Below are 57,204 nucleotides of genomic sequence, written 5' to 3'. Positions count from 1 at the left end.
AGATAAAGACCTTGGGCCGGTGCTGTATGTCCGGCAACAGAGCGGTCTCTTGCTTCGATAATCTGCTGCATTTCTTCTGGTTCCCGCTTTCCTTTTCCAATTTCAATCAGTGTTCCAACAATAATACGTACCATGTTGTACAAGAAACCATTGCCCCTCACTTTGAAAATCAGCTCCGCTCCATTGCTTTCTACACTCGCATGGTGAATCGTCCGGATTTTATCACCTTTTACATTGCTGTTGGCAGCACAAAATGAAGTGAAATCATGTTTCCCAGTTAATAATTCACACGCCTTCTTCATTTTTTCAATGCTTAATCTTTCGCTTACATGGTGCTGATAATGACGTTTGAATATATTTCTTTCTGTATCATTCCAGACAACATAACGGTATTCCTTTTCTTCTACATCAAAACGGGCATGAAATTCATCAGATACATTCTCTACCGCTCTTACCTCAATATCTTCAGGCAGCATTGTATTCAGTGCACGCCTCCATCCCTCTAAAGGAATTTGCAGATTTGTGTCAAAGTGAATCGTTTGGCCAACTGCATGAACACCCTGGTCTGTCCTTCCGGATGCTGTGACTCGGATATGTTCCCCTTTATGCATCTTTTGAAGAACAGATTCAATTGATGCCTGAACCGTTCTCCCGTTCGGCTGAATCTGATATCCCGAAAAGTTGGTGCCATCATAACTGATAATAGCTTTTATTCGCAACATTTCCCACCTGCTTATACGTTAATTTCGTAACATGAAAAATATAATCATTATGAATATATATATAACTACCGCTTGAAAATCGAGCCATGAATAGCTTAATTGTCTTAATTTTGTCCTGCCTTCCCCGCCCCTGTATCCCCTGGCTTCCATTGCCATCGCTAAATCTTCGGCTCTCCTGAAGGCACTGATAAAGAGGGGCACGAGCAACGGGATGACAGCATACATTCTACTCTTTAGGGAGCCTGTCCTCAAGTCCACTCCCCTGGATGCCTGTGCCTTAGATATCTTATCAAGCTCATCCATTAATGTTGGGATAAAACGTAAGGAGATCGATAGCATCAATGCTAATTCATGAACAGGAAATTTCCACTTCTGCAATGGAGATAACAGATTTTCCAGTGCGTCAGTGATTTCCATTGGTGATGTCGTTAAGGTTAATAAGGACGTTACCATTATTAATAATAGAAAACGCAAGGAAATAGTTAACCCTTTGACTAATCCGCCACTGTAGATCTTTAAACCGGAAAGCTGCCATATGATGTCTCCATCATTCGTAAAAAAAAGATGAATCAAAAATGAAAATATTATAAAAAACCAGATTGGTGTTATTCCTTTTAAAATATAAGTTAATGATAATTTCGATAAAAAAATAGTCCAGATTGCGAAAATTGCCAGTAGTCCATAACTAAGTGTATTATTTGCAAAGAAAACGATGATTACATATGTGAAGATCATTAAGAGCTTTGTCCTTGGATCTAAACGATGCAGAACAGAATGGCCAGGGACATACTGCCCGATAACTAACCATGATTTCATTGACCCTTTATCTCCTTTAATTTTTGATCAATTTCCACTGCTATTTCTTCGACTGTCTGACCTTTATATTCAATGGTAAAAGGAAAGGTATCATTAAACTTCTCTAAAAATAACAGAATCTCCGGCAATTCCAACCGGACATTATGAAGAAAACGGCGATCTCTAAATATATCCACAGGTGTGCCCTCTAATATTTTATTTCCTTTCTCTAAAACAACAATCCTGTCTGCATATGTGAAGGCGTCTTCCATTTTGTGAGTAACTAAGATAGTTGTCAGCTTTCTTTCTTTATGTAATCGGTAAAATAGTGCCATCATTTGCTGCTGTCCATACGGGTCAAGCCCTGCAGTCGGTTCATCTAAAACAAGTACTTCCGGCATTGCAGCTAAAATGCCCGCTATAGCGACCCTTCTCATTTGCCCGCCACTAAGTTCGAAAGGCGATTTGGATAAAATCTCCTCATTTAAGCCAACTTCCTCGATAACTTGTTTTATTCTTTGATCAATCAGCTTATCAGGAACGCCAAAATTTCTCGGTCCAAACGCTATATCTTTTTCCACCGTTTCTTCAAATAATTGATGTTCAGGGTACTGAAAGACAAGCCCCACTTTTTGTCTCAGTTCTTTTAAATCCTGTTTTCTGTTTTCATCATTCAGTACATATTCTCCGATTCTCACCTCACCAGTCGCAGGATAAATTAATCCATTGAGATGTTGTAATAAAGTTGATTTTCCTGAACCTGTGTGACCAACTATTGCAATAAACTCTCCTGATTTTATTGTTAAGTCGATTTCATGAAGGGCCTGATGGGAAAAAGGTGTATTCGGTTGATAGATATAGCTTACTTTTTTAAATTGTATGTCCATAGTTCATTCATTAACTCCTCATGATTTAGTGGATGGGATGAAAATTTATACCCGTATTTTTCCAACTCATTTGCGATTTTTGTTGTAAAAGGTTCAGTTAACCCTAAACTCTCCCAGTCATTAACTTGAGCAAACAGTTCTCTTGGAGTAGTGTCTGTTACAAGCTTCCCTTCCTTAAGAACAAGAGTCCTGTCCGCAAGAGTTACCTCACTCAAATCATGTGTAATCGTAAGGAATGTAATATTTCGTTCATCTTTCAAGTGTTGGATTGTTTTTATTATCTCGTTTCTGCCTACAGGGTCCAGCATTGATGTTGCTTCATCTAAAATTAATACTTCAGGTTGAATTGCCATAACAGAAGCAATGGCTACTCTTTGTTTTTGCCCGCCTGATAAATAGTGGGCTTCATGTAATGCGAAATCTTGCATTCCAACTTCATTCAGGCTGCGTTCAATTCTTTTTATCATTTCTTCACGAGGTATACCTCTGTTTTCCAGACCGAATGCGATATCATCCCTTACCGTTGTACCAACAAATTGGTTTTCCGGATTCTGAAAAACCATTCCTGCTTTTTGACGGACTTCCCATATATTCTGTTCGGTTACTCTTTCTCCGTCTATTAGAATATCACCAGCTTGCGGTACAAGCAGTCCGTTAATCAACTTTGCCACTGTGGATTTACCTGACCCATTATGGCCTATAATAGCAATTGAATCACCTGCATTTACAGAAAAACTAATATTCCTCAATACCCAGTTTTGTTCTTCATTATATCGAAAATATACATCACGAAACTCGATTATTGTCATGAATTGTTCTCCTCAGTCATTATTTCCCGGGAAATCCTGCTAATATTTTATCATAAAATAATAATGAATTAATGATTAACCATACTAATTCATTGGTTAAAACTTCTGATAAAGAAAATAATCCTGCCTGACATGTTTCTCCATATGTCAGACAAGATTATTATTGAACAGATTCTTTCAATGCTTCCATCTCTTCTACCCATGCATTCACATCTGCTTTTATTTCTTCTGCTTTCTTATCAACCGCATCTGTATTTTTCTCTCGAAGCTGTTCACTTATTGCTTTTATTTCTTCTTCCCGTTTAAGGAGAATCTCTTCTACTCTGACCTTTTCCTCTTCTGTTAAGGTTTCTTCTTCCACAAGGGAATTAAGTACTGCTTCAAAGCGGTGATTCTCCCGCCTTACTGAATAATTCCAGGCATAGCTGAGATCCGAAGCTCTCTGCCGCTCATATGTAATATCAAAACCATTTGGTGTCATATTGACAGGTGCCCAAGTTAATTCAATCGTTGATGGAAGCCACTCATATTCGATGGTTGAAAGTAACTCTTCTCCATTATCAGCAGAGTAATACTCCCCTTCTCCAGCTTCTGCTACTTTCGTCAACTGTGCTTCTGCTTCTTCATCCACTTGAAAACCGATTATGTTAACAGTTTTGTTGTCTGCTGTGTCTGCGAAGGTAGCTGCAGCCTCTACCGGGTCGCCATCACAAGTTTCTACACCATCACTTACGATATATATTGTCACATGACCTTCTAGTGAGCTGCTTAATTCATTCACTTTTTCGATGGCGGCAGCTAAAGGTGTCCACCCTTTCGCTTCAATGGTATCTACTGATTGAGTAAATTGTTCTTCATCATACTCTCCTAGTGAATAGACTTCCTCAATCTTTGAGCAGGATGCTTCTTTCCCTTCATCACTATCGTCACCTTTGTGTCCAAAAGCTACCAAAGATACATGGCTTGAAGCTCCTATTGTCCTGGCAAAACTGGAAACTGCCTCCCGTGCAATATCCATCCTGATTTCCCCTTCTGACTCTAACAGCATACTGGAACTCGCATCTAATAATATATATGCATAGCTGCTTTCTCCCTCTGCCGCACCTTCCTTTTCAATTTTTTCAGGTCTTGGCAGCAGGGGCTCTTTAAAGTCAGGCTTAAAGTTGGCTAACTCTGTTGCTATCGAAGAATAGCTGGGACTGCCGGCATAATAGATTAGTGACTTGGCAATTGTCTCAGGATCATCCGTATCTTCAGCTATTGGACTAACAGCCTCTATCAGTTCTTTTAAGTAGTCCGGATCGAGTTCCTCTATACCAAACAGTATTCGTTCTGTGTCGGCTTCATATGTTATATCTTCAGTTAGTATGCCGGCAGGAATCTCCTGTAATGTGTCAATATCAGTTGCCAGCGAAATATTCTCAATCTCTTTATGTATTTCATTAGCGGTTGAATCCTCAACTGCATTTTCCGATTCTTTCAATTGTTCCTCATTTGATACAGTCCCTTTCTCTTCAGTGGAGGCAGTATCATTAGAACAAGCCATTAATATAACCAGAAATAATAACATTCCAAATTTCTTCAACTTTGTCACTCCTTACCTTTCCCATTATTATAATAGACTCTGTTGAATAAAAAAAGATAATGCCTGCTAAATGATAAAAAAGTAACATAAGGAGAAAAGCCTTTTTCTTGAGAGTGTAAGACTTTTGACAGGTGTAAATAATGAGGATCCCTGGTTACAGGGTATTAGCCGTGAATTAAAAAGGGGCAACAAAAAAAGGGCTTGGATGCATCTCATATGGAGATTGGCCCCTGCCCCTTTCTGCTCTCACCTATTTAAAATTAAACAAGCTCAATAATCGCCATTTCTGCCCCATCACCACGACGAGGTCCTAATTTCAACACTCTTGTGTATCCACCTTGACGATCTTCATAACGAGTAGCAATGTCACTGAATAGCTTTTGTACAGCATCTTCATTTTCATTTGCTTCTGCATTGTATAAGAATGCCGCAGCTTGACGGCGAGCATGTAAGTCTCCACGTTTGCCTAAAGTGATCATCTTATCAACAACTGAACGCAATTCCTTCGCTTTTGCCTCTGTTGTCTCTAAACGTTCATGAATAATAAGATCAGTAGCCAATCCACGAAGTAATGCCTTACGTTGATCTGTTGTACGTCCTAACTTTCTAGCCATGGAAATTCCCCTCCTTCGTTCATGTTCTTCTAGATGCCTAGATTAATCTTCGTTTCTTAAACCAAGACCTAGATCCTCTAATTTGTGCTTCACTTCCTCTAAAGATTTACGACCAAGATTACGAACCTTCATCATGTCTTCTTCAGATTTATGAGCTAATTCTTGAACGGTATTAATACCAGCACGTTTCAAACAATTATAAGAGCGTACAGACAAGTCCAGCTCTTCAATTGTCATTTCTAATACTTTTTCTTTTTGATCTTCTTCTTTTTCGATCATAATTTCAGCATTTTTGGCTTCATCTGTTAGTCCAACGAAAATATTAATGTGTTCCATAAATATTTTTGCCCCTAAAGAAATTGCTTCTTCAGGACGAATGCTGCCATCAGTTGTTACATCAAAAGTAAGTTTATCAAAATTAGAATCTTGCCCAATACGAGTATTCTCTACTTGATAAGTTACTTTTTGAACAGGAGTAAAGATAGAATCAACTGGAATAACACCAATCGGACGGTCCTCATGGTTATTAGAATCAGCTGGTCGATATCCTCTACCGCCTTTTGCTGAAATACGCATTTTGAGATGACCATTATCTCCCAATGTTGCAATATGAAGATCAGGATTTAATATCTCGACATCACTGTCAAAGATGATGTCTGCAGCCGTAACTTTTCCTTCTCCCTGTACATCTACTTCTAGCGTCTTTTCTTCATCAGAGTAAATCTTTAGTGCAAGCTTCTTTAGATTTAAGATAATAGTAGTTACGTCTTCTACTACGCCCTCTACCGTAGAAAACTCATGAAGTGCCCCATCTATTTGCACAGATGTTACAGCAGCGCCAGGAAGTGAAGATAATAGGATACGACGCAAGGAGTTACCGAGTGTAGTACCATATCCACGTTCTAGTGGTTCTACAACGAACTTTCCATAAGTAGCATCATCGCTGATTTCTACTGTTTCTATTCTTGGTTTTTCAATTTCGATCATTCATAAACCCTCCTTTAAAACGTCGAAACCCCGGTTAGACACAAGTCTAACCGAAATTCCCCAGGTAGGCAGTTCCCGTTTCTGCACTCTGCAATTGTATTTTAGCGTCTGTCGAATGCAATGGTGCCAAGAGAAAGATTTCTAACTCTATTCAGCTATCATAAACCATTATAGACAGATTAACAAATATTATACTGTGATTATACTCGACGACGTTTTGGCGGGCGACAACCATTGTGAGGAACTGGTGTTACATCACGAATGGCAGTTACTTCTAAACCTGCTGCTTGAAGTGAACGGATTGCTGCTTCACGTCCAGCACCAGGTCCTTTCACTGTAACCTCTAATGATTTCATACCATGGTCTTGGGCACCTTTAGCAGCAGCTTCTGCAGCCATTTGAGCAGCAAAAGGTGTTGATTTACGTGAACCTTTAAATCCAAGCGCACCAGCGCTGCTCCAGCTAACCGCATTACCTTGCACATCTGTAATTGTTACAATTGTGTTGTTAAAAGTAGAACGAATATGAGCAACACCTGTGTCGATATTCTTTTTCACACGGCGCTTACGTGTATTAGTTTTACGAGCCATAAATTAGCATACCTCCTTTATATTATTTCTTCTTGTTAGCCATAGTTTTTCTTGGGCCTTTACGTGTACGAGAGTTGTTCTTCGTTTTTTGACCACGAACAGGTAATCCGCGACGATGACGTACACCACGATAACTACCAATCTCGATCAGACGTTTAATGTTTAGAGATACTTCACGACGAAGATCCCCTTCCACTGTATATCCATCGACTTTTTGGCGGATTTGACCTAATTCTTCTTCTGTTAAGTCACGAACACGAGTGTTCTCATTGATCCCAGTTTCTTCTAAAACTTTTTTAGCAGTTGTCTTACCAATTCCGTATATATAAGTTAATGCGATAACTACACGTTTATCACGCGGAACATCTACACCAGCAATACGTGCCATATGATGCGTGCACCTCCTTTATTATTATCCTTGTTTTTGTTTATGTTTAGGGTTTTCGCAAATTACCATTACTTTCCCTTTACGGCGAATAACCTTACATTTTTCACAAATAGGTTTTACAGATGGTCTTACCTTCATCTTCCATACCTCCTCTTGTATCGGAGCATTTTATTTATAGCGGTACGTAATACGACCTCTTGTTAAATCATATGGAGAAAGTTCAACCGTTACTTTATCTCCAGGTAAAATACGAATGAAGTGCATTCTGATCTTACCAGAGACATGAGCAAGAACGGTATGACCATTCTCTAATTCTACTTTAAACATTGCATTTGGTAATGTATCAATTACAGTACCTTCGACTTCAATTGCATCGTCTTTCGCCATCGAGTTGATCTCCCTTCTTCAAATCTGCCAGTATTTCATTGGCAAATTTATTAATAGCATAACGCAATTTCCCATTGGTTACGCGCCCTGTTTCGAGAAGGCTCTTTTGTACTTCAGGAGAAATAAAATTAGTTGCCGAAATATGATGGACATTCTTCTTCTTCGGCCGATCATATTTACGTTTATCTCCATCTGCCAATAACACAAAACGACTGTCTAGCTTTTCAATAACAATTGCAAACTGACCTGCTTCTCGTCCTTGTAGGATTTGAACAACTTGACCTAATTCCGGATACCTCTCCGTTTCGCTCAACTATCATCACCAACATTTTAGGTTTTAAGTTTAGCATCCTTACGATTCGTGTACCTTATCATTATACCAATAATATCAACAAAAAATCATGAAATGTTCTTTAATTTTTCGTCAATATCATGGAAAACTTTATCAATTTGCTGTGAACCATCGATTGTAACTAAGCTTCCTTTGTCTGAATAAAAGTCCAGCATTGGCTGTGTCTGTTCAATATTCACTTCTAGTCTGTTTTTAACTGTACCTGGTTGGTCATCCTCACGTTGAATAAGCTTCTCACCATCTCTATCACAAATTCCCTCTTGTTTGGGGGGATTGAATTGAACATGATAAGTCGCTCCGCAAGCTGGGCAAATACGACGGCCAGTTAATCGCTCTACAAGTTCATCTTTATCAACATCCACGTGCAATACATAATCGATTGATTTATTCATTTTAGAAAGTAATTGATCCAAGGCCTCAGCTTGTGCGATTGTTCTTGGAAATCCATCAAGCAGAAATCCTTTTTCACAATCTGGTTTTCTAAGTCTCTCCTCGACAATACCGATGGTTACTTCATCCGGAACAAGTGAGCCTTCATCCATAAAGCTTTTTGCTTTTTGTCCAAGCTCTGTTCCTTCTTTAATAGCTAATCTGAACATATCTCCAGTTGAAATATGAGGGATTTGGTACTTCTCAACAATTTTTTCTGCCTGTGTCCCTTTACCAGCACCAGGCAAGCCCATTAGGATAAGATTCAACGATTTTCCCCTCGCTCTCTATCTATTCCGTTACAACCACTTACTTAATAAAACCTTTGTAATTACGTTTTACTAGTTGTCCTTCTAATTGCTTCATTGTTTGCAATGCAACACCGACAACAATTAGCAAGCTGGTACCGCCAATTTGAACAGCATCAGGTAAACCTGCTACATTACCGATAGCCAATGGCAATACAGATACTGCGGCTAAGAATAGTGCACCTACAAAAGTTAAACGGTACATTACACGAGTTAAATAGGTTTCCGTATTTTGACCTGGTCGAATGCCTGGGATATATCCCCCTTGTTTCTTTAAGTTATCCGCCATTTGCTCAGGGTTTACTTGAACAAACGTATAGAAATACGTGAAGGCAATAATTAAAGCAACATAGATAATCATACCAACAGGCTGCGTATAATCAAAAATGTTGGAAATAGTGGCTGCAACTTGATTATCCTCAAAGAATCCAGCGATACTTCTCGGCGCAAGAATAAATGATACTGCGAAGATAACCGGAATAACCCCTGCAGCATTTACCTTTAAAGGTAGATGCGTTGAATGCCCGCCAACTGGTGAACGGTTTACTAGACGCTTTGCATACTGTACTGGAATTTTACGTAGTGCTTGCTGGATGAAAATTACACCAACCGTCACAGCAATAACTAGTAAAACAATTAGTAACACAATGATGATATTAATAAATAACTCATCATCTGCACCTGATCCAAAGTACTGTGCGTAAATTTGGTTCACACCATTCGGAATTGCTGCTACGATACCCGCAAAAATAAGGATAGAGATTCCATTACCAACACCATGTGCCGTAATTTGTTCACCTAACCACATTAAGAATGCTGTACCGCCAGTTAAGATGATTGCAATTACGATAACTTTACCAACTCCTGGGTCATTAATCAATAACCCTCCGGACATGGCATTAAATCCGATCGCCATTGCACTCCCTTGGATAAAAGCAAGCACAATTGTAGCATATCGCGTCACTTGTGCTAACTTCTTACGGCCCATTTCACCTTGCTTTTTCCACTCAGAAAATTTCTGTACTACATCCATTTGCAGCAATTGCATGATAATGGATGCAGTAATGTATGGCATAATACCCATTGCAAAGATGGAGAAGTTTTGCAACGCCCCGCCTCCAAAGGTATTCAGTAATCCAAAAACATTCTGTTCATTCATAAAGTTAATTGCACTTCGATCAGTGAATGGTACAGGTATAAATGTCCCAATTCGAAATACAACTAACATTAGAAGTGTGAATATAATTTTTTGTCTGATATCAGCCACACGCACAAAATTGGAGATTGTACGAAACATTAAATCACCTCAGTTTGACCGCCCGCTGCTTCTATAGCTTCTTTCGCTGAAGCAGAAAACTTATGAGCTTTTACTGTTAGTTTCTTTTCGATTTTACCATTTCCAAGAATCTTAACACCAGATTTCACCTTACTAATGGTACCTGATTCAAGTAAAAGCTCAGGTGTTACTTCAGTACCTTCATCAAAGTTATTCAATGTTTCTAAGTTAACAATCGCATATTCTTTACGGTTGATATTAGTGAATCCTCGCTTCGGTAAACGTTGGAACAAAGGCATTTGACCACCTTCGAAACCTGGACGTACGCCACCTCCAGAACGTGCTTTTTGACCTTTGTGTCCACGTCCAGAAGTTTTACCATTACCAGAAGACATACCACGACCTACACGATTTCTTTCCTTTTTTGGCTGTGATGGTTTTAATTCATGAAGTTTCATGCGAGCACCTCCTCTTTACAGTGAATTTTATTAAACTTCCTTAACTTCTACTAAATGTGATACTTTGTTGATCATGCCTCGCACGACAGGAGTATCTTCACGGACTACTGATTGATGGATCTTTCTAAGACCGAGTGTTTGAACAGTAGCTTTTTGTACTTCTGATCTACCGATTACACTGCGTTTGAGGGTAATTTCTATCTGTTTAGACATATCGTTTCCCTCCTTATCCTAACAATTCTTCTACAGACTTACCGCGTAGTTTTGCTACTTCTTCGACACGTTTTAATTCGCTAAGTCCGTTGATTGTAGCACGAACCATGTTAATTGGTGTATTTGAACCTAGTGACTTAGAAACAATGTCACCAACACCTGCTAATTCTAATACGGCACGTACCGGTCCACCAGCGATAACCCCAGTACCTTCTGCAGCAGGTTTCATTAAAATGCTTCCTGCTCCAAATTGACCAGTAATATCATGTGGAATGGATGTACCAACGATCGGTACATTGATTAAGTTCTTTTTGGCATCATCGATTGCCTTTTTGATCGCATCTGGTACTTCTTGTGCTTTACCAGTACCAAAGCCTACGTGACCATTTTTATCTCCAACTACTACTAGTGCAGCAAAGCGAAAACGACGTCCACCTTTAACAACTTTAGCTACACGATTTATCGTTACAACGCGTTCTTCTAAATCTAATTTGTTTGGGTCGATGTTAGTACGCAACATATGTCCCTCCTTTTTTATTAAAATTCAAGACCTGCTTCACGAGCAGCATCTGCTAAAGATTTAACACGACCATGATATAAATATCCACCACGATCAAATACTACATTTTTAACTCCTTTTTCTTGCGCGCGCTTTGCAACAAGTTCTCCTACTTGTTTCGCAGCTTCAACGTTACCAGTACCATCTAAGTTAAGTTCTTTATCAACAGTAGATGCACTTGCAATCGTTACATTATTAACATCATCAATGATTTGTGCATAGATGTGTTTGTTTGAACGAAAAACGTTTAAACGCGGACGTTCCGCAGTTCCGAAAAGATTCTTACGGATACGAAGATGTCTTTTTTTACGAACACTGTTTTTATCAGGCTTTGTGATCATCTAGGTCACTCCTTTCTGTTCCCTACCTAACCTTACTTAGCAGTTTTACCTTCTTTACGACGTACATATTCGCCTTCATAACGGATACCTTTACCTTTGTACGGTTCTGGTGGGCGAATTGCGCGAATGTTTGCAGCAATAGCTCCAACTTTTTCTTTATCAATACCTTTAACGACTACTCGTGTATTCGCTGGTACTTCAATTTCAATTCCGTCTTCTGGTTCAATTTCAACTGGGTGAGAGTAACCTGCGTTAACAACAAGCTTCTGACCTTGTTTCTGAGCACGGTAACCTACACCTTGAATTTCAAGAGCTTTTTCGTAACCTTTGTGGACACCTTCCACCATGTTTCCGATCAAGCTTCGAGTAGTACCATGTAAAGCTTTATGTTGTTTACTGTCACTAGGACGCTCAACAGTTAAAATGTTATCTTCAATTTTGATAGTCATATCCTCGCTGAATTGACGACTCAATTCACCTTTAGGGCCTTTGACTGTTACATGACCACCATCAATTTTAATTTCCACACCTTGTGGAATTTCTAGTTGTTTTAAACCTATACGAGACATGCTATACACCTCCTGTCATCTGAAAATATATTACCAAATATATGCAAGTACTTCTCCGCCGATTGCTTGCGCGCGTGCTTCTTTATCAGAAAGAACACCTTTAGAAGTAGATACGATTGCGATACCTAATCCGTTTAATACTTTAGGTAATTCGTCAGCTTTAGCGTAAACGCGAAGACCTGGTTTACTAATTCTTTTTAGTCCAGTAATTACACGTTCTTCATTTGCACCATATTTTAAGAATACACGCAGGATACCTTGTTTGCTATCCTCTACAAATTCATAATCACGGATAAAACCTTCACGTTTTAAAATATCTGCAATTTCTTTTTTAAGATTCGACGCTGGGAATTCTAATTTCTCATGGCGGACCATGTTAGCGTTACGAATACGAGTAAGCATATCTGCAATTGGATCTGTCATAACCATTTCTCATTACCTCCTTCCCTATTCGGGGATTTACCAGCTTGCTTTTTTAACACCAGGAATTTGACCTTTATATGCAAGTTCACGGAAACAAATACGGCAAAGTTTAAATTTGCGAATTACTGAATGTGGACGTCCGCAACGCTCACAACGAGTATATTCTTGAACTTTAAATTTTGCTGGGCGTTTTTGTTTTGCGATCATTGATTTTTTAGCCACTCTTTTCCCTCCTTATCTTAGCTTTCTCGCTTATTTTTGGAAAGGCATGCCAAGTTGAGTTAAGAGTTCAGCAGCTTCTTCGTCAGAATTCGCTGTTGTAACAATAACAATATCCATCCCTCTAACTTTGCTTACTTGATCATAGTTAATTTCAGGGAAGATTAATTGTTCCTTAACACCTAAAGTGTAATTTCCACGACCATCGAATGCCTTTTTAGAGATACCACGGAAGTCACGAACACGTGGTAAAGATACATCAATTAATTTTTGAAGGAAATCGTACATACGCTCACCACGAAGAGTTACCTTTGCACCAATTGGCATTCCTTCACGTAAACGGAAACCTGCAATTGATTTCTTCGCTTTTGTTATAACAGGTTGCTGACCGGAGATTTGTGCTAATTCTTCTACTGCAGAATCTAATGCTTTAGAGTTTTGCACTGCATCACCAACACCCATGTTGATCACGATTTTTTCAACTTTAGGTACTTCCATTACTGATTTATAATTAAATTTCTCAACTAATGAAGAAACAATTTCTTTATTGTATTTTGCTTTTAATGCGTTCATCACGTAAACCTCCTTTCACCGCTAATACTATTTATCTAAAGCTTCACCAGATTTTTTAGCGATTCGTACTTTCTTTCCATCACGAACTTCAAATCCAACACGAGTTGGTTCGCCAGATTTAGGATCAACTGGCATTACATTAGAAACATGAATCGGTGCTTCCTGATTCAAAATACCACCTTGTGGATTATCTTGAGAAGGTTTCGCGTGTTTTTTAACGATATTAACACCTTCTACAAGCACACGATCTTTTTTAGGAAATGCTGCGAGGATTACGCCTTGCTTTCCTTTGTCTTTACCAGAAATGACTTGAACTTTATCACCTTTTTTTACATGCATGCTATCCGCACCTCCTTACACGGTATTTTCCGTTACGTGCCTTATAGTACTTCTGGAGCTAGAGATACGATTTTCATAAACTTAGCATCACGTAATTCACGTGCTACTGGACCAAAAATACGAGTACCTCTTGGGCTTTGATCGTCACGAATGATAACAGCTGCATTCTCATCAAATTTAATGTAAGATCCGTCTTTACGTCTTACACCACTTTTTGAGCGTACAATAACAGCTCTTACTACTTCACCTTTTTTAACAACGCCTCCTGGTGTTGCTTGTTTCACCGTACAAACAATTACATCACCGATATTCGCTGTCTTACGACCTGAGCCACCTAATACTTTAATAGTAAGTACCTCACGTGCACCAGAGTTATCTGCTACTTTTAAACGAGATTCTTGTTGAATCATATTCGTGTACCTCCCTTCGGAACTTATCCGAGCGAACTTTAAATTAAATAATTACAGCTTCTTCCACAACTTCTACTAAACGAAAACGTTTTGTAGCTGATAGCGGACGAGTTTCCATGATACGAACAATATCGCCGATTTTAGCTTGATTGTTTTCATCATGTGCCTTGAATTTCTTAGAGTATCTTACACGTTTACCATACAGCTTGTGAAATTTGTAAGTTTCAACTAAAACTGTAATAGTCTTATCCATTTTGTCTGAAACGACACGTCCAGTATAAACTTTACGATTATTACGCTCACTCATCTGAGGCTAACCTCCTTTATTTATCCGTTATTAACGCTTAGCTCTCTTTCGCGAACAACAGTTTTCATACGCGCGATTGATTTGCGCACTTCACGTAGACGTGCAGTGTTTTCCAATTGACCTGTTGCAAGTTGGAAACGCAAATTGAAAAGCTCTTCTTTTAATGATTTGATCTTTTGTTCAATTTCGGCAGTGGTTAGTTCTCTAATTTCATTAGCCTTCATTGATTTCACCACCAATTTCTTCTCGTTTTACGAATTTCGTTTTAACCGGTAATTTGTGAGCAGCAAGACGAAGTGCTTCACGAGCAACCTCTTCCGATACACCTGCAATCTCAAACATAATTTTCCCTGGTTTTACTACTGCTACCCATCCTTCAGGAGCACCTTTACCAGAACCCATACGTACCTCAAGAGGTTTTTTCGTATATGGCTTATCTGGGAAAATTTTAATCCAAACTTTACCACCACGCTTCATATAACGAGTCATCGCTATACGAGCTGCTTCGATCTGACGGCTAGTAATCCAAGAAGCGTCTACAGCCTGAAGACCATATTCACCAAATGCTACCTCAGTACCGCCTTTCGCTTTACCTTTCATATTACCACGATGTTGTTTACGATGTTTTACACGTTTTGGCATTAACATAATGCGTTGCCCCCTTCCTTACTTATTGTTTTTTGTTGGAAGGACTTCACCACGATAGATCCATACTTTAACACCTAGTTTACCGTAAGTTGTGTCTGCTTCTGCTGTACCATAATCGATATCAGCACGTAAAGTATGAAGTGGAACAGTTCCTTCACTGTAGTGTTCTGCTCTTGCCATATCAGCACCGCCAAGACGACCAGAAACTTGTGTTTTGATCCCTTTAGCACCAGCGCGCATTGCACGTTGGATTGTCTGTTTTTGTGCACGACGGAAAGATACACGGTTTTCTAATTGGCGAGCAATGTTTTCTGCTACTAATTTCGCATCTATATCAGCTTTTTTCACTTCTACGATATTGATGTGTACTCTTTTACCTGTTAATTCATTAAGTGCTTTACGAAGTGCTTCTACTTCAGAACCACCTTTACCAATTACCATACCAGGTTTCGCTGTAGAAATTGAGATGTTTACACGGTTTGCCGCTCTTTCGATCTCAACTTTTGATACAGCTCCATCTTTTAAACGTTCTTCAATATATTCACGAATCTTAATATCTTCATGTAAAAGGTCCGCATAATCTTTACCTGCATACCACTTAGATTCCCAATCACGGATAATTCCGACACGAAGACCCGTTGGATTTACTTTTTGACCCACAGATTATCCCTCCTTTTTCTCAGATAGAACCACTGTAATATGGCTCGTGCGTTTATTGATTTGTGTTGCCCGGCCTTGTGCGCGTGGACGGAAACGTTTCAATGTAACCCCTTCGTTCACAAAAGCTTCAGAAATCACTAAATTATCTGGGTTCATTTCATAATTATGCTCTGCATTCGCAACAGCAGAGTTGATTAATTTTTCAACAACAGGTGACGCACTGCGTTGTGTGTGTTTTAAAATCGCAATTGCTTCTCCAACATTTTTACCGCGAACTAAGTCAACAACTAAGCGGACTTTGCGAGGAGCAATACGAACTGATTTTGCAACAGCTTTAGCTTGCATTAGGAGTACCTCCTCTCAATTAACGTTTTGTTTTCTTGTCGTCCCCAGCATGCCCTTTATACGTGCGTGTTGGAGCGAATTCGCCTAATTTATGTCCAACCATATCTTCTGTTACATAAACTGGCACATGTTTACGACCATCATATACCGCAATCGTATGACCGATAAAGCTTGGGAAGATTGTAGAACGGCGAGACCAAGTTTTTACAACTGTCTTCTTGTCTTCCTGGTTCAATGTATCAATCTTTTTCAATAAGTGGTCATCTGCGAAAGGTCCTTTTTTTAAGCTACGACCCATGGATAAGCCTCCCTTCGCGATTGGCGGACGGGTGTTATCTCCCGTCGTTCAACCCCGTTATTTTTTACGTTTACGTACAATAAATTTATCTGATGGTTTGTTGCGTTTACGCGTTTTGTAACCAAGTGTTGGTTTACCCCATGGTGACATTGGTGATTTACGACCGATTGGTGCGCGTCCTTCACCACCACCGTGCGGGTGATCGTTAGGGTTCATTACAGAACCACGAACAGTAGGGCGTTTGCCTAACCAGCGAGAACGACCTGCTTTACCGATGTTAATTAATTCGTGTTCGATGTTACCAACCTGACCAACAGTTGCGCGACAAGTTGCAAGAACTAAACGAACTTCACCAGATGTCAAACGAACAAGTACATATTTACCTTCACGTCCAAGGATTTGCGCTTGTGCCCCTGCAGATCTTGCAAGCTGGCCTCCGCGTCCTGGTTTTAATTCAATATTGTGTACAACTGTACCTACAGGGATGTTGATAAGTGGTAATGCATTACCTGCTTTAATATCAGCATCAGGTCCTGAGAATATTTGTTGTCCAACTTGTAATCCTTTAGGTGCAAGGATGTAACGTTTTTCTCCATCAGCATAATGGATTAATGCAATGTTTGCAGAGCGGTTTGGATCGTATTCGATTGTAGCAACGTTTCCTGGTATTCCATCTTTGTCACGTTTGAAATCGATGATACGATATTTACGCTTGTGTCCACCGCCTTGATGACGAACAGTTAATTTACCCTGGTTATTACGTCCACCTCTTTTGCTTAAAGGTGCTAGTAACGATTTTTCCGGCTGATCTGTTGTGATCTCAGAAAAATCTGATACAGTCATTCCTCTACGACCATTTGAGGTTGGTTTGTATTTTTTAATCGCCATCTTTTTCCCTCCTTTTTAAATGAAATTATAATGTTTCAAAGAAATCTAGTTCTTTGCTGTCTTCTGATAATTGAACAATTGCTCTCTTGCGATTCGGACGAAATCCACCATAACGTCCCATACGCTTGAATTTACCTTTACGGTTCATAGTATTTACATTAACTACTTTTACACTAAAGATTTCTTCAATCGCATCTTTGATCTGAGATTTGTTAGCTTCTTTTGTAACTTCAAAAGTGTACTTTTTATCAGCCATTAAATCTGCAGTGTTTTCAGTAATGATAGGGCGCTTAATAATATCACGAGGATCCTTCATTATGCAAGCACCTCCCCTGCTTTTTCAGCTGCTTCTTTTGTAATAACCAGCTTGTCATGCGTAAGCAAGTCTAAAACATTTACTTCACTTACAGTTAATACTTTTACGTTTGGCAGGTTGTTTGCTGATTTTACTAAAACAGCATCTGCATCTGCAGTAACGATTAACGCTTTGGAATCTACATTTAAAGATGAAAGTAGTGAAATTACTTCTTTTGTTTTAGGTGCATCGATTGCGATCCCCTCTAAAACAACTAAGCTATCTTCTTTTACCTTAGAAGAAAGAGCAGATTTAAGCGCTAATCTACGTACTTTCTTAGGAAGTTTGTAGCTATAGCTTCTTGGTGTAGGACCGAATACCGTTCCACCACCAACCCACTGTGGTGATCTGATAGAACCTTGACGCGCACGTCCAGTTCCTTTTTGACGCCATGGTTTACGTCCACCACCACGTACTTCCGAGCGATTTTTTACAGCGTGAGTTCCTTGACGAAGTGATGCGCGTTGCATAAGAACAGCGTCATGTAAAACATGTTCGTTTGGCTCAATTCCAAACACTGCATCGCTGATCTCTACATCACCTACTTGTGATCCACTTTGATTAAATAGTGCTACTTTAGGCATGACATATCCTCCCTTCAGTTAATAGTTAGTTAGCCTTTAATGCACTCGTAACTTTTACGAATGATTTTTTTGCACCTGGAACATTACCTTTAATTAATAGAAGATTACGTTCCGCATCTACTTTGACAATTTCAAGGTTTTGGATAGTGATTTGCTGACCACCCATTTGCCCTGGTAATTTTTTACCTTTGAAAACATGCATTGGATCGATTGGACCCATTGTACCAGGTCTTCTGTGGTAACGTGAACCGTGACTCATTGGTCCGCGTGATTGATTGTGACGCTTAATAGCACCCTGGAATCCTTTACCTTTAGAAGTTCCTGTTACATCAATAATATCTCCTGCTTGAAATACCTCTACGTTAATTTCTTGACCTAATTCATACTCATCAAGATTAACGTCACGGATTTCACGAATGAAGCGCTTAGGAGTAGTATTTGCTTTTTCCGCATGTCCTTGTTCAGGTTTGTTTGTGCGGTTTTTCTTCTGATCAGCAAAACCAATTTGAATTGCTTCATATCCATCATTTTCTTGTGTACGCTTTTGCAGCACAACGTTTGGTTCAGCTTCGATTACTGTTACAGGGATTAATTCTCCCTCTTCTGAGAAAAGCTGAGTCATGCCGACTTTGCGACCTAAGATTCCTTTCGTCATCCGTAACACCTCCTAGATTGTTAATATATATTATAATTTGATTTCAATGTCTACACCTGACGGTAAATCAAGACGCATTAATGCATCAACCGTTTTTGGTGTTGGACTAACAATGTCAATTAGACGTTTGTGTGTGCGCATTTCAAATTGCTCACGTGAATCTTTGTATTTGTGTACCGCACGAAGGATCGTGTAAACTGACTTCTCAGTCGGTAACGGAATCGGCCCAGAAACACCTGCACCCGATCTTTTAGCTGTATCTACGATTTTCTCTGCAGATTGATCTAAGATACGGTGATCATACGCTTTTAAACGAATTCTAATTTTTTCTTTTGCCATTATTTTCCCTCCTTTTCGCCCATTTTATAATAGACTTTCTCCGCGAAAATTCCTTAACACACTAGCCATGGCAAAGGGGCCGGGTGTGCCAACAACCTTCCGCATCATCGCCTGTTTTATGACCAACATTGTTTATTATATAGAATTAAACAATAAAATGCAAGGTTAAATATGATTTTCTATGAATTTTTTTAATGAACTTGGTTACGTGTCGAAATAAGTCGAGTCAGTCTTATAATCTCTGTTATTTTGCCGATATAATTATTGACTCAATTATATTACATCTTAGGAGGCAATTAAAGTGAGCAATAATCGTTTCTGGAAAAACCGGTCTATCGGCTGGAAATATGGGTTTGTTTTTGCCATTGTCATTGTGGCTTTTATTATATCTGTATTTGCTACTTATTTATTACTGGATCGGACCAATCAGTCCATTGAAGACACCCGGACAAAAAATGAGATTGTTGTGGAAGTGAACAAACTGATGTCCCTTTACCAGGAGAAATATTTATTCGTTCCGGAGTACTTAATTAGCGAGAATGATCTGGGGTTACTGGATTACTTAGGTAAGAGTGAAGCATTTGTTGATCAGGCAAAGCTAATAAGAGAGAAATTAACTTCACCTTCCCAGGTGGAAGCATTCCATCAGATCATTGAAAATAACCATTTACTTGACGAGTATTACTTTAGTCAGATTGTACCAAATGTACAGCAAATTAATACAAGTACATTTACCGAGTTGCAAACAGAAGCAAACTCATTAAAAAACGAGACATTAGCTTTAGGTCAGAAATTAACAGATGAAGCTGTAACATCTAATGATCATTCGATAACAAAAGCCGAGTCAGATATAAGCACAACTATTTCTACATTAATTATCTCATTAATTATTTCATTGATAATATCCATTATAATAATGTACTTTATCAACAGATCAATTAAAAACAGTCTCAATAATATGGTACAAATTAGTGATGAGATCGCTAATGGTAATTTAATAGTCGATGACTTAAATGGTGAAAGTAATAATGAAATTGGCCGACTGGCTAATTCTATCAACTTTATGAAGACCAGCTTAAGAAATATGATTCAGGAAATATCACACGTTACGGATACAGTGAATACGCATATAGATAGTTTCCATTCTATCGCTTCAGATGTAAGTGAAGGAAGTGAACAAGTTGCAGTAACGATTGAAGAACTTGCCAATGGAGCATCCAGTCAGGCAGATGAAGCTAGCAGTATCTCTGAACAAATGAAAGACTTTAATACAAAAATAGGTTTAGCAAACGAGAATGGCGAAAGGTTAGCTAAAGATTCAAAGGATGTCCTAGATGTATCTTTAGATGGAGATACACAGATGAAGGCATCGTTGAGCCAAATGAATAAAATCACTGCAACTGTAAAAGATTCCGTAGATAAAGTGAATGAACTGGAAAAACAGACTTCATCTATTTCTGAGTTCGTTACAATTATCCGTTCCATTGCAGAACAAACTAATCTATTAGCATTAAATGCTTCGATAGAGGCGGCTCGTGCAGGAGAAGCTGGAAAAGGCTTTTCCGTTGTTGCCGAAGAAGTACGCAAGCTGGCTGAAGAGACAGGTAATTCTTCTGACAGTATAACAAGAATAGTAAGTGAAATTAAAAACGATATCTCAGTTATGGTGAAAGGTTTAAATGATGGATACAGTGAAGTGAATATTGGTAAAGAGCGAATAGAAACTTCAGGGAAATACTTTACCAATATAAAAGATAAAATTTCTAATATATCAGCTAAAGTGGATGATATTTCTGGTGCACTGGAATTTTTCAAACAAGCAGGAAATGAGATTAATACTTCTGTGGAACAAATTGCGGCTATATCAGAGGAGTCTGCAGCAGGTTCTGAAGAAATATCAGCTTCCGCCATCCAGCAGAAGGAAGCTATTCAACATGTATCTTCAGGCTCAAACGAACTGAAGGAGCTTGTTAATAAAATGAGAAAGATCATCAATAAATTTGAAATATAACAGTAAATAGGAGGAACATCAACATGAAACCACTTAAATGGTTTACTGTCCTGATATTTTTGTTTCTAATAGCTTGTTCAGCCAATGATAGTAATAATGACAAGTCAATGGAAGAAATGAAACTCCAGACAGATGAAGAGAAAGTATATGTAGGATTTGCTATTGATACATTAAAGGAAGATAGATGGTACCGCGATAAAGAGTTTGTTGAAAAGAAAGTTACAGAACTTGGCGGGAATATAAAAACATTAGCTGCTAACGGAAACCAGGATGTTCAAATTGAACAGGTAAAATTACTTATTAATGAAGGAATCGATGTATTGATTATTGTTCCCAGTAATTCAGAAGCAGCCAGTAAAGCCACAAAATTAGCTCAAGAATCCGGAGTAAAGGTAATTGCTTATGACAAGTTAATTTTAGGAACACCACTCGATTATTATGTTTCTTTTGATAACGAAAAGGTTGGAGAAATTCAGGCACAAATTGTCCTTGATCAGATAGATGAGGGAAACTTCGCCTATATTGGAGGTTCTGAAACAGATAACAATGCACATTTAGTCAGAGATGGAGCGATGAGCATACTGCAGCCCTTGATTGACAGTGGAAAGATAAATCTTGTCTATGATGAATTTACAAAAGATTGGTCAAAGGATATAGCAGAAGAGAATATAAATAAGTTTCTTAGTTCAAATACTGTTACCATTGACGGTATAGTTACAGCATATGACGGACTTGCGGAAGGAGCACTTGCTGCTCTTGGTGAACAAGCTGGTCATATTCCAATATCAGGGCAAGATGCAGAATTAAATGCGATTAAACGGATCATTGATGGTACACAAACTGGTACAGTATATAAACCAATTGAAGCACTTGCGAATCAGGCTTCTATTCTTGCAATGGATATTGCAAGTGGTAAAGATATTTCCACTAATGCAACAGTCAATAATGGGAATATGGATGTCCCTACAATTTTACTTGAACCAGTTCAGGTGACTAAAGAAAATATTAATGAAACAATTATTGAGTCAGGACATTACACTGAAGAAGAAGTTTATAATTAAACAGGATAGAAAAAAGCAGATAGTTTAGGAAACTATCTGCTTTTTATATAATAACTTATTTTGTAATAGTAGCAACAACGCCTGCGCCTACTGTACGTCCACCTTCACGGATTGAGAATTTAGTTCCTTCTTCAATCGCGATTGGGGAGATAAGTTCTACAGTCATTTCGATGTTGTCCCCAGGCATTACCATTTCAACACCTTCAGGAAGGTTAACAACACCTGTTACGTCAGTTGTACGGAAGTAGAACTGCGGACGGTAGTTTGAGAAGAATGGAGTGTGACGTCCACCCTCTTCTTTAGAAAGTACATATACCTCAGCTTTAAAGTTTGTGTGAGGAGTGATTGTACCTGGTTTAGCTAATACTTGACCACGGTTGATTTCTTCACGAGAAACCCCACGAAGAAGTGCACCAATGTTATCACCAGCTTCTGCATAATCAAGAAGCTTACGGAACATTTCAACACCTGTTACAGTTGTTTTAGAAGCTTCTTCAGCAAGTCCGATGATTTCGATTTCGTCACCAACTTTTACAACACCACGCTCAACACGTCCTGTTGCAACAGTACCACGACCAGTAATTGAGAATACGTCCTCAACTGGCATCATGAATGGTTTTTCAGTATCACGGTCTGGACGAGGAATATACTCATCAACAGCTTCCATAAGTTCAAGGATTGCATTTACATATTGCTCTTCACCTTCAAGAGCTTTAAGTGCAGAACCTTTGATAACTGGTACATCATCACCAGGGAAGTCATATTCAGATAATAGATCACGTACTTCCATTTCTACTAATTCAAGAAGTTCTTCGTCATCCACCATATCACATTTGTTTAAGAATACTACGATCGCAGGTACACCTACTTGACGAGAAAGTAAGATGTGCTCACGAGTTTGTGGCATTGGACCATCTGCAGCAGATACTACAAGGATCGCACCATCCATTTGCGCAGCACCAGTGATCATGTTTTTAACATAGTCAGCGTGTCCTGGGCAGTCAACGTGTGCATAGTGACGAGTATCAGTTTCGTACTCAACGTGTGCAGTTGAGATAGTGATACCACGTTCTCTTTCTTCAGGAGCTCCATCGATTTGATCGTATGCACGAGCTTCCCCTCTACCAAATTTGTTGAAAAGTACATTAGTAATTGCAGCTGTTAATGTAGTTTTACCATGGTCAACGTGTCCAATTGTACCAATATTAACGTGGTCTTTGGAACGGTCAAATTTTTCCTTAGCCATGTGTATTTCCTCCTTTAAATAAATGAAATGTATTATTATATTTACAAGTATCTCAGCTTAGAAAAGACCAGAAAATCTCTTCTAAGCCTATAATACAAGTTATACTTTAGATTGCAAGAAAAATCAATTATTCCCCTGCATTTTTCTTGATAATTTCTTCTCCAACACTTTTCGGTACTTCTTCATAATGATCGAAGTGCATTGTGTATGTTCCGCGACCTTGTGTGTTTGAACGGAGTGCAGTTGCATATCCGAACATCTCTGCAAGTGGAACGAATGCTTTAACTACTTGTGCAGTACCACGAGCTTCCATACCTTCTACACGGCCACGTCTAGAAGTTACATCACCCATGATATCACCCATGTATTCTTCAGGAATTACTACTTCCACTTTCATCATTGGTTCAAGAATTACAGGGTTACATTTATTTTTCGCTGCTTTAAGTGCCATTGACGCAGCTACTCTAAATGCAGTTTCGTTTGAATCGACATCATGATAACTACCATCATATAATGTTGCTTTCACATCGATTAGTGGATAGCCAGCCAATACACCATTTTCCATTGATTCTTTAATACCAGCTTCAACAGAAGGGATATATTCACGTGGTACAACCCCACCAACAATGTTGTTTACAAATTCAAATCCAGCGCCTTCTTCGTTTGGTTCGAATTTAACCCAAACGTGACCATATTGACCACGACCACCAGACTGACGAACAAATTTACCTTCCACTTCCGCAGATCCACGGAAAGTTTCACGGTATGATACTTGTGGAGCACCTACGTTTGCTTCTACTTTAAACTCACGTTTCATACGATCCACAATGATATCAAGGTGTAATTCACCCATTCCAGAGATAATTGTTTGACCAGTCTCCGGATTAGTTTCAGTTCTGAATGTAGGATCTTCCTCTGCAAGTTTACCTAATGCTACTGACATTTTATCCTGGTCAGCTTTTGATTTAGGCTCGATTGCTACAGAGATTACCGGCTCTGGGAATTCCATTGATTCTAGGATAACTAAACTTTTTTCGTCACATAAAGTGTCTCCAGTACTAGTATCTTTCAAACCAACTGCTCCCGCGATATCTCCTGCATAAACTTCTGGAATCTCTTCACGAGAATTCGCGTGCATTTGCAGGATACGACCTACACGTTCACGTTTGTCTTTCGTTGAGTTCTTAACATAAGAACCGGATTGTAAAGTTCCAGAATATACTCGGAAGAATGTAAGCTTACCAACGAACGGGTCTGTTGCAACTTTAAATGCAAGTGCAGAGAATGGTTCTTTGTCATCAGCTTTACGAACAACTTCTTCCTCAGTTTGTGGAACAATACCTTGGATTGGAGGGATATCAGTAGGTGCTGGTAAGTAATCTACTACACCATCGATCAATAATTGTACCCCTTTGTTTTTAAAGGCAGATCCACAGAATACAGGATAAAATTCGACACTTAAAGTTGCTTTACGTACAGCTGCTTTAAGCTCTTCGTTAGTGAATTCTTCTCCTTCTAAGTAACGCTCCATTAGATCTTCATCTAATTCAGCAACAGCTTCTATTAATTTAGTGCGGTATTCTTCCGCTTGTTCTTTATACTCATCAGGAATCGGCTTTGCTTCAGCACGCGTTCCTAAGTCATCTAAGTACATGTATGCTTCCATTGTTATAAGATCAATGATACCTTCGAAATCATCTTCAGCACCAATAGGAAGTTGTACTGGGTGCGCGTTAGCTCCCAAACGATCTCCTAGTGTACCAACAGAGTAAAGGAAATCAGCGCCTGTTTTATCCATTTTGTTAACAAACACAATTCTCGGAACACCGTAAGTAGTTGCTTGACGCCAAACAGTTTCTGTTTGTGGTTCAACACCAGATTGTGCATCAAGTACAGTAACTGCACCATCAAGTACACGCAATGAACGTTCAACCTCTACAGTGAAGTCTACGTGTCCAGGTGTATCAATGATGTTGATGCGGTGACCATTCCATTGTGCTGTAGTTGCAGCAGAAGTGATAGTGATACCACGTTCTTGCTCTTGTTCCATCCAGTCCATTTGAGAAGCACCTTCGTGTGTCTCTCCAATTTTGTGGATTCTTCCAGTATAGAATAATATACGCTCAGTACAAGTTGTTTTACCAGCATCAATGTGAGCCATGATACCGATATTACGTGTTTTCTCCAAGGAGAACTCTCTAGGCATGATTCTTTCTCCTTCCTACTTCAAGAATAGTTTAATTTAATTGCTGGATATTCCGTTTTTTGTCTTCTACCCTTAAGTCAATCATCTTTGTGGCGAAGTACGCCACATAGATGCTTGTCTTAAGTCTGTTAAGCTGACTTTGGATCTTACCAACGATAGTGAGCGAATGCTTTATTAGCCTCAGCCATTTTATGCATATCTTCGCGTTTTTTCACAGATGCTCCAGTGTTGTTAGATGCATCAAGAATTTCATATGCTAAGCGCTCTTCCATTGTTTTCTCTCCGCGTAAACGTGAATAGTTCACGATGTAACGAAGACCTAATGCCTGACGGCGTTCTGGACGAACCTCTACAGGTACCTGGTAGTTAGAACCCCCCACACGGCGGGCACGTACCTCAAGTACTGGCATTACGTTTTTCATAGCTTGTTCAAAAACTTCCATAGCGTTTTGACCACTGCGTTCTTGAACTAGTTCGAATGCGCTATAAAGAATTTTTTGAGCTTTACCTCTTTTTCCATCAACCATAATTTGGTTGATTAGACGTGTTACAAGTTTAGAATTGTATAACGGATCTGGTAAGACATCACGTTTTGCTACTGGTCCTTTACGTGGCATATCTTTCCCTCCTTCCCTTCATTTTATAAATAAACTTATTTTTTAGGTCTTTTCGCACCGTATTTAGAACGGCCTTGCATACGTCCTTCAACACCTGAAGTATCAAGCGCACCACGAACGATATGGTAACGAACCCCTGGTAAGTCTTTTACACGACCACCGCGGATTAACACAACGCTGTGTTCTTGTAAGTTGTGACCAATTCCAGGAATGTACGCAGTAACCTCGATTTGGTTTGATAAACGAACACGGGCATATTTACGTAATGCAGAGTTCGGTTTCTTAGGAGTAAGTGTACCTACACGAGTACAAACTCCACGTTTTTGAGGTGATGATTGGTTAGTAGCTACTTTTTTACGGCTGTTGTAACCTTTATTAAGTGCTGGTGAATCTGATTTCTTTGTTTTAGAAACACGACCTTTACGTACTAACTGATTAATAGTTGGCATGTTTAGTTCCTCCTCTCATATACAAAATGTAATACCACACATCCAGGTGGTTCATATTAAAGCAAAAAACAAAGCTTTCACAAACCTGTCGGGTTCGCCAAAACTTTACTGTTTGATTGCTACCGTTGCAGCCCCTACATCAATACCGCATGTTCTTCCTAATTTTTTCATGGAATCAACATATGACAAAGGGATGTTGTGATCCTTGGCAGCCTGTGATACTTTACTTGTTACGTGAAGCTCTGCATCACTGGCAATAATCACTTCTTTTGCAGCGCCATTTTTAATGGCTTTTAACACTTGCTTTGTTCCGATAATCTTCTCGATATTTACCTGTGCCACTTTTTCATAAGACATCGATTATATCCTCCAAAGTAACAAGGATAACGGAAGCACCTTAAATATACTATCATCACACAATTTCAATGTCAACTTTTATTTTGAAAAATCAACATTTTTTATTCATGTCTTCCGTTTTTTCACCTTGTTGTTTATCAAGTAAATTTTGTGTTATGAATAAGTGCCTGATAAGATAAGCACTTATTCATAACCTTGCATTATTTATGGTGTTACTTCGTCAGTTATTACTTCACTGGTAATCGCTTCTTCTGCTAATTTTTCTTTTATACGGCGATAACGCTGCATACCTGTACCAGCTGGAACAAGCTTACCGATAATAACATTTTCTTTCAGACCTAACAATTCATCTCGCTTTCCTTTAATCGCTGCATCTGTTAATACCCTTGTTGTTTCCTGGAATGATGCTGCAGAAAGGAACGAGTCTGTTTCAAGGGAAGCTTTTGTAATACCAAGCAATACCGGGCGCCCCACAGCCGGCTGGCCGCCTGTGTACAGTGCCTGTTTGTTCGCTTCTTTAAACTGGTGAATTTCAAGTAATGAACCTGGTAATACTTCTGTATCTCCAGAGTCTGCCACACGTACTTTGCGTAACATTTGACGGACCATTACCTCAACGTGTTTATCACCAATTTCAACCCCTTGCATCCGGTATACTTTCTGTACTTCTTTCAGTAAGTAAGACTGTACCCCGTCAATACCTTTTACCTTCAGCAATTCTTTCGGATCAATAGAACCTTCTGTTAGTGCCTGGCCAGCTTCCACTTCATCACCAATTGCCACTTTTAAACGGGAACCGTATGGTGCTGTATATGTTTTTGTTTCAATGGCACCCTGCACGACGATTTCCTGCTTATCTTTTACTTCTGTAACATCCTTGACGATACCAAAGATTTCAGATATAACTGCCTGACCCTTCGGATTTCTCGCTTCGAATATCTCCTGGATACGCGGTAAACCTTGAGTGATATCACTACCTGCTACCCCACCAGTGTGGAATGTACGCATAGTTAACTGAGTACCTGGTTCACCGATTGATTGTGCTGCAATAATACCTACTGCTTCACCAACTTCAACTTCTTCACCAGTCGCTAGGTTACGGCCGTAACATTTCTTACATGCACCGTGTTTGGTATTACATGTAAATACTGTCCTAATCAGCACTTCTTCGATTCCAGCTTCTTCGATGTCTTTAGCAATATCCTCTGTGATCACTTCATTCTTGCCAATCAGTAATTGATTGCTTTCAGGGTGATACAAGTTCTGGAAGGAAGTTCTTCCGATCAGACGGTCGATTAATGGTTCGATTATTTCCGTACCTTCCGTAATAGAAGCAACGGTTAATCCGCGGTCAGTACCACAGTCTTCCTCACGAATGATTACATCCTGAGCAACATCAACTAAGCGTCGCGTCAAGTAACCAGAGTCAGCTGTCTTAAGGGCTGTATCGGCAAGACCTTTACGAGCACCGTGTGTTGAAATAAAGTACTCTAATACCGTTAAACCTTCCCGGAAACTTGACTTGATCGGTAACTCAATAATTCGACCAGCCGGGTTGGCCATTAGTCCACGCATACCTGCCAACTGAGTAAAGTTCGATGCATTACCACGGGCACCGGAATCACTCATCATGAATATTGGGTTTCGTGGATTTAATGTTTTCATCAGGCGTTCCTGAATATCATCTTTAGCTTGTGACCAAATAGAAATAACTCGGTCATAACGCTCTTCATCTGTTATTAAGCCTCGGCGGAATTGTTGTAATACTTTATCCACTTTTGCTTGTGATTCTTGTAATATTTCTTCTTTCTCTGCAAGAACAACGATATCCGCTACACCTACAGTAATACCAGCTTTAGTGGAATATGCAAATCCTAGATCTTTCATGCGGTCAAGCATTTTCGATGTTTCACTGATTTTAAACCTCTTAAATACTTCCGCAATGATATCCCCAAGGATTCCCTTTTTAAATGGCTGAAGTGTCTCGCGTTTCGCGATTTCTTCTTTAATATTTGCGCCTTTTTCGACAAAGTATTTATCTGGAGTAGCTTCTTCCAGATTTTTCTGAGTCGGTTCGTTCATATATGGGAATGAATCTGGCAGCATGTTATTAAAGATTAGCTTACCTACTGTTGTAATCATCAGTTTTCCTTTTTGTTCTTCTGTGAAGGTTGCCTTGTTCAATGTGGAAGGCAGTACACCTATCCGTGTGTGTAAATGTACATATCCATTATGGTACGCGATCAATGCTTCATTAAGATCTTTAAATACCATACCTTCCCCTATTGCACCTTCTCGTTCCATTGTTAAGTAATAGTTACCTAACACCATATCCTGTGAAGGTGTAACAACAGGCTTCCCGTCTTTCGGGTTCAGAATGTTCTGTGCAGCAAGCATCAGAATACGAGCCTCTGCCTGAGCTTCAGCTGACAATGGGACGTGAACAGCCATCTGGTCTCCATCAAAGTCTGCATTATATGCTGTACACACTAATGGGTGCAAACGAATCGCACGACCTTCTACCAGCGTAGGCTCAAATGCCTGAATACCTAACCTGTGAAGCGTAGGTGCACGGTTAAGCAGGACAGGGTGTTCTTTTATTACATCTTCTAAAACATCCCATACTTCTGCATGAAGTCTTTCAATTTTACGCTTAGCGGATTTAATATTATGAGCCAGACCTCTGTCTACTAACTCTTTCATAATAAAAGGTTTAAATAACTCTACCGCCATCTCCTTAGGCAAACCGCATTGGTACATTTTCAAATGTGGACCTACAACGATAACCGAACGGCCGGAGTAGTCAACACGTTTACCTAATAAGTTTTGACGGAAACGACCTTGTTTCCCTTTTAACATGTGTGATAGTGATTTTAACGGTCTGTTACCAGGACCTGTTACAGGACGGCCACGACGACCATTATCAATTAACGCATCTACAGCTTCCTGTAACATACGTTTTTCATTTTGAACAATAATGCTTGGGGCACCAAGATCAAGTAATCTTTTCAAACGGTTGTTACGGTTAATTACCCGTCGGTATAAATCATTTAAATCAGATGTCGCAAAACGGCCACCATCCAATTGAACCATTGGTCTTAATTCAGGAGGGATAATCGGCAAAACATCCATTATCATCCAGCTTGGTTCATTTCCTGAATTACGGAAAGCTTCTAACACTTCCAATCGTTTGATTGCACGTGTTCTTCTTTGACCTTGCGCAGATTTCAATTCTTCACGAAGTAACTCAACTTCTTTTTCCAAATCAATATCTTGCAAAATCTTCTTAATTGCTTCCGCGCCCATTTGGGCTTTGAATGTATTTCCGTATTTCTCGCGGTATGCTCTGTATTCTTTCTCTGATAGCAGTTGTTTCTTTTCCAACGCTGTATCTCCAGCATCTGTAACAATGTATGCCGCAAAATATATTACTTCCTCTAGAGCACGTGGTGACATGTCCAGTACAAGACCCATACGACTAGGGATCCCTTTGAAATACCATATATGTGACACTGGTGCAGCAAGTTCAATATGGCCCATACGCTCACGACGTACTTTTGCTTTTGTTACTTCCACTCCACAACGGTCACAGACAACACCTTTATAGCGGACACGTTTATATTTTCCACAATGACATTCCCAGTCTTTCTGCGGTCCGAAAATCCGTTCACAGAACAGACCATCTTTTTCAGGTTTCAGTGTACGGTAGTTAATGGTTTCAGGCTTTTTCACTTCACCGTATGACCATGATCTGATTTTATTCGGTGATGCCAAACCTATCTTCATATACTCAAAATTATTTACATCCAACAAGGGGTCAACCTCCCTTTTAATCTTCCGGATTTTCAAACTCATCCTAGTCGTTTAACTATAGTTGCTCACTTATATTAATGGAGAAGAAATACAGTTTCCTGACTATGTCTTTTCGGAATGAAAAGCTAGCAGGGAAACTGCATTTTTCCATTTAAGATCAATCAGCTGGTAGTTTCTTCAATTTCCAGGTTAAAGTTATCTGCAGAGTGAACATCGTCATCGTCATCGTCACGGAGTTCGATTTCCTGCTCATCACCTGATAACATTTTAACGTCCATCCCAAGACTCTGAAGTTCTTTAATTAATACTTTAAATGATTCAGGAATCCCTGGTTCTGGTACGTTATCACCTTTTACAATTGCCTCATATGTTTTCACACGGCCTACTGTATCATCAGATTTCACTGTCAGAATTTCCTGCAGAGTATAGGCAGCACCATATGCTTCCAATGCCCATACTTCCATCTCACCAAAACGTTGTCCACCAAATTGTGCTTTACCACCTAAAGGCTGCTGGGTAACGAGTGAGTATGGTCCAGTGGAACGTGCGTGTAACTTATCGTCTACCATGTGTGCCAGTTTAATCATATACATAACACCGACAGATACACGGTTATCAAAAGGTTCACCTGTTCTTCCATCGTAAAGGATCGTTTTTGCATCCCGCGCTAAGCCAGCCTCTTCCAATGTCTCCCAGACATCATCTTCTGTTGCACCATCAAATACTGGTGAGGCAACATGTATTCCAAGCTGTCTCGCAGCCATACCGAGGTGAAGCTCAAGCACCTGCCCGATATTCATACGCGATGGAACCCCTAATGGGTTTAACATAATATCAATCGGTGTACCATCAGGTAAGAATGGCATATCTTCCTCAGGTAATATTTTTGAGATAACCCCTTTATTACCGTGACGCCCTGCCATCTTATCACCTTCATGAATCTTACGTTTCTGAACGATATATACACGAACAAGCTGATTCACACCAGGCGGCAATTCATCACCGTCTGAACGGTTGAAAATCTTAACGTCTAATACAATACCTCCTGCACCGTGTGGTACTCGGAGTGACGTATCACGGACTTCCCGGGCCTTTTCACCGAAAATGGCATGCAATAAGCGTTCTTCTGCTGATAATTCTGTCACCCCTTTTGGTGTAACTTTACCAACAAGAAGATCTCCATCTTCTACTTCAGCACCCACACGGATAATTCCGCGTTCATCAAGGTCACGCAAAGCATCTTCCCCAACGTTTGGAATATCACGTGTAATTTCTTCAGGTCCTAACTTAGTATCACGAGCTTCCGATTCATATTCCTCAATATGGATGGAAGTATACACATCATCCTTCACAAGTCGCTCGCTCATGATGATCGCATCCTCGTAGTTGTAACCTTCCCATGTCATGAAACCAACCAGCACATTTTGCCCGAGCGCTAATTCTCCATCTTCCATGGAAGGACCATCTGCAAGTATTTCCCCTTTTGTTACACGATTGCCTTTTGCAACGATTGGGCGCTGATTATAGCAAGTTCCGGAGTTGGAACGGACAAATTTTTGCAGGCGGTAGCGGTCTAAATCTCCTTCAACCTCTCTTCCGTCCACTTCAGAGATTCGGCGGACAAGTACCTCTTTCGCCTCAACTCTTTCGACAATCCCTTCATGTTTACAAATAACCGCAGCACCGGAATCTTTCCCTGATACATATTCCATACCTGTACCAACGATAGGGGATCTTGGCTGCATTAAAGGTACTGCCTGACGCTGCATGTTCGCACCCATCAAGGCACGGTTTGAGTCATCATTTTCCAGGAAAGGAATACAAGCTGTCGCAGCTGATACTACTTGTTTAGGTGAAACATCCATATAATCAATTTTCTCACGCTTTACAATCGTGTTTTCCCCACGGAAACGTGCAATAACTTCCTCATCAGCAAATGTACCATCATCATTTAACTTCGCATTCGCCTGTGCAACAACATAGTTATCCTCTTCGTCTGCTGTTAAATAATCCATCTGCTGAGTGACTTTACCAGTTTCCGGATCAACTCTCCTGTAAGGAGTTTCTATAAAGCCAAATTTGTTAACTTTGGCATAAGAAGATAATGAGTTGATTAATCCGATATTCGGACCCTCAGGAGTCTCGATCGGACACATACGCCCATAGTGGGAATAGTGAACGTCACGAACTTCGAAACCTGCACGTTCACGAGTTAAACCACCAGGTCCTAATGCAGATAAACGTCTTTTATGCGTTAACTCTGCCAGCGGATTCGTCTGATCCATAAACTGAGATAATTGCGAGCTTCCAAAGAACTCTTTGATGGATGCAATTACAGGTCGAATGTTTATCAATTGCTGTGGTGTGATGGAGGAAGTATCCTGGATCGACATTCTCTCGCGAACCACACGCTCCATTCTTGATAAACCAATTCTGAACTGGTTTTGTAAAAGTTCCCCAACGGAACGCAGACGACGGTTACCTAAGTGATCAATATCATCTGTTTCACCAACTTGATGCAGTACATTAAAGAAATAGCTGATTGAAGATAAAATGTCAGCAGGTGTAATGTTCTTAATACTGTTATCCACATTACAATTTCCAATAACCGTTAACGCCTTTTCACCTTCAGGGTCAGTTGGATCAACTATTTTAACAGATTGAATTCTTATCGGCTCTTCCAGAACACCCTCATTTGGTTCCAACACTTTTTCCCCGTAACGGTTATCTTCCGCATCGAGGATTGGCAAAATTTTATCAAGAAGGCGTCTGTCCAGTTTGTCGCCTTTATTTGCAATCACTTCACCAGTCTCTGTGTCTACGATCGGCTCGGCTAAAACCTGATTAAACAGGCGGTTTTTAATATGAAGCTTTTTATTTATTTTATAGCGACCTACATGTGCCAGGTCATAACGTTTTGGATCAAAGAACCTTGACACAAGCAAACTTTTTGCGTTTTCAACAGTTGGCGGCTCACCAGGACGCAAACGCTCATATATTTCTAACAAAGCTTTCTCGCTTGTTTCTGTATTGTCTTTTTCCAACGTATTTCTTAAGTATTCGTTGTCACCTAATAAATCAATAATTTCCTGATCATCACTAAAACCTAACGCTCTCAGTAAAACAGTGATAGGAAGTTTTCTCGTACGGTCGATCCGCACATGGACTACATCCTTCGCGTCAGTTTCAAACTCTAACCAGGCACCTCTATTCGGGATGACAGTTGCAGCATAACCACGTTTACCATTCTTATCAACTTTTGCATTGTAATAAACACTAGGTGAACGCACAAGTTGTGATACAATAACACGTTCTGCACCGTTAATTACAAAAGTACCAGTTTCTGTCATGAGCGGGAAATCACCCATAAACACTTCTTGCTCTTTCACTTCGCCAGTTTCATTATTAATTAAACGAACTTTCACACGAAGAGGGGCGTTATAAGTTACATCTCTCTCTTTTGATTCGTCTACAGGATATTTAGGATCTCCTAAACTGTAATCAACAAATTCTAACGAAAGATTCCCTGCAAAATCTTCGATTGGCGAAATGTCCTGAAACATTTCTCTTAAACCTTCATCAAGGAACCATTGATATGAATCTGTTTGAATCTCGATTAAATTGGGTAACTCTAATACCTCACTAATGCGCGCATAACTTCTTCGTTGGCGGTGCCGTCCGTATTGAACTAGTTGACCTGTCAACTGATTCACCTCTCGATCAATAATAAAAGATATTCGCCAATTAAAATGGCAGTAAATGAAACCACACTTACTATTTATACATCGCTAACTATAGGTGATTGACATTTTCTCTATAGAACGTATAATTTAGTAAGTGTCATACAGAAATTCGGCTTTCGCAAACCGAACAAACCTGTGAGAATTACACAAGTTTTATATTGACATCTGAAAGGTTCAGATGTTATTCAATTACTCATAAAGTCTGTGGAAATAAATAAGGAATCAAAAAGGTTTTGTAGAGAACTCTATTAGCTAATATCATGCCATTATTTCCAAAAAGCACACCTAAACATATTGATTAGTTTTCCCATTCGAGAAAAAAATATACATTTTTAGAAATTTTCACTTGACAAACTTTCGTCCTATTGGCATTTTTCAATATTAACACAACTATTTGTTCGAGTCAAATAATTTCGCCTTGAAAATATGGTAGCCTTTTTGTTTAGTAACAAGTTCGACAGATGAAAATAGTGTTTCCAACTTTTTCTGTGCAGAAGGAGCTCCCTGTTTCTTTTGTATAACCACCCATAATTCTCCCCCATCCAATAAGGCATATTTTGACTGCTCAAACATTTCATGAACGACTTTCTTTCCTGCACGAATTGGCGGATTTGTTAGTATTGCAGCAAATTTATGACCAGCTATTCCTTCAAATTTATCACTCTCTATAAAAGTAACATTTGATATATTGTTATTTTTCGCATTTTCGTTCGCCAGCTCTACCGCCCTTAAGTTCACATCAACGCCTAAGACTTCACGTTCTGCATTTCCCTTAGCTATTGCCAGACCGACAGGACCATATCCACATCCCAAATCTAATATCGGACCTGTTATATCCGGAGGGACAAATGCTTCAATCATTACCTTCGAACCAAAATCGACTTCGTTTTTTGAAAAGACTCCATTATCTGTTGTAAAGGTGAATAAATGATCCTTTAATTCATATGTCCACGTTTTCCTCTCACTTGCCACATCGGGGTTTTTAGAGAAATACTGATCAGCCAAACCAGCAACCACCTTTCCTTTATGTTGAAAGAGCACTACTTCATTCTCTTTTTGATAGAGCATTCTGCTTTACTATTCCACATAACTTCTGGAAGTATATCATCTTTTTATATAGAAAAAGAAAAGCCCGCCTTTATAAAGCGAGCTTCTCGATATATTGTGTTAATTATTTCAATTCTACAGAAGCACCAGCTTCTTCTAATTTAGCTTTCATTTCTTCTGCTTCTTCTTTAGCAACGCCTTCTTTGATAGCTCCTGGTGCGTTATCTACTAAATCTTTAGCATCTTTAAGTCCAAGACCAGTGATTTCACGAACAGCTTTAACAACTTTGATTTTTGATGCTCCAGCACTTTCAAGTACTACATCAAATTCAGTTTTCTCCGCTGCCGCTTCACCAGCACCGCCACCTGCTACTGCTACAGGCGCAGCTGCAGTTACACCAAATTCTTCTTCGATTGCTTTTACTAAATCATTTAATTCAAGAACAGACATTTCTTTGATTGCTTCAATAATTTGCTCTTTAGACATGTTCATTTCCTCCTAATTTTTTATTATTTATTTCGAACACACTGTTATCTGAAAAGTTTTCAGCTTACGCACCTTGTTCTTCTTTTTGCTCTGCCACTGCTTTTGCAGCATAAGCGAAGTTTCGCACTGGTGCTGTAAGCACGCTGAGTAGCATAGAAACCATACCTTCGTAGTTTGGAAGATCTGCAAGTTCCTTGATTTGCTCAAGAGAAGCTACTGAACCTTCAACAACGCCACCTTTGATTTCAAGTGCCTCATGCTCTTTCGCGAAGTTGCCTAATACCTTCGCCGGAGCCACAACATCATCTTTACTGAATGCGATAGCTGTTGGTCCAACAAGAATATCGTTTAATCCAGTTAATTCTGCTTCTTCTACAGCACGACGAGTCATTGTGTTTTTATACACTTTGAACTCTACACCTGCTTCACGAAGCTGGGAACGTAATTCTGTTACTTCCGCAACATCCAACCCACGGTAGTCTACAAGAATAGTTGATTGGCTTTCACGAAGTTTTTCAGCGATTTCTGAAACAACTTGTTTCTTTGTCTCGATTACTTTTGACATATTTCCACCTCCTGTTATGCGATCATTATACCGGCACACAGAAAAACCTCCATGCATGTAGACACGGAGGTTTTATGACTGTTAGCATTTGAACAAAGTTAACATCTTCGTTCATTTATTTATCCAGACACACCTCGGCAGGAAATTAAGCGCATGGCACCTGCTGTCTACGGTATAATGTTTATGATTTATAGCAATTAACTTAACCTTTGTGAATTATACAGGATTCACAACCAGAAGTCAAGCACTAATTATTTCGCAAATTCAGATGGATCAATTTTCACACCAGGACCCATTGTTGATGATACAGCAACGTTTCGCAAGTAAGTTCCTTTAGCAGCTTGCGGCTTAGCTTTTACAATAGTTTCAGCTAATGCATTGAAGTTTTCAACAAGCTTTTCTAAATCAAATGAAACTTTACCAATTGGTACATGGATGTTAGATTGCTTATCTACACGGTATTCTACTTTACCCGCTTTGATTTCCTGAATAGCTTTTTCTACTTCGAAAGTAACTGTACCTGTTTTAGGGTTTGGCATTAAACCTTTAGGCCCTAATACACGTCCTAATTTACCAACTTCAGCCATCATATCAGGAGTAGCAACAACTACATCAAAGTCAAACCAGCCTTGGTTGATTTTATTGATTAAGTCTTGGTCTCCTACAAAGTCAGCTCCAGCTGCTTCTGCTTCTTTCGCTTTATCTCCTTTAGCGAAAACCAGAACAGTTTGTGTTTTACCAGTACCGTGCGGCAACACCATTGCTCCACGAATTTGCTGGTCTGCTTTCTTAGGATCTACCCCTAAACGAAATGCAGCTTCTACTGTTTCATCAAATTTTGCTGAAGAAGCTTTTTGAACTAATTCCAATGCTTCTTTTACTTCATACGCTTTTGTGCGATCAACAAGTTTCAGTGCTTCTTGTTGCTTTTTAGTTTTTTTAGCCATTATAATTTCCTCCTTTGTGGTTTTAACGGTTATACCTCCCACTTTCAAAAGCGGATGATCATTGTTAGTGACTTTTCCCCATAACAAAGGTTGCGACATGAAGCAATCCTCCACTACCGCAACCTTCCGCCTTTGTCAAACGCTGTGAGATATTAGTCTTCGATAACGATACCCATGCTACGTGCAGTACCTTCTACCATACGCATAGCAGCTTCAACATCAGCAGCATTTAAATCTGGCATCTTTAATTCAGCGATTTCTTTCACTTTGTCGCGTTTTAGTGTAGCGACTTTATTGCGATTTGGTTCACCAGACGCAGTTTCAATACCAGCTGCTTTCTTAAGCAACACCGCTGCCGGTGGAGTTTTTGTAATAAATGTAAATGAACGGTCTTCAAAAACCGAAATTTCTACTGGAATGATTAAACCAGCCTGATCCTGCGTACGAGCATTGAACTCTTTACAAAATCCCATGATATTAACACCTGCTTGACCTAGTGCTGGCCCAACTGGTGGTGCTGGATTCGCTTTTCCTGCTGGAATTTGAAGTTTAACTACTTTTTCTACTTTTTTAGCCACGAGACACACCTCCTTAAGTCCGTGATGTGGTAATAGGGTTTATTACCCTCCCACTCATAAATCATATGATAAATAATAACCTTATACTCGAGGCATAAAGAACATAAGAATTTTAGCATTTATATTAGAAAATTGCAAGCATATATCTCTAATTTATTAAAATTCCTTATTTTAAGACATTTTCTTAATTTGTGAAAAGTCTAATTCTACAGGGGTTTCCCTTCCAAACATATTGACATGAACTTTCACTTTTTGTTTGTCCAGATCGATTTTTTCTATCGTTCCGGAAAAATTATTAAAAGGCCCGTCGATCACTTCCACTGTCTCATTCAATTCGAAGTCAATCTCTGTGACTGGTTCATTATAACCCATCCGTTTAAGAATCGTTTCTACTTCTTCTTCAAGGAGGGGTGTGGGTTTGGAGCCAGACCCCGCAGAGCCGACAAATCCGGTTACACCTGGTGTATTTCTCACAACATACCAGGAATCATCTGTCATTACCATTTCAGCAAGTACATAACCCGGAAACACTTTCTTTTTAGCAACTTTCTTCTTCCCGTTTTTAATCTCTGTTTCCTCGTCTTCAGGAACTAATACACGGAAGATCTTATCTTCCATCCCCATGGATTCCAGCCGCTTTTCTAAATTAGTTTTCACTTTGTTTTCATAACCTGAATAGGTGTGCACAACATACCATCTTTTTTCCATATACAGAGGGCGATATTTCCGCCCGTCCCTCCCTTACCCGATTTGTCATTATGAGCACCTTTTAAAAGGGCATAATTAATAGATTGACTGATATTTCACAGTCTGTCCGGCTCTTAAGCTTAGCTTTGTAAATTCTCTCCATATTAAAAAACCCGTTTAACGGGTTTTTTGGATGAACTTATTTATTCTTATTATAACATATATAAATGCAGTTTATTCAACTAGCAAATTTAATAATTGAGTGATTCCTAGATCTATGAGTGCAAAAAAGATAGCAACAAAAACAACTGTAACAATAACAGTAATCGTATAACGAGTTAATTCACGCCCTCTTGGCCATGAAACCTTTTTCATTTCACGACTAACATTCTTCAAAAAAGTTACTGGGTTCACTGTAGGTACCTCCAAACTGTCTTCTACTACCGCTATATCTGCTTCTACTTCGTTTCTCTGTGAATGGTATGCTGATTGCATTTCCGGCAAAACTTCTTCACCGTCATACGAAGAGAATTTGTATTATTTTTATCCGTACTATAATTACGATTATGGCAAACCTCACAAGCGAGGACGACCTTTTTTCCCATTTTTTTCACCCTTACTAATGTAGCATGGTTCTATAATACTGTCAACGGATGGTATAATATAATTGTGTTAGGAAATATATATATCACTTTCTTCCAGATACTTTTCAAGTTTTTTCTTCACCCGCTGCAGTGCATTATCGATCGATTTAGCATGCCGGTTTAATTCTACCGAAATCTCCTGATATGTTTTACCTTCCAGATAGAGCAAGAGAACTTCTCTTTCCAGTCTGCTCAGTATCTCAGTTAGTTTATATTCCATATCACCGTACTTTTCCCTGTTCACAATCATTTCCTGGGGATCCATTGCGATGGTAGCTTCCAGAACATCCAGCAAGGTCCGTTCGGAACCTTCTTCATATAGAGGCTTGTCCAAAGATACATAAGAATTGAGCGGCATATGCTTTTGTCTTGTTGCGGTCTTTACTGCGGTAATAATTTGTCTTGTTATACATAATTCAGCAAAAGCTCTGAAGGAGGATTGTTTTTCCGGGCGGAAGTCTCTTATCGCTTTATATAAGCCAATCATTCCTTCTTGCATAATATCTTCATCATCCGCTCCGACAAGAAAGTATGACTTCGCTTTAGCCCGAACAAAAGATTTATATTTATTAATCAAAAAATCTAATGCATGTGTGTTCCCATCCTGAATAAGCAGTAGCAACTCATTATCTTCTAACAATTGAAAATCCAAGTCATTTTTTACTGTGCGCATAGTAGAAATCAGGACTCCCTCTAGCATAATGCCAATAAATAGTTAAAACAGACTAATAATAGCAATATTATACAGGAAGCGCTTCAGTTACGTCAACCGCCGGTTTTTTACTTTTCGCCGCGGCGCCATCTTTCAAAAACTTGTAGAACGTCGTCATTTAGCGGGATTTTGCTTCTTGCTTTTGCCTGTTGATGGACTTTAATATCCTGATTAATTTCTTTTTGTATATTTTTAAGTTCAATGTTCAGCTCTCTGGCCGAGACGCGAAATGCCCCCTGTGCGAAGATAGTGCGTTGCTCAGTATAATCAGAAGTGGCAACAAATACTTTTGTTTTCACATTTTTAATACTCTTGACTAAACGTTCGATACATTGATCAGCCGTCTCATTCTCTTTTGTGAAAATTACCTCTACTTTAAATTGTTTATAACGGTTTTCCACACTTCTTACTTCATATGCATCAAACACAACAATAACGCGCCTCTTTCGATAGGCTTGATATTCCGCCATTTTCTCGACCAGCAATTGCCTCGCCTGGTCTAAATCTTTATCTTTTAATACTTTCAGATCTGGCCATGCACCAATCATGTTGTAGCCATCTACTAGCAGGACGTCCATTATTCTTCACCGATTGGAAACCTTTTTCGATAAACTTCATACATCAGAATGCTTGCCGCAACCGAAGCATTTAACGAGGAAACATGCCCTCTCATCGGTAAGTTTATCGTCCAATCGCAATTTTCCCGCACTAACCTGCTCATACCTTTTCCTTCATTTCCGATAACTAAGGCAATCGGTAAAGAACCATCTAATTTACGGTATTCTTCTGTAGCTTCTGCCTCTGTCCCTACAACCCAGACATTCCTTGTTTTTAATTCCTCAATTGTCTGGACAATATTTGTCACACGGACCACAGGTATATGCTCAATTGCACCAACGGACGTTTTCGCGACAGTTGCAGTTAAGCCGACTGACCTCCGCTTCGGAATAATCACGCCATGAGCCCCCGTTGCATCAGCCGTTCTCAGGATAGAACCGAGGTTATGAGGATCCTCTATTTCATCAAGGATTAGAAAAAAAGGAGCTTCCTCTCTTGAAGCTGCCACCTCAAACAGATTATCCAGCGTAGAGTATTCATACGCTGAAACCAATGCAGCTATTCCCTGATGATTACTACCTTCAATAAGCTGATCCAGTTTTTTCTTTGGTACCCGCTGAACCGCAGCATTTGCCTTTTTAGCCATTGACTCCAGTTTTCTTACTAGACCTTGGTTTAAATTCTCGACAAGCAGTACTTTTTCAACTGTCCTGCCTGACTGCAGCACTTCTATTACCGTGTTTTTACCGCCAATCCATTCTTGTCCCATTTTAATGCACTCCTTTCTCTGTAAATTTAATTGCATCAGTTATAAGCTGTGTCAGCCTTTCCTTTTGTCCATCTAAATATAAATAACCTAATAAGGCTTCAAAAGCCGTGCTGTACCGGTAAGCCTGTACACTCGTATTTTTAGGGACCGATGATTTCGCATTCCGGCCCCTTCTTACTACTGCCTGTTCTTCTTCAGTCAAAATGCCATCCTCCAGCCAGGCTTGAATTACTTTCGCCTGGGAGGTAGCTTTCACGAAATGCACCGCATGCTGATGCAGTGCCTGGACTTTCACATTTCCTTTTTCAATTAAATACTCTCTGATATATATTTCGTAAATTGCGTCACCTATATAGGCTAATGCCAAACTTTTTAATTCTTTCGCTTTATTCATCCTTAACCTCGCTTCCAACGTGTACCTTGCGGAGTATCTTCGAGGATAATATTGCGTTCTTTTAAATCATCCCGTATTTGATCAGCCAGTGCAAAGTCTTTATTTTTCCTTGCATTGATCCGTTGTTCAATTAACTGTTCTATTTCTTCATCAAGCAATGTATCCTCCTCAAGGAAAATACCTAAAACTTGCAGCAATACAGTGAACGTATTTTCAAACATCTGAATCACTTCAGTATGTGTCTGCTTTCTCTTCAAATAGTTATTTGCTTCTTTCACTAATTCAAAAATAACCGCTATTGCATTCGCTGTATTGAAATCATCATCCATTTCCTGTTCAAAAGCTTCTTTGATTTTATTAATTTTATCCAGCCACTCCTGGTTATCCTCGGTCAGATCCAGGCTTGTGCTTTTACGGTGTTTTAAGTTTGTCATCACATTCTCTATCCGGTCAAAACTGTTTTGAGCACTTTCGAGTAATGAATCACTGAAATTGATCGGGTTCCGGTAGTGAACACTCAGCATGAAGAAACGAAGCACTTTTGGATCATGCTTTTGAATAAGGTCATGTGCCAAAACAAAGTTGCCAAGCGATTTGGACATTTTCTCATTATCAATATTAATATATCCATTATGCATCCAATAATTTGCAAACGCCTTGCCATTCGCTGCTTCTGATTGGGCAATTTCATTCTCATGGTGCGGAAACGTTAAATCCTGACCGCCTGCATGGATGTCTATCGTATCTCCTAAATAGCGTTTGGCCATTGCAGAACATTCAATATGCCAGCCAGGTCTTCCTTCTCCCCAAGGTGATTCCCATGCTATTTCGCCATCTTTCGTTTTTTTCCAAAGCGTAAAGTCTAACGGATCTTCTTTTTTCTCACCAACCTGAATTCTAGCACCAGATCTTAACTCATCGACCGATTGATGTGATAACTTTCCATATCCTTCAAAAGATCTTGTTCTAAAATAAACATCCCCGCCAGACTCATACGCATGACCTTTCTGGATCAATGTTTCTATAAAAGCGATAATATCATCCATTGTTTCTGTTACACGCGGGTGATGAACGGCTTCTTTTACTCCTAATGCGCCTACATCTTCTTTATATGACTGGATAAAGCGATTGGCAACGGAAGGTACTTCCTCACCTAATTCTTTTGCTGCTTTAATTAATTTATCATCAACATCCGTGAAGTTCAGTACATAATCTACGGAATAGCCCTTATATTCAAAATATCTTCTAACTGTATCAAATACAATCGCTGGTCTTGCATTCCCAATATGAATGTAATTATACACAGTCGGACCGCAAACATACATTTTCACCTTGCCAGGTTCAATCGGCTGGAAAACTTCTTTCCGTCGTGTAATTGTATTATAAATACTAATCGTCATCACGTTTCACTCCTTTTATCGAATCTAATTCCTGTCTTAATGTATGAATTTCTCTTTCCATCTTCTTCAACACTTCACTGATTGGATCAGGTAATTTATGATGGTCTAAATCTTTTCTTACTTTTTCCCCATTCTTTATTACTACACGCCCTGGAATACCTACAACTGTCGAGTGATCAGGCACATCATTTAACACAACAGATCCCGCCCCGATTTTGGAGCTCTCTCCAATCGTTATCGAGCCAAGCACTTTGGCTCCGGTAGCAACCAGAGCATTATCCTTAATTGTTGGATGCCTTTTCCCCTTCTCTTTCCCTGTACCTCCGAGTGTAACTCCCTGATAGATAGTAACATTATCCCCAATTTCACACGTTTCTCCTATTACCACTCCCATTCCATGGTCGATAAAGAACCGTCTGCCAATTTTTGCACCAGGATGGATTTCAATCCCAGTAAAAAACCGGCTGATTTGTGAAATAGATCGTGCAATAAAGAAGAACTTCCTTCGATAAAAAGCATGAGCAATCCGGTGTGCCCAGATAGCATGCAAGCCAGAATACGTTAGGCAAACTTCAAAATAGGTTCTTGCCGCCGGATCCTGATCAAAAACAACATCAATATCTTCTCTTAGTAGTTTGAAAAACCCCATTCAAACTTCCCCCCTTAAGTTACCTGCTCTCCCGTCATCCTGTATCTTCTGTGTTAAGCCCTGTTACATCCTGTACGAAAAAAGAGCGTCTCTGTGTCATCACAACACAGAGACGCTCTTTGGGCGCGGTCCCACTCTGTTTAGGGATTAAAAACTCCCTCTACTTCGCACTGATAACGGCAGTGACCCGTTCTTTCCTACTATTGTTCAAAAAGAAGCTCTTGAGGTGCACTTCAACAATCACTCCCCCAACCACTCGCAGCCAATGATGGTTTTCTCTGCAGAAGGACTGATTGTTTACTCTCCTCATCAATGCTCACTATTATTTGTATTTATTATATATATTTATTGAAAAATTGTCACTTATTTAATCAATTCAAGTACATGATTTAATCGTGTCTTCACTACATCTTTTCCTAATAAGAAGATGGCATTAGGAAGTTCTGGCCCGTGTACCTGTCCTGTTGTCGCTACCCGTATTGGCATAAACAGCTTTTTCCCTTTTTGTTTCGTTTCTTTTTGTGTTGCCTTAATGCTTGCTTTAATTTCTTCAGGGGAAAGCTCCTCAATCTCATCAAACTTCGCAAGGAATGTTTCCATAACTTCCGGCACTTGTTCTTCCTTCAGAACAGTCATTGCATCGTCTCCATATTCAATAGCTTCTTTAAAGAACAGGTCTGTTAACTCCACAATCTCTGCGCCATAAGACAGCTGTTCATGATACAAACTGATAAGATCAACAGCCCACGATTTCTGCTTTTCATCCATATCTTCCGGTAATCTGCCTGCCTCTACCAGGTGCGGCAAACTTAATGCAACCACATCATCAAGAGGTGCCTGTTTAATATACTGGTTGTTCATCCATTTTAATTTTGCCGGATCAAAAATAGCCGGTGATGTGGATAAACGGTCAGGATCAAACATCTCAATGAACTGTTCCTGTGTAAAGATTTCTTCTTCCCCAACAGGTGACCAACCTAATAATGAGATGAAATTAAATAACGCCTCCGGTATGTAGCCAAGATTCTTGTATTGCTCGATAAACTGGAGGATATGCTCATCACGTTTACTTAACTTCTTGCGGTTTTCATTCAGGATTAGCGTCATATGGCCATACTGGGGAGCATCCCAATCGAATGCATCAAAAATCATCATCTGTTTCGGAGTATTGGAAATGTGCTCTTCCCCGCGTAAAACATGGCTGATCTCCATGGAGTGATCATCAATCGCAACAGCAAAGTTATATGTTGGGATTCCATTCTTCTTCACCATTACCCAATCGCCAAAGTCACTAGATTCAAAAGTGATTTTCCCTCTAACAATATCCTGGAAAGTATATGTTTTATTTTCCGGAACCCGGAATCTGATACTCGGTTTTCTGCCTTCTGCTTCAAATTGTTTTATTTGTTCTTCCGTTAGATCACGATGTGCTCCAGAGTATTTGGGTACTTGTCCATTAGCGCGCTGTTCTTCACGTTCCTGCTCCAATTCGTCTTCCGTCATGTAACATTTATAGGCAAGTCCGCGCTCTAATAACTGGTCAACATATTTCTGATAAATATCTAACCTTTCTGTCTGGCGGTAAGGACCGTAATCTCCACCGATATCAGCACCCTCGTCCCATTTAATACCAAGCCACTTCAAATACATTAGCTGACTTTCTTCGCCGCCTTCTACATTTCTTTTCTCATCCGTATCTTCTGTACGGATAATAAAGGAACCTCCTAAATGTTTCGCATATAAATAATTAAATAATGCCGTTCTTGCATTACCAATATGCAGATGTCCCGTCGGACTTGGTGCATAACGAACTCTTACTTTATCTGACATAATAAAATCTCCTTCCAATGTTGGTTAGTTAAAAAACGAACAATCGCTTTATTCTTCCATTATTCTATCATTATTTTCTCTAAAAGATGATAAATATCTATTTTAACTTTCATTTCTTATCAGTAACACTACCGCTTGTGCAGCCATTCCCTCTTCTCTTCCAGTAAAGCCAAGGTTTTCTGTGGTGGTTGCTTTTACATTGATTTGTTCAGGCTCAGCCTGAAGAAGCCGTGCTATATTGGTACGAATTTCTTCTATATATGGTGCCATTTTCGGTTTTTGGGCAATAACTGTACAATCAAGATTCCCAAGGAGATATCCTTTTTCTGAAACCAGATTCCAGACATGCTGCAGCAATTTTTGTGAATCAGCATCCTTGTATTCCGGATCTGTATCAGGAAAGTGTTTTCCAATATCCCCTTCTCCAATTGCACCAAGACAGGCATCTGCAATCGTATGTAACAAAACATCTGCATCTGAATGCCCAAGCAATCCTTTTTCATAAGGTATCTCTATCCCGCCAATTATACAAGGGCGGTTTTCAGCAAATTGATGAACATCAAAGCCTTGACCTATTCGAAACATTTAAGCTTCTCCTCTCTTGTTTAAAATCATCTCCGCCCGCAAAATGTCCTCCGGAGTAGTTAATTTAACATTTTGATAACTGCCTTCCACAATTTCAACTTGAACTTCCGGCATATATTCTTCTATTAGAGAAGCATCGTCTGTTCCAAGAAATTGCTGCTCATTTGCCATCTCGTGCGCTTTTTTTATTACATTGTAGTGAAATGCCTGAGGTGTCTGAGCTGCCCATAATACAGAACGGTCCAGTGTTTCAATCCCCTCTGCTTTCTTCTGTTTTATCGTATCTGTAACCTGTACAGCTAATAAAGCTGCTTTTGCTTCTTTCGCTATGACAGCCAATTGATGCAAATGTTCCTTACCAACAAAAGGACGCGCGCCATCATGAATCATCACAATGTCATCAGGTCTGTCAGGCTGTATAGCCTTTATACCCTGATAGCCGCTATCCTGCCGTTCCTTTCCGCCAGAGACAAAGTGTATCTGCTCAGACCAGGAATAGTTTTTCAACAATGCTCTCATCTCCGCCTGGTCACTCTCGCTAATAACGATATAAATTGCTTTACACCAGTCATCCTTAACAAAGTTCTCTAAAGTATGTACAATTAAAGGCTGACCTTGTAAATGGATAAATTGCTTATTCTTCCCTGCCTTCATCCGCTTACCTTGGCCTGCTGCTAAAACAATGACATGATATTCTATCATTCCGGCACCTCATATATCTTCTATTTTCATCAGGAGACCGACCTGTACAGTCAATCATTGCAAAGAAAAGTGATAACACTATGTTATCACTTTTCATCTATCCTTTATATGTTATACCTTTTTTATAACGCTTTTTCAAGCAATTTCGGTTTTGCAAAAATCATTCTTCCGGCAGACGTCTGCAAAACACTGGTAATTATTACATCAATTGTTTTACCTATATAATTTTTGCCTTCTTCCACAACGATCATTGTTCCATCATCTAAGTATGCAACACCCTGATTCTGTTCTTTACCGTCTTTGATCACTTGAACGAGCAGCTCCTCGCCCGGCAGCACAATTGGCTTAACCGCATTTGCCAAATCGTTAATATTCAAAACAGGGACCTTCTGGAACTCACAAACTTTATTCAGATTAAAGTCATTTGTTACAACTATACCATTCATCACCTTAGCCAGTTTAACCAGCTTGCTATCCACTTCCTGAATCTCTTCAAAGTCACCTTCGTAAATTTCCACATTGATTGGCAATTCTTTCTGGATTCGGTTTAATATGTCCAGACCTCTCCGGCCGCGGTTCCGTTTTAATGCATCGGAAGAGTCAGCGATATGCTGCAATTCTTCCAAAACGAACTGGGGAATAATAATAGTCCCTTCCAGAAAGCTCGTCTGACAGATATCTGCTATTCGCCCATCAATAATTACACTCGTATCTAAGATTTTCGGCTTTGGTATATCCATTGTTAACTCATCGCTGGCAGCTGCTTTCTTTTTGTCTTTTCTCGTTAATGTTAATAGATTCAGAAATTCATCTCTCCGCTTAAAACCTACCTGGAAACCGAAGTAAGCAAACAATATACTTAAGAAAATAGGAACTACCTGGGAAACTATCTTAATACCAATAGCCTGGATTGGCTCATTAAGAAAATAGGCAATAATTAAACCGATAATAATTCCTAAACTGCCAAAAAGCAAATCAGCAACCGGTGCTTTTAAAAGCTTTTCCTCAAACCAGTTGAAAAAGCTCACAATAAGTTCTGTACACCACAACGATAGAATAAAAAATATAATAGCTCCAAGCACTAAACCTGCATATGGGGCAACATATGGAGACACCAGCCATGTCTCTTCTAAAAACCCTAATAACCCCAGTAAATCTGGAATATATAAATATCCCGCGGTACCACCTGCAATAATAAAAAATATTTGCACAAATCTTTTTAGCACCACATTCACCTCCTATAAAATATTCTCTCCTATTTTCTCCATTTTAAACCTTATTATTGACCTAAAGTTGCGCGAATGGCATCCTGGACAGATTGAACTCCAATTACTTCAATCGATTTTGGCGGATTCCAGCCATCTATATTTTTCGCCGGAATAATTGCTCTTTTAAACCCCAGTTTAGCTGCTTCTTGAACCCGCTGGTCAATACGCGATACTCTGCGCACTTCACCTGTTAATCCTACTTCACCGATTAATACATCATCAGGATTTGGTGTCTGGTCCCTGAAGCTTGAAGCAATACTAATAGCAACTGCCAGATCAATTGCAGGCTCGTCTAATTTCACACCGCCAGCAACCTTCACATAAGCATCCTGATTCTGCAGCATTAATCCAACACGTTTCTCTAAAACTGCCATTAATAGAGGTACACGGTTATGGTCTATACCTGTTGCCATTCGTCTGGGGTTTCCAAAACTGGTTGGTGAAATTAATGCCTGGATTTCCACAAGTACCGGCCTGGTCCCTTCCATTGATGCTACAATTGTAGATCCTGCAACGCCTTGTGACCGCTCTTCAAGAAAAATTTCAGATGGGTTTAGGACTTCTGTTAGCCCTTCTTCTTTCATTTCAAAGATTCCCATCTCATTTGTACTTCCAAAGCGGTTTTTAACCCCTCTTAAAATACGGAATGTGTGGTGTCTTTCCCCTTCGAAATATAAAACAGCATCTACCATATGTTCTAATAACCTTGGGCCTGCAATGGAGCCTTCCTTCGTTACATGCCCGACAATGAAAATGGGAATATTGTTCTGCTTAGCTATGCGCATAAGCTCACTCGTACATTCCCGTACTTGTGAGACACTCCCTGGTGCACTAGTTACTTCATCTTTATAGACGGTTTGTATGGAATCAATTACTACAAAGCTAGGCTTTAACGTATCAATCTGATTGGAAATATCCGCAAGATTGGTCTCTGACAATACATACAACTGGTCTGCTGCTACACCAAGCCGGTCTGCTCTAAGTTTTGTCTGACGAGGAGACTCTTCTCCGGAGATATAAAGGACATCTAATCCACTTGAGGCTAACTGACTGGATACCTGTAAAAGCAAAGTAGATTTACCAATACCCGGATCTCCACCAATTAAAACCAACGATCCTGCTACAATCCCTCCGCCAAGTACTCGGTTTAATTCTCCCATTTTTGTTTTTAATCTAGGCTCATCCTGAGACTTAATCTGATTAATTTTTTCCGGTTTGTGTACCGCTGATGGTGCGGAAGCCCAATTCCCTCTGGATGTCGCAGGTTTAACTACTTCTTCTACTAATGTATTCCATTCATGACAACCAGGGCACCTGCCCATCCACTTAGGTGTTACATATCCACATGACTGACAGACAAATTTAGATTTTTTTTTCGCCAAAACTATTCCTCCCTTTTATTATATACGATTTAGAAGCCTTATAAGTTACAAAGATCTATCAATTTGGTTAAAGATTTATGTAAAAACTGTAAAAAACAAATCTTATTCTCACATATATCCATTCCTTTTTATGTTATTTATGGCAATTTTACCATAATCATAAACTTCTGTAATACCCTACTGTCCAAATGTCTCCCTAAATGAAAAGTTAAGAAAATCGGAAGGTAAAAATCCCTTCCGATTTGATTCTGCGTATATATTAAGGAACTATCGCAAAATTCCCTTTTTCATCTAAGTCTATCTTTACTCTTTGACCTTTTTCGATTGTGCCTTTCAGCAATTCCTCTGACAGCAGATCCTCTACATTCTTCTGGATAGAGCGGCGAAGCGGACGGGCTCCGTACTCTGGATCAAATCCTTCATTGGCAATCTTTTCTATGGCCTTGTCAGAAAGAATGAAATCAATTTCCTGATCAATTAAACGTGCCTGTAATTCTTTTACCATTAATTCCACAATATATTTCATATGTTTCTTCTCAAGTGAATGGAATACAATTGTTTCATCGATCCGGTTAAGGAATTCAGGGCGGAAAGCTTTCTTAAGCTCTGCAGTTACTTTTGAACGCATATCCTTATAATCCTGTTCCTCATCTCCCAAACTAAATCCAACATATTTATTACGTTTCAGCTCACTTGCACCAACATTGGATGTCATAATAAGCACCGTATTTCTGAAATCTACTGTACGGCCTTTGGAATCAGTTAAACGTCCATCCTCCAACACTTGAAGTAAAATATTAAATACTTCCGGATGAGCTTTTTCTACTTCATCTAGGAGAACTACTGAATATGGCTTTCTTCTTACCTTTTCTGTTAACTGGCCGCCTTCTTCATAGCCGACATAACCAGGGGGCGAACCTACTAATCTGGAAGTGGAGTGTTTCTCCATGTATTCAGACATATCAATCCGGATCATCGCATCTTCTTCGCCAAACATAGATTCTGCCAATGCTCTTGCAAGCTCAGTCTTTCCTACCCCTGTTGGTCCAAGGAAGATAAATGAACCAATTGGACGTTTAGGATCTTTTAGCCCAGCTCTTGCACGGCGAATGGCTTTCGATACTGCTTTTACTGCTTCTTCTTGCCCAATTAGTCGATTGTGTAAAATTTCTTCCATATGAAGAAGTCTGGCACTTTCATCTTTTGTTAAAGCAGATACCGGAATTCCTGTCCATATAGAAACAACACTAGCAATATCTTCAACAACGACTTCCGAATTTTCCTGTCCTTGTTTCTCTTTCCACTTGGATTCAGTCTCTTCCAGTTCTTTTCTTAACTGCTGCTCATTATCTCTGAGAGCTGCCGCTTTTTCAAATTCCTGACTTTGAACAGCTGCATCCTTTTCTTTCCTCACTTCTTCTAAGTTTTGCTCTAACTCTTTTAAGTTAGGTGGTGTAGTATATGAGCGCAAACGGACTTTGGAAGCAGCCTCATCAATTAAATCAATTGCTTTATCAGGCAGGAACCGGTCCGTTATATAACGATCTGAAAGCTTGGCTGCTGCCTCTATTGCTTCATCGGTAATTGTTACGCGGTGATGTGCCTCATATCTGTCTCTTAATCCTTTTAAAATTTGAATGGATTCATCTACTGTTGGCTCATCGACCTGGATTGGCTGAAATCTTCGCTCAAGTGCTGCATCTTTTTCAATGTATTTGCGGTATTCATCTAGAGTGGTCGCACCAATACATTGCAATTCACCACGTGCAAGTGATGGTTTTAAAATATTGGAAGCATCAATTGCACCTTCTGCTCCACCGGCACCAATTAATGTATGCAATTCATCAATAAACAAGATCACATTGTTTGCCTGACGGATTTCTTCCATTACTTTTTTTAGTCTGTCTTCAAACTCACCGCGATATTTCGTTCCAGCAACAACTGTACCCATATCTAATGTCATTACACGTTTATCGCGCAGAATCTCAGGAACTTCATTTTGGACAATCTGCTGTGCTAATCCTTCAGCAACGGCTGTTTTACCAACACCTGGCTCCCCAATTAACACAGGATTATTTTTCGTTCTGCGGCTCAATACTTGAATAACACGCTCAATTTCTTTGCTGCGTCCAATTACAGGGTCAATATTCCCCTCCTTGGCAATAGCAGTTAAGTCTCTTGCCAGGGAATCTAATGTAGGGGTTGCAGCACTATTGTTCTGATTATTATTTCTTCCATTACTGCTGTTATTCTCTGTACTTCCTAATAATTGCAGGACTTGCTGGCGAGCTTTATTCAGGCTTACTCCAAGGTTGTTCAATACTCTTGCAGCAACTCCTTCGCCTTCACGTATCAAGCCTAATAAAATATGCTCTGTTCCCACATAGGAGTGACCAAGTTTTCTGGCTTCGTCCATTGATAATTCGATCACTTTTTTTGCTCTGGGAGTATAATGAATCGTCTGGGATACCTGGTTACCTTTCCCAATCAATGATTCAACCTCTTCGCGAATTTTATCTGCACCTAGACCAATTGCATGTAAGGCTTTCGCTGCAATACCTTCACCCTCATTAACAAGGCCTAATAAAATATGCTCTGTTCCAATATTGTTATGTCCTAATCGAACTGCTTCTTCCTGAGATAATGCTAGTACTTTTTGTGCTCTTTCTGTAAATCGGCCAAACATCATTTAATATTCCTCCCTTTGCTCTAGCGTAAAACGTTCCCTTATCAGCGAAGCCCTGAACACATCTCTTTCATGAGGTGTAAGCATTCTCCTCGCATATTGCTGTAGGAATGCCGGCTGTGTCAGTACCATTAATTCGTTTAAGATCGACTTTGATATATGAGTGATATATCCAAGATCAATACCAAGTCGTACATCTGACAGGCATTTAGCTGTTTCTTTTGATTCTATAATTCTGCTGTGTTCCAATATACCATATGAACGAAAGATCCGGTCTTCCAGCTCTAACTCTGATTGTTGACACAATATAGTACGTGCATGGCGTTCCTGTTCAATTAATTTCTCTACAACACTTGTTAAATCTTCGATAATATCCAGTTCCGATCTTCCAAGTGTTACCTGGTTCGATATTTGAAAAATATTACCCAACGCTTCACTGCCTTCACCATAGATCCCGCGCACCACGAGGCCCAGCTGGTTAATTGCCGGTATCATCCGATTTAACTTTCTGGTCATTGCCAGAGCCGGTAAATGCATCATTACGGAAGCTCTGAGACCTGTTCCAACATTGGTTGGACAACTGGTTAAATAGCCTCTTTCTTCATCAAATGCATAATCAATCTTCTCCTCTAACCAGTCATCAATCTGAAAAGCTTCCTCTAAAGCCCTGTCTAATTGAAATCCTGGAAAGTATAATTGCATTCTAATATGGTCTTCCTCATTTATCATTATCGAAACCTGTTCATTTTTAGAAATAAGTGCAGCTCCATATGTTGATTTATCTGCTAAATGCGGGCTAATTAAATGTTTTTCAACTAATACTTGCTTCTCTATTGGTTTTAAGTCTGACATTCTAACAAATTCTAACTGTTCATAGTTTGCAAACGACTGATGATTGAATTCTTTCTCTAGAAAGTAAAGGATTCCGTCTAAATGTTCCTGATTTGCAATAAGCGGAAAAGGAGATTGTTCGAAGTTTCGTGCAAGTCTTATTCTACTGCTCATTACAATGTCACTGTCCGGCCCGTCATCTTTTAACCACGGGCTAATCGCTTCATTAATAAACTGTTCTAATCCCATCTAAACATCCCCCTCTCCACTTTGGTTGAGAGATTTCTCCATTTCTTTAATCTGATCCCTGATTTTAGCAGCCTCTTCAAATTCCTCTTCTGCAATTAGCTGTTGTAATTTCCATTTCAATTCCTTTACTTTTCTGCGTGCAGAAATGTCTTTTCCAACACGCTTTGGCACTTTACCGTCATGAGTCGTATTGCCGCTATGAACTCTTCTGAAAATCGGATTTAGATGTGCGGAGAATGTCTGGTAACAGGATGCACATCCAAACTTCCCGACTTGTGCAAATTCCTGATATGTCATTCCGCATTTCTTACACTCCATCTGCCGTTCTGCTGTTTTGTTTGGAGTGGAATGGTGTAATTTCTCTGTGTCAAAATTGAACAACCCTGACAATAAATTATGCAAAGAATAGGACTCATCATCATGGGCTACATATCCTTTTTCCTTGGCACATTGATGACAAACATGTATTTCTCGTTTTTCGCCATTTATTACTTGTGCGAAATGAAGGGTTGCCGGATTCTGCTTACATTCCTGGCATTCCATGGAACACACCTCCTAAAATTGATACTTTAAGGCATGTAACATTGCTGACATAATTCTTGCCCGTATTTCATCCCTTAAAGGTAACTGAAAAGACAAAGTATCTCTATCCAGTGCTGCTACCATCAACTTTAATTCTCTCTTTGTTATTATTTCCTCTTCTAATAATCGTTCTAGTATGTTGACAGATTTCTGCTGTGAAATTTTTGGCTGGATCATTGCAATAATATCGTCAATTAATTTTGCCTTATCCTTATTTATAACTTTGCTGATACGAATATATCCCCCGCCGCCTCGTTTACTTTCAACCAGATAACCTTTTTCCAATGTAAATCTTGTATTAATAACATAGTTTATTTGAGAAGGTACACATTCAAAACGGTCAGCAATCTCACTGCGTTTTATTTCAATAATTTTTGCCTGATTACTTTGCATCACCTGTTTCAAATATTCCTCAATAATATCTGAAATGTTTCGCATTTTCCCTCCCCCAATCTGACTTTGACTATATTTGACTATACTTTTATTATATCGGATGTTTCGATTGTTGCAACTATATTGTCTCTTATTATTATTACCTAGATTATCCATTTAAAACATTAATGGAACCTCATTTTTATTTTCTCAATGTCTTTCTGTTCCAGTAACCATTCATGCAGGCTTAATCCTTTTTTCTTGTGTGATACATCAACAAACATTTTTATCTTTCGGTATCCATTATTGTCTTTAGTAATATCCAATTCCTTAATTTCGATTGGAAATGATTGAATTTGCTCAAGAAAATCAGCGCTGTTCTTATCCTCCGCCAGCTTAATTTCAAAAACGATTTGATGGTTCTTTCGATGAATGATCTTTTCCAGTTTATTCAGTAATACTAAGCTGATTAAAATAATAATTGTGGTAACAATTGCTTCTTTATACATTCCGATACCAATGATCAGCCCCAGCCCTGCTACCGCCCATATCGAAGCAGCAGTTGTCAGGCCCCGGACTGTGCGGCCATTTACAATTATAGTACCGGCACCTAAAAATCCGATCCCGGAAATAACATATGATGGGATTCTCGCAGGGTCGAATTGAACATTATCATAAGTCTCAATAAAATGTTCAAACCCGTTTATTGATAAAAGCATCATCAGGCATGAACTAATTCCTACTAATATATGTGTACGAAATCCTGCTGAGTGACGATTCATTTCCCTTTCAAGTCCGATTAAACCTGATAGTGTTAAGGCAATCATTAATTTTGTGATTGCTTCAATAAATTCCAGATCAAAGATTTCCTCCAACAAATGACTACACCTCCAAATCTATAATCATTTATACCCTAAATAGGAGAAAGATATTTCTCTTTTATAGTAAAACAATATTTTTTTTAACATTTTTGAAAAAGCTCTTAGTTTTTAAAGAGGTTTCAGTGATAAAGGGATACATATGCTGAGTGGGATAATAAAAATGTTTAACAGTGATAAAAAAGTCACTCTTTAATAAGAGTGACTAGAAGAAATCAGGAAAGTAAGTTTGTTTAGTTGGAATCATTGCGTCAAAATGTTCAATTGCTTTATGACTGCCTTTAATTAAGGCCAATTGTTCGAGCTCTAATGGCCTTTTAAAGCTTAACAGCATCTGAGTGAGCTGTTGAACAGAACAGGTAATAACATTCTCCTTATTTGTTTTTCCATTATTTACGGCACTTGAGCGGCCGTTTAATTGTATAGAATATTCACCTTTATTTTCAGGGATAAAATCATCCTCCACAATTAGAGTAATAGATTCAGATGAGTCAGTTTTTCTAAACTGGTAATTATTCAGGAATTCCGCTACATTAACAATCCGTGCCATAAAATATTGCTTTACTTCCTGTTCAAAACGAGGCTCATCAAATAAATATGGCAGGAAATCCTCATCAGGCACTTTTATATTTACCTTTTCTACCATCGAATCATGATTACGAATAAATTCAAGTAATAACTTTAGGCCATTTAATGTACGGTAAGCAATCTCTTCTACATATAATACTCGTTCTTTTACATGATACAGTATATAACTGTCAGGACTGCCATTCTCTCCATAACCTGCTGCCATCACTGTTTCCTTTTTAATAACTCTTTGTTTCCACCAGTCATCATCTCTCATAATTGCACCATTAAATTTATTAATATAATCTGTGTATATGTTATCAAGCAGATTATGGTCTGTATGTATTCTCTTAACTTTTCCGATGGGATCCCAATCTTTCTGAAAATGCTTCACAGCTATATTATATTCACGATAATTAAAAGCTAACTCATAACCATATTTGCGGTAAAAAGGAACTGAGAAAGGGTGAAGGTATGAGATGGTATACCCTTCTAAACGCATATCCATAAGAGTATGTTTTAATAACTTTTTCACAAAGCCTCCTCTTCTATATTCTGGCCATGAGGAAACAGAAGCTATCCCCCCCATTTTCATAACCTGATCGTTAATATGTACTTCAAGAGGGATCATGTGCACTTTTGCTGCTAAACGGTTGTTTTCTATCCATCCCCAAATTTTATGTCGTTTTGCTTCTGCTTCTTTTTCTGCCAATTGTTCCTGACTTAATTTGTATTGAAAGGCAAATTGCGAAAGCTCAAAAATATCTTTGTAATCTTTTTCAGTTAATAACTTAATTGGTTTTTCCATAAATCTTCACCTCATTGAAATTATACGTTATTAACTCATTATACCAGTATTTTAGAGAGAAAAATAAAAAAAGTCTTTCAGTATAATACTGAAAGACTTTTTTTGCCTGGCAACGTCCTACTCTCGCAGGGGCAAAGCCCCAACTACCATGGGCGCTGGAGAGCTTAACTACTGTGTTCGGCATGGGAACAGGTGTGACCTCTCCGCTATCG

At 39.3% G+C, this 57,204-nt stretch carries 69 protein-coding genes, 1 rRNA gene and 2 other annotated features (1 of these 72 only partly in view); of the genes, 2 read left to right on the top strand and 68 right to left on the bottom strand.

Annotation, left to right across the window (positions count from 1 at the left end; genetic code table 11):
- The 35 genes from truA to rpsJ all read right to left on the bottom strand — a co-directional run.
- Window positions 1–722: the 5' portion of a tRNA pseudouridine(38-40) synthase TruA gene (gene truA, locus BMW36_RS18140; RefSeq protein ID WP_089743756.1), read on the bottom strand. Its footprint begins 37 nt before the window's first position; the window shows 722 of its 759 coding nt (coding positions 1–722); it begins with the start codon at window positions 720–722; the stop codon falls past the left edge of the window.
- Between the two features lie 18 nt (window positions 723–740).
- Entirely contained in the window at window positions 741–1,538 is a 798-nt protein-coding gene (locus BMW36_RS18135; RefSeq protein ID WP_089743754.1) for an energy-coupling factor transporter transmembrane component T family protein, read from the bottom strand.
- On the bottom strand, window positions 1,535–2,404 hold the full coding sequence (locus BMW36_RS18130; RefSeq protein WP_089743753.1) for an energy-coupling factor ABC transporter ATP-binding protein: 870 nt from the start codon (window positions 2,402–2,404) through the stop codon (window positions 1,535–1,537). Before BMW36_RS18130 ends, BMW36_RS18135 begins: the two co-directional genes overlap by 4 nt.
- Window positions 2,380–3,213, bottom strand: coding sequence for an energy-coupling factor transporter ATPase (locus tag BMW36_RS18125; RefSeq protein ID WP_089743750.1), 834 nt, complete (start codon window positions 3,211–3,213; stop codon window positions 2,380–2,382). Before BMW36_RS18125 ends, BMW36_RS18130 begins: the two co-directional genes overlap by 25 nt.
- 160 nt (window positions 3,214–3,373) lie before the next feature.
- Entirely contained in the window at window positions 3,374–4,798 is a 1,425-nt protein-coding gene (locus BMW36_RS18120) for a vWA domain-containing protein (RefSeq protein ID WP_089743748.1), read from the bottom strand.
- A 260-nt stretch (window positions 4,799–5,058) separates the two neighbouring features.
- Window positions 5,059–5,412 (bottom strand): 50S ribosomal protein L17, encoded by a 354-nt coding sequence (gene rplQ, locus BMW36_RS18115; protein WP_089743746.1) that lies wholly within the window; start codon window positions 5,410–5,412, stop codon window positions 5,059–5,061.
- 42 nt (window positions 5,413–5,454) lie between these two features.
- Entirely contained in the window at window positions 5,455–6,399 is a 945-nt protein-coding gene (locus BMW36_RS18110; RefSeq protein WP_089743744.1) for a DNA-directed RNA polymerase subunit alpha, read from the bottom strand.
- Between the two features lie 200 nt (window positions 6,400–6,599).
- Window positions 6,600–6,989, bottom strand: coding sequence for a 30S ribosomal protein S11 (gene rpsK / locus BMW36_RS18105; protein WP_089743743.1), 390 nt, complete (start codon window positions 6,987–6,989; stop codon window positions 6,600–6,602).
- A 22-nt stretch (window positions 6,990–7,011) separates the two neighbouring features.
- Window positions 7,012–7,377 (bottom strand): 30S ribosomal protein S13, encoded by a 366-nt coding sequence (rpsM, locus tag BMW36_RS18100; protein ID WP_089743741.1) that lies wholly within the window; start codon window positions 7,375–7,377, stop codon window positions 7,012–7,014.
- A gap of 24 nt (window positions 7,378–7,401) precedes the next feature.
- A complete protein-coding gene (gene rpmJ / locus BMW36_RS18095) occupies window positions 7,402–7,515 on the bottom strand; it encodes a 50S ribosomal protein L36 (RefSeq protein WP_003156543.1) in 114 nt (37 codons plus the stop codon).
- Between the two features lie 30 nt (window positions 7,516–7,545).
- Window positions 7,546–7,764 (bottom strand): translation initiation factor IF-1, encoded by a 219-nt coding sequence (gene infA, locus BMW36_RS18090; protein WP_018934234.1) that lies wholly within the window; start codon window positions 7,762–7,764, stop codon window positions 7,546–7,548.
- Window positions 7,742–8,077: a KOW domain-containing RNA-binding protein gene (locus BMW36_RS18085; protein ID WP_089743739.1), complete on the bottom strand. Its 336-nt coding sequence runs from the start codon at window positions 8,075–8,077 to the stop codon at window positions 7,742–7,744. The genes infA and BMW36_RS18085 overlap by 23 nt, the downstream gene beginning before the upstream one ends.
- An 86-nt stretch (window positions 8,078–8,163) precedes the next feature.
- On the bottom strand, window positions 8,164–8,814 hold the full coding sequence (locus BMW36_RS18080) for an adenylate kinase (RefSeq protein ID WP_089743737.1): 651 nt from the start codon (window positions 8,812–8,814) through the stop codon (window positions 8,164–8,166).
- A gap of 40 nt (window positions 8,815–8,854) precedes the next feature.
- Entirely contained in the window at window positions 8,855–10,150 is a 1,296-nt protein-coding gene (secY, locus tag BMW36_RS18075) for a preprotein translocase subunit SecY (RefSeq protein WP_089743735.1), read from the bottom strand.
- Window positions 10,150–10,587 carry a 50S ribosomal protein L15 gene (gene rplO, locus BMW36_RS18070; protein ID WP_089743733.1) on the bottom strand — a complete coding sequence of 146 codons (438 nt, stop codon included), beginning with the start codon at window positions 10,585–10,587 and terminating at the stop codon, window positions 10,150–10,152. The genes secY and rplO overlap by 1 nt, the downstream gene beginning before the upstream one ends.
- A gap of 30 nt (window positions 10,588–10,617) precedes the next feature.
- Window positions 10,618–10,800, bottom strand: coding sequence for a 50S ribosomal protein L30 (gene rpmD, locus BMW36_RS18065; RefSeq protein ID WP_089743731.1), 183 nt, complete (start codon window positions 10,798–10,800; stop codon window positions 10,618–10,620).
- Window positions 10,801–10,813: 13 nt separating this feature from the next.
- Window positions 10,814–11,320 carry a 30S ribosomal protein S5 gene (gene rpsE / locus BMW36_RS18060; protein ID WP_089743729.1) on the bottom strand — a complete coding sequence of 169 codons (507 nt, stop codon included), beginning with the start codon at window positions 11,318–11,320 and terminating at the stop codon, window positions 10,814–10,816.
- A gap of 17 nt (window positions 11,321–11,337) precedes the next feature.
- Window positions 11,338–11,700 (bottom strand): 50S ribosomal protein L18, encoded by a 363-nt coding sequence (gene rplR / locus BMW36_RS18055; RefSeq protein ID WP_089743727.1) that lies wholly within the window; start codon window positions 11,698–11,700, stop codon window positions 11,338–11,340.
- A gap of 32 nt (window positions 11,701–11,732) precedes the next feature.
- Entirely contained in the window at window positions 11,733–12,269 is a 537-nt protein-coding gene (gene rplF, locus BMW36_RS18050; RefSeq protein ID WP_089743725.1) for a 50S ribosomal protein L6, read from the bottom strand.
- 30 nt (window positions 12,270–12,299) lie between these two features.
- On the bottom strand, window positions 12,300–12,698 hold the full coding sequence (gene rpsH / locus BMW36_RS18045) for a 30S ribosomal protein S8 (protein ID WP_089743722.1): 399 nt from the start codon (window positions 12,696–12,698) through the stop codon (window positions 12,300–12,302).
- 30 nt (window positions 12,699–12,728) lie between these two features.
- Window positions 12,729–12,914: a 30S ribosomal protein S14 gene (gene rpsN, locus BMW36_RS18040; protein ID WP_054787917.1), complete on the bottom strand. Its 186-nt coding sequence runs from the start codon at window positions 12,912–12,914 to the stop codon at window positions 12,729–12,731.
- 30 nt (window positions 12,915–12,944) lie between these two features.
- Window positions 12,945–13,484 carry a 50S ribosomal protein L5 gene (rplE, locus tag BMW36_RS18035; RefSeq protein WP_089743720.1) on the bottom strand — a complete coding sequence of 180 codons (540 nt, stop codon included), beginning with the start codon at window positions 13,482–13,484 and terminating at the stop codon, window positions 12,945–12,947.
- A 27-nt stretch (window positions 13,485–13,511) separates the two neighbouring features.
- Complete coding sequence (rplX, locus tag BMW36_RS18030; protein ID WP_089743718.1) at window positions 13,512–13,823, bottom strand: 50S ribosomal protein L24; 312 nt, start codon at window positions 13,821–13,823, stop codon at window positions 13,512–13,514.
- A gap of 41 nt (window positions 13,824–13,864) precedes the next feature.
- Complete coding sequence (rplN, locus tag BMW36_RS18025) at window positions 13,865–14,233, bottom strand: 50S ribosomal protein L14 (protein WP_089743716.1); 369 nt, start codon at window positions 14,231–14,233, stop codon at window positions 13,865–13,867.
- 43 nt (window positions 14,234–14,276) lie between these two features.
- Window positions 14,277–14,540, bottom strand: a complete 264-nt coding sequence (rpsQ, locus tag BMW36_RS18020; protein WP_089743714.1) for a 30S ribosomal protein S17 — start codon at window positions 14,538–14,540, stop codon at window positions 14,277–14,279.
- 20 nt (window positions 14,541–14,560) lie between these two features.
- The gene (gene rpmC / locus BMW36_RS18015; protein ID WP_035724125.1) at window positions 14,561–14,764 is read right to left on the bottom strand and encodes a 50S ribosomal protein L29; all 204 of its coding nucleotides are present in this window, start codon (window positions 14,762–14,764) and stop codon (window positions 14,561–14,563) included.
- On the bottom strand, window positions 14,754–15,188 hold the full coding sequence (gene rplP / locus BMW36_RS18010) for a 50S ribosomal protein L16 (protein WP_089743713.1): 435 nt from the start codon (window positions 15,186–15,188) through the stop codon (window positions 14,754–14,756). Before rplP ends, rpmC begins: the two co-directional genes overlap by 11 nt.
- Before the next feature lie 18 nt (window positions 15,189–15,206).
- Window positions 15,207–15,848 (bottom strand): 30S ribosomal protein S3, encoded by a 642-nt coding sequence (gene rpsC, locus BMW36_RS18005; RefSeq protein WP_089743711.1) that lies wholly within the window; start codon window positions 15,846–15,848, stop codon window positions 15,207–15,209.
- Window positions 15,849–15,851: 3 nt separating this feature from the next.
- The gene (gene rplV / locus BMW36_RS18000) at window positions 15,852–16,193 is read right to left on the bottom strand and encodes a 50S ribosomal protein L22 (RefSeq protein WP_089743709.1); all 342 of its coding nucleotides are present in this window, start codon (window positions 16,191–16,193) and stop codon (window positions 15,852–15,854) included.
- 19 nt (window positions 16,194–16,212) lie between these two features.
- A complete protein-coding gene (rpsS, locus tag BMW36_RS17995; protein ID WP_089743708.1) occupies window positions 16,213–16,491 on the bottom strand; it encodes a 30S ribosomal protein S19 in 279 nt (92 codons plus the stop codon).
- A gap of 57 nt (window positions 16,492–16,548) precedes the next feature.
- Window positions 16,549–17,379, bottom strand: a complete 831-nt coding sequence (gene rplB, locus BMW36_RS17990) for a 50S ribosomal protein L2 (RefSeq protein WP_089743706.1) — start codon at window positions 17,377–17,379, stop codon at window positions 16,549–16,551.
- 25 nt (window positions 17,380–17,404) lie between these two features.
- Complete coding sequence (gene rplW, locus BMW36_RS17985; RefSeq protein ID WP_089743704.1) at window positions 17,405–17,695, bottom strand: 50S ribosomal protein L23; 291 nt, start codon at window positions 17,693–17,695, stop codon at window positions 17,405–17,407.
- Window positions 17,695–18,318 (bottom strand): 50S ribosomal protein L4, encoded by a 624-nt coding sequence (gene rplD / locus BMW36_RS17980; RefSeq protein ID WP_089743702.1) that lies wholly within the window; start codon window positions 18,316–18,318, stop codon window positions 17,695–17,697. The genes rplW and rplD overlap by 1 nt, the downstream gene beginning before the upstream one ends.
- Before the next feature lie 25 nt (window positions 18,319–18,343).
- The gene (gene rplC / locus BMW36_RS17975; protein ID WP_089743699.1) at window positions 18,344–18,973 is read right to left on the bottom strand and encodes a 50S ribosomal protein L3; all 630 of its coding nucleotides are present in this window, start codon (window positions 18,971–18,973) and stop codon (window positions 18,344–18,346) included.
- Window positions 18,974–19,003: 30 nt separating this feature from the next.
- On the bottom strand, window positions 19,004–19,312 hold the full coding sequence (rpsJ, locus tag BMW36_RS17970) for a 30S ribosomal protein S10 (protein WP_089743697.1): 309 nt from the start codon (window positions 19,310–19,312) through the stop codon (window positions 19,004–19,006).
- Between the two features lie 301 nt (window positions 19,313–19,613).
- Between rpsJ and BMW36_RS17965 the strand changes: the two genes are divergently transcribed.
- The gene (locus BMW36_RS17965; RefSeq protein WP_089743696.1) at window positions 19,614–21,323 is read left to right on the top strand and encodes a methyl-accepting chemotaxis protein; all 1,710 of its coding nucleotides are present in this window, start codon (window positions 19,614–19,616) and stop codon (window positions 21,321–21,323) included.
- Between the two features lie 23 nt (window positions 21,324–21,346).
- The gene (locus tag BMW36_RS17960; protein ID WP_089743694.1) at window positions 21,347–22,384 is read left to right on the top strand and encodes a sugar ABC transporter substrate-binding protein; all 1,038 of its coding nucleotides are present in this window, start codon (window positions 21,347–21,349) and stop codon (window positions 22,382–22,384) included.
- Between the two features lie 55 nt (window positions 22,385–22,439).
- Here the strand turns inward: BMW36_RS17960 and tuf are convergent, their stop codons facing one another.
- From tuf to rrf, 33 genes are all read right to left on the bottom strand, one after another.
- Entirely contained in the window at window positions 22,440–23,630 is a 1,191-nt protein-coding gene (tuf, locus tag BMW36_RS17955) for an elongation factor Tu (RefSeq protein WP_089743692.1), read from the bottom strand.
- 127 nt (window positions 23,631–23,757) lie between these two features.
- Window positions 23,758–25,836, bottom strand: a complete 2,079-nt coding sequence (gene fusA, locus BMW36_RS17950; protein ID WP_089743690.1) for an elongation factor G — start codon at window positions 25,834–25,836, stop codon at window positions 23,758–23,760.
- A 146-nt stretch (window positions 25,837–25,982) separates the two neighbouring features.
- Window positions 25,983–26,453: a 30S ribosomal protein S7 gene (gene rpsG / locus BMW36_RS17945; RefSeq protein WP_089743688.1), complete on the bottom strand. Its 471-nt coding sequence runs from the start codon at window positions 26,451–26,453 to the stop codon at window positions 25,983–25,985.
- A 35-nt stretch (window positions 26,454–26,488) separates the two neighbouring features.
- On the bottom strand, window positions 26,489–26,902 hold the full coding sequence (gene rpsL / locus BMW36_RS17940) for a 30S ribosomal protein S12 (protein WP_089743686.1): 414 nt from the start codon (window positions 26,900–26,902) through the stop codon (window positions 26,489–26,491).
- Window positions 26,903–27,007: 105 nt separating this feature from the next.
- Window positions 27,008–27,259, bottom strand: coding sequence for a 50S ribosomal protein L7ae-like protein (locus BMW36_RS17935; RefSeq protein WP_089743684.1), 252 nt, complete (start codon window positions 27,257–27,259; stop codon window positions 27,008–27,010).
- A 204-nt stretch (window positions 27,260–27,463) separates the two neighbouring features.
- On the bottom strand, window positions 27,464–31,072 hold the full coding sequence (gene rpoC, locus BMW36_RS17930; RefSeq protein ID WP_089743682.1) for a DNA-directed RNA polymerase subunit beta': 3,609 nt from the start codon (window positions 31,070–31,072) through the stop codon (window positions 27,464–27,466).
- Window positions 31,073–31,233: 161 nt separating this feature from the next.
- On the bottom strand, window positions 31,234–34,776 hold the full coding sequence (gene rpoB / locus BMW36_RS17925) for a DNA-directed RNA polymerase subunit beta (protein ID WP_089743680.1): 3,543 nt from the start codon (window positions 34,774–34,776) through the stop codon (window positions 31,234–31,236).
- A gap of 429 nt (window positions 34,777–35,205) precedes the next feature.
- Window positions 35,206–35,820, bottom strand: coding sequence for a class I SAM-dependent methyltransferase (locus tag BMW36_RS17920; protein ID WP_139180339.1), 615 nt, complete (start codon window positions 35,818–35,820; stop codon window positions 35,206–35,208).
- 166 nt (window positions 35,821–35,986) lie between these two features.
- Window positions 35,987–36,349 carry a 50S ribosomal protein L7/L12 gene (gene rplL, locus BMW36_RS17915; RefSeq protein ID WP_089743676.1) on the bottom strand — a complete coding sequence of 121 codons (363 nt, stop codon included), beginning with the start codon at window positions 36,347–36,349 and terminating at the stop codon, window positions 35,987–35,989.
- 64 nt (window positions 36,350–36,413) lie between these two features.
- The gene (gene rplJ, locus BMW36_RS17910) at window positions 36,414–36,914 is read right to left on the bottom strand and encodes a 50S ribosomal protein L10 (protein ID WP_089743674.1); all 501 of its coding nucleotides are present in this window, start codon (window positions 36,912–36,914) and stop codon (window positions 36,414–36,416) included.
- Between the two features lie 31 nt (window positions 36,915–36,945).
- Window positions 36,946–37,105, bottom strand: a sequence feature (ribosomal protein L10 leader region).
- 60 nt (window positions 37,106–37,165) lie between these two features.
- Window positions 37,166–37,861 (bottom strand): 50S ribosomal protein L1, encoded by a 696-nt coding sequence (gene rplA, locus BMW36_RS17905; RefSeq protein ID WP_089743793.1) that lies wholly within the window; start codon window positions 37,859–37,861, stop codon window positions 37,166–37,168.
- A gap of 152 nt (window positions 37,862–38,013) precedes the next feature.
- Window positions 38,014–38,439 (bottom strand): 50S ribosomal protein L11, encoded by a 426-nt coding sequence (rplK, locus tag BMW36_RS17900; protein ID WP_139180338.1) that lies wholly within the window; start codon window positions 38,437–38,439, stop codon window positions 38,014–38,016.
- 171 nt (window positions 38,440–38,610) lie between these two features.
- A complete protein-coding gene (gene nusG / locus BMW36_RS17895; protein ID WP_089743670.1) occupies window positions 38,611–39,147 on the bottom strand; it encodes a transcription termination/antitermination protein NusG in 537 nt (178 codons plus the stop codon).
- Window positions 39,148–39,360: 213 nt separating this feature from the next.
- Window positions 39,361–39,540 (bottom strand): preprotein translocase subunit SecE, encoded by a 180-nt coding sequence (gene secE / locus BMW36_RS17890; RefSeq protein ID WP_089743668.1) that lies wholly within the window; start codon window positions 39,538–39,540, stop codon window positions 39,361–39,363.
- Window positions 39,541–39,584: 44 nt separating this feature from the next.
- Window positions 39,585–39,731, bottom strand: coding sequence for a 50S ribosomal protein L33 (gene rpmG, locus BMW36_RS17885; protein ID WP_089743666.1), 147 nt, complete (start codon window positions 39,729–39,731; stop codon window positions 39,585–39,587).
- Window positions 39,732–39,798: 67 nt separating this feature from the next.
- Window positions 39,799–40,443, bottom strand: coding sequence for an RNA polymerase sporulation sigma factor SigH (gene sigH, locus BMW36_RS17880; RefSeq protein ID WP_175480517.1), 645 nt, complete (start codon window positions 40,441–40,443; stop codon window positions 39,799–39,801).
- Between the two features lie 107 nt (window positions 40,444–40,550).
- Complete coding sequence (locus BMW36_RS17875) at window positions 40,551–41,060, bottom strand: NYN domain-containing protein (RefSeq protein ID WP_089743664.1); 510 nt, start codon at window positions 41,058–41,060, stop codon at window positions 40,551–40,553.
- On the bottom strand, window positions 41,060–41,809 hold the full coding sequence (gene rlmB / locus BMW36_RS17870; protein ID WP_089743662.1) for a 23S rRNA (guanosine(2251)-2'-O)-methyltransferase RlmB: 750 nt from the start codon (window positions 41,807–41,809) through the stop codon (window positions 41,060–41,062). Before rlmB ends, BMW36_RS17875 begins: the two co-directional genes overlap by 1 nt.
- Window position 41,810: 1 nt before the next feature.
- A complete protein-coding gene (locus tag BMW36_RS17865; protein WP_089743660.1) occupies window positions 41,811–42,203 on the bottom strand; it encodes a Mini-ribonuclease 3 in 393 nt (130 codons plus the stop codon).
- 2 nt (window positions 42,204–42,205) lie between these two features.
- Complete coding sequence (cysS, locus tag BMW36_RS17860; protein ID WP_089743658.1) at window positions 42,206–43,603, bottom strand: cysteine--tRNA ligase; 1,398 nt, start codon at window positions 43,601–43,603, stop codon at window positions 42,206–42,208.
- Window positions 43,593–44,252 (bottom strand): serine O-acetyltransferase, encoded by a 660-nt coding sequence (cysE, locus tag BMW36_RS17855; protein WP_089743656.1) that lies wholly within the window; start codon window positions 44,250–44,252, stop codon window positions 43,593–43,595. The genes cysS and cysE overlap by 11 nt, the downstream gene beginning before the upstream one ends.
- Window positions 44,253–44,357: 105 nt before the next feature.
- Window positions 44,358–44,574 (bottom strand) — a binding site (T-box leader).
- Between the two features lie 41 nt (window positions 44,575–44,615).
- Window positions 44,616–46,082 carry a glutamate--tRNA ligase gene (gene gltX / locus BMW36_RS17850; protein WP_089743654.1) on the bottom strand — a complete coding sequence of 489 codons (1,467 nt, stop codon included), beginning with the start codon at window positions 46,080–46,082 and terminating at the stop codon, window positions 44,616–44,618.
- A 102-nt stretch (window positions 46,083–46,184) separates the two neighbouring features.
- Window positions 46,185–46,667, bottom strand: coding sequence for a 2-C-methyl-D-erythritol 2,4-cyclodiphosphate synthase (gene ispF / locus BMW36_RS17845; RefSeq protein WP_089743651.1), 483 nt, complete (start codon window positions 46,665–46,667; stop codon window positions 46,185–46,187).
- Window positions 46,668–47,366: a 2-C-methyl-D-erythritol 4-phosphate cytidylyltransferase gene (gene ispD, locus BMW36_RS17840; RefSeq protein WP_089743789.1), complete on the bottom strand. Its 699-nt coding sequence runs from the start codon at window positions 47,364–47,366 to the stop codon at window positions 46,668–46,670. It lies immediately after the preceding gene.
- 125 nt (window positions 47,367–47,491) lie between these two features.
- Window positions 47,492–48,595 carry a PIN/TRAM domain-containing protein gene (locus tag BMW36_RS17835; RefSeq protein ID WP_089743650.1) on the bottom strand — a complete coding sequence of 368 codons (1,104 nt, stop codon included), beginning with the start codon at window positions 48,593–48,595 and terminating at the stop codon, window positions 47,492–47,494.
- Window positions 48,596–48,648: 53 nt separating this feature from the next.
- Window positions 48,649–50,019 carry a DNA repair protein RadA gene (radA, locus tag BMW36_RS17830; RefSeq protein ID WP_089743648.1) on the bottom strand — a complete coding sequence of 457 codons (1,371 nt, stop codon included), beginning with the start codon at window positions 50,017–50,019 and terminating at the stop codon, window positions 48,649–48,651.
- Window positions 50,020–50,278: 259 nt separating this feature from the next.
- A complete protein-coding gene (gene clpC, locus BMW36_RS17825; RefSeq protein WP_089743647.1) occupies window positions 50,279–52,708 on the bottom strand; it encodes an ATP-dependent protease ATP-binding subunit ClpC in 2,430 nt (809 codons plus the stop codon).
- Window positions 52,709–53,785: a protein-arginine kinase McsB gene (gene mcsB, locus BMW36_RS17820; RefSeq protein WP_089743645.1), complete on the bottom strand. Its 1,077-nt coding sequence runs from the start codon at window positions 53,783–53,785 to the stop codon at window positions 52,709–52,711.
- The gene (gene mcsA, locus BMW36_RS17815; protein WP_089743643.1) at window positions 53,786–54,328 is read right to left on the bottom strand and encodes a protein-arginine kinase activator protein McsA; all 543 of its coding nucleotides are present in this window, start codon (window positions 54,326–54,328) and stop codon (window positions 53,786–53,788) included.
- Window positions 54,329–54,340: 12 nt separating this feature from the next.
- Window positions 54,341–54,805 carry a CtsR family transcriptional regulator gene (locus tag BMW36_RS17810; RefSeq protein WP_089743641.1) on the bottom strand — a complete coding sequence of 155 codons (465 nt, stop codon included), beginning with the start codon at window positions 54,803–54,805 and terminating at the stop codon, window positions 54,341–54,343.
- A gap of 119 nt (window positions 54,806–54,924) precedes the next feature.
- The gene (locus BMW36_RS17805) at window positions 54,925–55,566 is read right to left on the bottom strand and encodes an MgtC/SapB family protein (RefSeq protein WP_089743787.1); all 642 of its coding nucleotides are present in this window, start codon (window positions 55,564–55,566) and stop codon (window positions 54,925–54,927) included.
- A gap of 256 nt (window positions 55,567–55,822) precedes the next feature.
- Window positions 55,823–56,992, bottom strand: a complete 1,170-nt coding sequence (locus BMW36_RS17800) for a GNAT family N-acetyltransferase (protein WP_089743639.1) — start codon at window positions 56,990–56,992, stop codon at window positions 55,823–55,825.
- 104 nt (window positions 56,993–57,096) lie between these two features.
- Window positions 57,097–57,204 (bottom strand): 5S ribosomal RNA (gene rrf / locus BMW36_RS17795); the annotation flags it as partial.

This window comes from Gracilibacillus ureilyticus (genome assembly GCF_900111195.1).
Lineage (GTDB): Bacteria > Bacillota > Bacilli > Bacillales > Amphibacillaceae > Gracilibacillus > Gracilibacillus ureilyticus.
The sequence above is the reverse complement of the archived record's forward strand: the minus strand, read 5'-3'. Positions and strand labels throughout refer to the sequence as shown.

What these genes read in the sequence shown, in the direction of transcription:
- rpmJ (WP_003156543.1), bottom strand. Translation starts at nt 7,515, where the DNA reads ATGAAGGTAAGACCATCTGTAAAACCTATTTGTGAAAAATGTAAGGTT.
- rplD (WP_089743702.1), bottom strand. Translation starts at nt 18,318, where the DNA reads ATGCCTAAAGTAGCACTATTTAATCAAAGTGGATCACAAGTAGGTGAT.
- rpmD (WP_089743731.1), bottom strand. Translation starts at nt 10,800, where the DNA reads ATGTCTAAACAGATAGAAATTACCCTCAAACGCAGTGTAATCGGTAGA.
- clpC (WP_089743647.1), bottom strand. Translation starts at nt 52,708, where the DNA reads ATGATGTTTGGCCGATTTACAGAAAGAGCACAAAAAGTACTAGCATTA.
- BMW36_RS17865 (WP_089743660.1), bottom strand. Translation starts at nt 42,203, where the DNA reads ATGAATAAAGCGAAAGAATTAAAAAGTTTGGCATTAGCCTATATAGGT.
- BMW36_RS17875 (WP_089743664.1), bottom strand. Translation starts at nt 41,060, where the DNA reads ATGGACGTCCTGCTAGTAGATGGCTACAACATGATTGGTGCATGGCCA.
- rlmB (WP_089743662.1), bottom strand. Translation starts at nt 41,809, where the DNA reads ATGGGACAAGAATGGATTGGCGGTAAAAACACGGTAATAGAAGTGCTG.
- rpsQ (WP_089743714.1), bottom strand. Translation starts at nt 14,540, where the DNA reads ATGAGTGAGCGTAATAATCGTAAAGTTTATACTGGACGTGTCGTTTCA.
- rpsE (WP_089743729.1), bottom strand. Translation starts at nt 11,320, where the DNA reads ATGTTGCGTACTAACATCGACCCAAACAAATTAGATTTAGAAGAACGC.
- rpsL (WP_089743686.1), bottom strand. Translation starts at nt 26,902, where the DNA reads ATGCCAACTATTAATCAGTTAGTACGTAAAGGTCGTGTTTCTAAAACA.
- infA (WP_018934234.1), bottom strand. Translation starts at nt 7,764, where the DNA reads ATGGCGAAAGACGATGCAATTGAAGTCGAAGGTACTGTAATTGATACA.
- rpsG (WP_089743688.1), bottom strand. Translation starts at nt 26,453, where the DNA reads ATGCCACGTAAAGGACCAGTAGCAAAACGTGATGTCTTACCAGATCCG.
- tuf (WP_089743692.1), bottom strand. Translation starts at nt 23,630, where the DNA reads ATGGCTAAGGAAAAATTTGACCGTTCCAAAGACCACGTTAATATTGGT.
- rplF (WP_089743725.1), bottom strand. Translation starts at nt 12,269, where the DNA reads ATGTCTCGTATAGGTTTAAAACAACTAGAAATTCCACAAGGTGTGGAA.
- BMW36_RS17800 (WP_089743639.1), bottom strand. Translation starts at nt 56,992, where the DNA reads ATGGAAAAACCAATTAAGTTATTAACTGAAAAAGATTACAAAGATATT.
- rpsM (WP_089743741.1), bottom strand. Translation starts at nt 7,377, where the DNA reads ATGGCACGTATTGCTGGTGTAGATGTTCCGCGTGATAAACGTGTAGTT.
- rpsK (WP_089743743.1), bottom strand. Translation starts at nt 6,989, where the DNA reads ATGGCTCGTAAAACTAATACACGTAAGCGCCGTGTGAAAAAGAATATC.
- rpmC (WP_035724125.1), bottom strand. Translation starts at nt 14,764, where the DNA reads ATGAAGGCTAATGAAATTAGAGAACTAACCACTGCCGAAATTGAACAA.
- rplO (WP_089743733.1), bottom strand. Translation starts at nt 10,587, where the DNA reads ATGAAACTTCATGAATTAAAACCATCACAGCCAAAAAAGGAAAGAAAT.
- rplR (WP_089743727.1), bottom strand. Translation starts at nt 11,700, where the DNA reads ATGATCACAAAGCCTGATAAAAACAGTGTTCGTAAAAAAAGACATCTT.
- BMW36_RS17805 (WP_089743787.1), bottom strand. Translation starts at nt 55,566, where the DNA reads ATGATTGCCTTAACACTATCAGGTTTAATCGGACTTGAAAGGGAAATG.
- mcsB (WP_089743645.1), bottom strand. Translation starts at nt 53,785, where the DNA reads ATGGGATTAGAACAGTTTATTAATGAAGCGATTAGCCCGTGGTTAAAA.
- rplW (WP_089743704.1), bottom strand. Translation starts at nt 17,695, where the DNA reads ATGAAGGATCCTCGTGATATTATTAAGCGCCCTATCATTACTGAAAAC.
- fusA (WP_089743690.1), bottom strand. Translation starts at nt 25,836, where the DNA reads ATGCCTAGAGAGTTCTCCTTGGAGAAAACACGTAATATCGGTATCATG.
- rplE (WP_089743720.1), bottom strand. Translation starts at nt 13,484, where the DNA reads ATGAACGCATTAAAAGCAAAATACAATAAAGAAATTGTTTCTTCATTA.
- rplV (WP_089743709.1), bottom strand. Translation starts at nt 16,193, where the DNA reads ATGCAAGCTAAAGCTGTTGCAAAATCAGTTCGTATTGCTCCTCGCAAA.
- mcsA (WP_089743643.1), bottom strand. Translation starts at nt 54,328, where the DNA reads ATGGAATGCCAGGAATGTAAGCAGAATCCGGCAACCCTTCATTTCGCA.
- ispF (WP_089743651.1), bottom strand. Translation starts at nt 46,667, where the DNA reads ATGTTTCGAATAGGTCAAGGCTTTGATGTTCATCAATTTGCTGAAAAC.
- rplP (WP_089743713.1), bottom strand. Translation starts at nt 15,188, where the DNA reads ATGTTAATGCCAAAACGTGTAAAACATCGTAAACAACATCGTGGTAAT.
- BMW36_RS18125 (WP_089743750.1), bottom strand. Translation starts at nt 3,213, where the DNA reads ATGACAATAATCGAGTTTCGTGATGTATATTTTCGATATAATGAAGAA.
- BMW36_RS18135 (WP_089743754.1), bottom strand. Translation starts at nt 1,538, where the DNA reads ATGAAATCATGGTTAGTTATCGGGCAGTATGTCCCTGGCCATTCTGTT.
- rplA (WP_089743793.1), bottom strand. Translation starts at nt 37,861, where the DNA reads ATGGCTAAAAAAACTAAAAAGCAACAAGAAGCACTGAAACTTGTTGAT.
- BMW36_RS18110 (WP_089743744.1), bottom strand. Translation starts at nt 6,399, where the DNA reads ATGATCGAAATTGAAAAACCAAGAATAGAAACAGTAGAAATCAGCGAT.
- nusG (WP_089743670.1), bottom strand. Translation starts at nt 39,147, where the DNA reads ATGGAAAAAAGATGGTATGTTGTGCACACCTATTCAGGTTATGAAAAC.
- rplJ (WP_089743674.1), bottom strand. Translation starts at nt 36,914, where the DNA reads ATGTCAAAAGTAATCGAGACAAAGAAACAAGTTGTTTCAGAAATCGCT.
- BMW36_RS17960 (WP_089743694.1), top strand. Translation starts at nt 21,347, where the DNA reads ATGAAACCACTTAAATGGTTTACTGTCCTGATATTTTTGTTTCTAATA.
- rpsH (WP_089743722.1), bottom strand. Translation starts at nt 12,698, where the DNA reads ATGGTTATGACAGATCCAATTGCAGATATGCTTACTCGTATTCGTAAC.
- rplN (WP_089743716.1), bottom strand. Translation starts at nt 14,233, where the DNA reads ATGATTCAACAAGAATCTCGTTTAAAAGTAGCAGATAACTCTGGTGCA.
- rpsS (WP_089743708.1), bottom strand. Translation starts at nt 16,491, where the DNA reads ATGGGTCGTAGCTTAAAAAAAGGACCTTTCGCAGATGACCACTTATTG.
- rpmG (WP_089743666.1), bottom strand. Translation starts at nt 39,731, where the DNA reads ATGGGAAAAAAGGTCGTCCTCGCTTGTGAGGTTTGCCATAATCGTAAT.
- gltX (WP_089743654.1), bottom strand. Translation starts at nt 46,082, where the DNA reads ATGTCAGATAAAGTAAGAGTTCGTTATGCACCAAGTCCGACGGGACAT.
- rplQ (WP_089743746.1), bottom strand. Translation starts at nt 5,412, where the DNA reads ATGGCTAGAAAGTTAGGACGTACAACAGATCAACGTAAGGCATTACTT.
- cysS (WP_089743658.1), bottom strand. Translation starts at nt 43,603, where the DNA reads ATGACGATTAGTATTTATAATACAATTACACGACGGAAAGAAGTTTTC.
- BMW36_RS17810 (WP_089743641.1), bottom strand. Translation starts at nt 54,805, where the DNA reads ATGCGAAACATTTCAGATATTATTGAGGAATATTTGAAACAGGTGATG.
- rplL (WP_089743676.1), bottom strand. Translation starts at nt 36,349, where the DNA reads ATGTCTAAAGAGCAAATTATTGAAGCAATCAAAGAAATGTCTGTTCTT.
- cysE (WP_089743656.1), bottom strand. Translation starts at nt 44,252, where the DNA reads ATGGGGTTTTTCAAACTACTAAGAGAAGATATTGATGTTGTTTTTGAT.
- BMW36_RS17935 (WP_089743684.1), bottom strand. Translation starts at nt 27,259, where the DNA reads ATGTCTTATGAAAAAGTGGCACAGGTAAATATCGAGAAGATTATCGGA.
- rplX (WP_089743718.1), bottom strand. Translation starts at nt 13,823, where the DNA reads ATGCATGTAAAAAAAGGTGATAAAGTTCAAGTCATTTCTGGTAAAGAC.
- secY (WP_089743735.1), bottom strand. Translation starts at nt 10,150, where the DNA reads ATGTTTCGTACAATCTCCAATTTTGTGCGTGTGGCTGATATCAGACAA.
- rpsJ (WP_089743697.1), bottom strand. Translation starts at nt 19,312, where the DNA reads ATGGCAAAAGAAAAAATTAGAATTCGTTTAAAAGCGTATGATCACCGT.
- rplB (WP_089743706.1), bottom strand. Translation starts at nt 17,379, where the DNA reads ATGGCGATTAAAAAATACAAACCAACCTCAAATGGTCGTAGAGGAATG.
- BMW36_RS18130 (WP_089743753.1), bottom strand. Translation starts at nt 2,404, where the DNA reads ATGGACATACAATTTAAAAAAGTAAGCTATATCTATCAACCGAATACA.
- rplC (WP_089743699.1), bottom strand. Translation starts at nt 18,973, where the DNA reads ATGACGAAAGGAATCTTAGGTCGCAAAGTCGGCATGACTCAGCTTTTC.
- sigH (WP_175480517.1), bottom strand. Translation starts at nt 40,443, where the DNA reads ATGCGCACAGTAAAAAATGACTTGGATTTTCAATTGTTAGAAGATAAT.